This window comes from Streptomyces sp. NPDC041940 (assembly GCF_055589465.1).
In genome coordinates this window covers 69623-125244 of sequence record NZ_JBVJBP010000011.1, presented here as the reverse complement: position 1 = coordinate 125244, position 55622 = coordinate 69623, and the positions used below count along the sequence as shown (strand labels likewise).

The window sequence follows — 55622 nt, the reverse complement described above, 5'->3', positions numbered from 1 at the left end:
ACGGCAAGCTCGCCGAGCACTGGGACGCCCTCACCCCGCTGGTCGAGGACACCGCCTCCGGCCGCTCCCAGACCGACGGCCCCACCGAGCCCGCCGACCTGGACAGGACCGAGGCGAACCGCGCCCTGGTGAAGGAGTTCGCCGAGAAGGTCCTCAAGGGCGCCGACTACTCGGTGCTGACCGACTACATCTCGACCGAGACCTATCACCAGCACAACCCGGAAGCGGCCGACGGACTCGACGGCTTCGGCGCCGCCGCCGCGAAGTGGGCCGAGCAGGGCAAGAACCTCGTCTACAAGACCGTCCACAAGGTCATCGCCGAGGGCGACTTCGTCCTGCTCCAGTCCGAGGGCGAGTTCGGCGTACCCGCCGCCTACTACGACCTCTTCCGCGTCCAGGGCGGAAAGATCGTCGAGCACTGGGACGTCGTCGTCCCCGTGCCCGCCGAACTCCCGCACTCCAACGGCCTGTTCCGGGCGTGATCCGATGGCCTGGCGAACACCTCACCCCCCGCTCGACCTTACGGAGGCACCATGAGCGACCCCGAGAAGAACAAGGCCACGGCCCGAGCGTTCTACGACCTGATGTTCAACCAGTGCCGCCCGGCCGAAGCCATCGACCGGTTCGTCGGCGACACCTACATCCAGCACAACCCGCACGTCGCCGACGGCAAGCAGGCGTTCATCGACTACTTCGACCGCATGGCCGCCGAGTATCCCGGCAAGCGCGTCGAGTTCCAGCGGGCTTTCGCCGAAGGCGACCACGTCATCCTGCACTGCCACCAGATCTGGCCCGACGAGGAGTACGCGGGCATCGACATCTTCCGTTTCGACGCGGGCGGCAGGATCGTCGAACACTGGGACGTCCTCCAGGTCATCCCGCCCACCTCCAAGAACGACAACACCATGTTCTAGCGCCACCGCGAGCAGGACGGACGTGTTCGACCTGTCGGACATTGTTCGAAACCTATTGACGCTGCCCTGGGCGTCGGCTGAGACTCTCGCAACACACACGTCACCCACGTGTAACGGCAGGCCCACGGCAAGGACTTGCCGTCGCCCCGTCGGTTCCTCGTTTCCGCGTTCTGCCTTGCCCGTCATCAGCCATGCCTCAGCAGGGAACCTCGACATGACGCACGTCGCACGATGCGCACGACCGCACAGCCGCGCGAGACGTTGGGCGGGCCATCTCGCCGGACTGACCGCCGCGTCGATGCTGCTCACCCTCGCCGGACCCGCCGCTCCCGCACAAGCGGAACCGGCGGCCCCGGCGGCCGAAGCCGCGGACATCACCGACGGCCTGGCCCTCTGGTACAAGCTCGACGCAAGCTCCGGCGGCACCGTGGCCGACGCCTCAGGCAACGGCCGCAACGGCACGGTCAGCGGCACCGCCGACTGGTCGGCATCCGGTCAGGGGCTCGCCTTCAACGGGTCCGACACCTACATCAAGGTGCCGGACGACGTCATGAAGGGCATGGACTCGATCACCGTCTCCCTGGACGTACTGATCGACTCCGCCCAGAGCACGCCCTACTTCCTCTACGGCTTCGGCAACACCAGCGCGGGCACCGGCAACGGCTACCTGTTCACCACCGGCAACTCCTTCCGCACCTCCGTCGCGACGGGCAACTGGTCGACCGAGCAGACCACCAAGCCGTCCGACGGCCACAACCTGACCCGCGGGGTGTGGAAGCACCTCACCTACGCCCAGACCGGCTCCACGGGCGTGCTCTACGAGGACGGCGTCGAGGTCGGCCGCAACACCTCGGTCACCACCACGCCCGGCGCCATCGGCTCCGGCACCACCAAGGCCAACCACATCGGCAAGTCCGTCTACGACGGCGACAAGCTCTTCAAGGGCCGGATACGCGACTTCCGTGTGTACGACCGGGCACTGGACGGCTCGGAGGTCGAGCAGCTCTCCCTCCCCGTCGCCACGCAGGGCGTCGCCGACGACAAGGACGCCCTCGGCCTCGGCGACACCAGCGGCGTCACCTCCGACCTGGACCTGCCGAAGACCGGCCCGGCCGGCGGCTCCGCCGTCAGCTGGAGCAGCGACAACCCGTCCGTCGTCTCGGACACGGGCAAGGTGACCCGCCCCGAGGCCGGCTCACCGGACGGCCGCGCCACGCTCACGGCGACCCTGAAGAAGGGCACCGTGACCGGCACCAAGACCTTCGACGTCACGGTCAGGCCCGCGCTCGGCGACGACGCCGCCACCCGCGAGGCCGCCGGGGCGCTCACGGTCCACAACCTCGACGACGTCCGCGGCAACCTCACCCTGCCCGAGAGCGGCAAGTACGGCACGGCCGTCACCTGGTCCTCCGCGAAGCCGGACGTCCTCTCCGCCGACGGCGAGGTCAACCGCCCCGCGCACGGCGACGGCACCACCACCGTCGAGCTGACCGCGACCGTCACCAAGGGCGAGGCGAAGGCCACCCGCGTCATGACGGCCAAGGTGCCCGAACTGCCCGCCGAGGCGGCCCTCAAGGGCTACATGTTCAGCTACTTCACCGGCGAGGGCACCTCGGACGGCGAACAGCTCTACGCCGCCCTCAGCAAGGGCGACGACCCGCTGCACTGGCGCGAACTGAACGACGGCAAGCCGGTCCTCACCTCCACCCTCGGCGAGAAGGGCCTGCGCGACCCGTTCATCATCCGCTCCCCGGAGGGCGACAAGTTCTATCAGATCGCCACCGACCTCAGGATCTACGGCAACGGCGACTGGGACGCCTCCCAGCGCACCGGCAGCAAGTCCATCATGGTCTGGGAGTCCACGGACCTGGTGCACTGGACCGACCAGCGCCTGGTCAAGGTCTCACCCGACAGCGCGGGCAACACCTGGGCGCCGGAGGCGTTCTACGACGCCGAGCGCGGCGAGTACGTCGTGTTCTGGGCGTCGAAGCTGTACGACAACGCCGACCACTCCGGCGACACGTACAACCGCATGATGTACGCCACCACCCGCGACTTCCACACCTTCAGCGAGCCCAAGGTCTGGATCGACCGGGGCTACTCGGTCATCGACTCCACGATGATCCGGCACGACGGGACGTACTACCGCCTGTCCAAGGACGAGCGGAACAACAGCTCCTCCACCCCCAACAGCAAGTTCATCTTCCAGGAGAAGAGCGACTCCCTCCTGAACCCCTCCTGGACCCCGGTCGCCGAGGGCATCGGCAAGGGCGCGATGAACGCCGCCGAGGGGCCGCTGGTGTTCAAGTCCAACACCGAGAAGAAGTGGTACGCGTTCCTCGACGAGTTCGGGGGGCGCGGCTACATCCCCTTCGAGACCACCGACCTCGACTCCGGCACCTGGACCCCCTCCACCGGCTACGACCTGCCCGCCAAGCCCCGCCACGGCACCGTGCTCCCGGTCACCCAGGCCGAGTACGACCGGCTGCTGCGCGCCTACCAGCCCGACCAGGTCGTGAAGAGCGTCGAGGACGTGTCGGTGCGGACGCGGGTCGGCGACGCCCCGGTCCTGCCCGCCACGGTCGTGGCCGAGTACGCCGACGGCGTCAAGCGGCCCGTCTCCGTCGACTGGGCGGACGTACCGGCGTCGTCGTACGCACAGCCCGGCACCTTCACGGTGACCGGCAGCCTGCCGAACGGCGCCGCGATCCCGGTCCGGGCCCAGGTCACCGTGTCGGAGCAGGGATCCGACGTCCCGGCCGATCTGCTCCTGCACTACGACTTCGACGAGACGAGCGGCAGCATCGCCCGTGACTCCAGCGGGCACGGCTACCACGGCACCTACGTCCGCACCCCCGACTTCGGCACCGGCGTCGACGGCGGCTCGTTCAGGATGTCCGGGGACTCGTCGAGCTCGCCGTACGTCAAGATCCCGAACGGTGTGCTGAAGAACGCCGGCAGCGTGACGGTGTCGACGTACGCGAAGTGGAAGGGCGGCAGCAGCTTCCAGTGGCTTTTCGGGCTGGGCCCGGACAGCGACAAGTACCTGTTCGCCACCCCGTCCAACGGCGGCTCCAGCCTCTACTCGGCCATCACGAAGGCGAGTTGGTCGGCGGAGTCGAAGCTGACGGCCGGCTCGCAGCTCACCCCCGGCCAGTGGCGGCACGTCACGGTCACGCTCGACGGCGCCACCGGCACGATGGTCCTCTACGCCGACGGCGTCGAGGCGGCCCGCACGACGACCACCATCAAGCCGTCCGAGCTGTACAGCGCGGCCAAGGACTACAGCGGCTACATCGGCCGCTCCCTGTACGCGGCCGACCCCTACTTCGGCGGCGAGGTCGACGACTTCCGCATCTACGACCGTGCCCTCACCGGCACCGAGGTCATGCGACTCAGCGGCAACACGGCGGGCATCGCCAAGGCGACGCACCCGGCGCTCAAGGTCGACGCGCTCGTCGACAACGCGAGCGGTTCGATCACCCTGCCGATGAAGGAGGGCACCGATCTCACCGCGCTGGCACCGGAGTTCACCCTCGCCGAGGGCGCGACGATCAGCCCCGCCTCCGGCAGCGCGCGTGACTTCACCAAGCCGGTGACGTACGAGGTCACCGGTTCGGACGGCAAGAGGCGCACCTGGAAGGTCTCGGCACTGCTCATGAAGACCCCGGTCCTGCCGGGCCTGAACGCCGACCCGGACATCGAGCGCTTCGGCGACACCTTCTACATCTACCCGACGACCGACGGCTTCGAAGGCTGGAGCGGCACCCGGTTCAAGGCCTACTCCTCCAAGGACCTGGTCCACTGGAAGGACCACGGCGTCATCCTCGACCTGGGGCCGGACGTCAGCTGGGCGGACAGCAGGGCCTGGGCGCCGGCGATGACCGAGAAGGACGGGAAGTACTACTTCTACTTCTGCGCCGACGCGAACATCGGCGTGGCCGTCTCCGACTCGCCCACCGGACCGTTCAAGGACGCCCTGGGCAAACCGCTGCTGAAGGCCGGTGACTTCCGCGGCCAGATGATCGACCCGGCGGTCTTCACCGACGACGACGGCAAGCAGTACCTCTACTGGGGCAACGGCCGCGCCTACGTCGTCCCGCTCGGCGACGACATGACCTCCATCGACACCTCGAAGGTCACGGACATCACCCCGAGCGGCTACAACGAGGGCACCTTCGTCATCAAGCGCAAGGGCACCTACTACTTCATGTGGTCGGAGAACGACACCCGCGACGAGAACTACCGTGTCGCCTACGCGACCGGCCCCTCGCCCACCGGCCCCTGGACCAAGCAGGGCGTGATCCTGGAGAAGGACCTCTCCCTGGGCATCAAGGGCCCGGGCCACCACTCCGTCGTGCACGTCCCGAACACCGACGACTGGTACATCGCCTACCACCGCTTCGCCATCCCCGGCGGTGACGGCACCCACCGCGAAACCACCATCGACAAGCTGGAGTTCGACTCCGACGGCCAGATCAAGAAGGTAGTTCCGACCCTCGGCGGCATCGACCCGGTCACCGTCGTCCACGCCGGGCCGGACGCCGACGGCACCGAGGGCGAGGCGATCCCGCTCGCCGGTACCGTCTCCGGGGCCGGCACCCCCAAGTGGACCGTCCAGGACGGCGCCCCGTGCACGGTCAAGGACCCCGCGTCGGCCCGCACGACCCTCACCTGCACCGACGACGGCACCTTCCAGGTCACCCTGACCGGCGGGCGCGGCAGAGACACCGTGACCGTCAAGGTCTCCAACGCCGCCCCGACGATCACCTCCGCCAAGGGCCCCGGCTCGCCCCTCCCGGTGGGCAAGGCCGCCGTCGTCACAGCCTCCTTCGACGACCCGGGCACGGCCGACCGCCCCACCTGCACGGTCGACTGGAAGGACGGCAGCCGGCCGACGACCGGCACGGTCACCGACTCCGGCTGCCGCGCCGCACACGTCTACGACGACGCGGGCATCCACCGCCCGGTCCTCACGGTCACCGACGACGACCAGGGCACGGCCACCACCACGCTCGCGGAGCTGATCGTCTACGACCGTGCCGCCGGGCCGGCAGCCGGCCTCGGCACCATCACCTCGCCGGCCGGTGCCTACACCGCCGAGCCGAAGCTGACCGGCAAGGCGGCGTTCACCCTGGGCGCCCAGTACCGGAAGGGAGCCACTGCCCCCACCGGCAAGACCACGTTCGTCTTCGGCTCCGCCCGACTCACCTTCCGCTCGACCGGCTCCGACTGGCTCGTGGTGAACGGCTCCCAAGCCGTCTACCAGGGCACCGGCACGGTGGGCGGCAAGAGGGGCTACGCCTTCAGAGTCACCGCCACCGACGGCCCGGACACCTTCCGCATCAGGATCTGGAAGAAGTCCACCGGCGATGTCCTCTACGACAACAAGACCGGCGCCAGGACGAAGGGCATCGTCACCATCGGAAATCAGCGCCGTTAGGTCCGTCGTCAAAGAAGACCGGCCGGTGGGGGACTGGAGTGGTATCAGGAACCTGCTCTGCCGAACCCTTCGTTCGAACCGCCGATGGGCAACCCCGCCAGCAGCGCACGCCGGCTGGCCCTGACGTGCTCGCGCATCACGTGCTCGGCGCTGTCGCCGTCCTTCTCCAGGATCAGCTCCAGGACGACGTGGTGCTCACGGTCCGACTGCAGGGCACGGCCCGGCTGGCCCAGCGACGTGTGAACCAGCCGGGAGTACGCCAGCTGGTTCATCAGCATCCGGTAGTGGGCCTCCAGCTTGCTGTTGTCGGCACCGGCGATGAGCAGGTCGTGGAACTCCTGGACCAACTCCGCGTACCTCTCCCGGTCGTCCCGCTCCACCGCCGCGTCGGCCTCGCGCAGGTTCCGCTCCAGCAGGTCGATCTCCGTGACGCGGCCGCGCCGGGCGAGGAGGCGGGCGGCCGCGCCCTCGAGGAGCTCCTTCATCTCGAAGAGTTCCGTGATCTCGCGGCGGGAGGGGGTGGTGACGAACGTCCCCACGCGGGGCCGGATTTCGACCAGGCCTTCGGTCTGCAACTGCTTCAGGGCTTCGCGTACCGGCGTACGACTGACGCCGAACTCCTCCGCGAGGGCGAGCTCCGAGAGCGGAGCCCCGGGCTCGATGTCTCCCTTGATGATGCGCCGGCGCATATCAGCGATCACCCTGGCCTGCATCGACCCTCCCCCGGCCTTCGGCCGGGGGGACCCCCACTGCGGTTCGCTCTTCGCGCGATTCACCGAACCCTCCTCCGTCTCCCGGGCCGCCCGCGGGTCATCCCAGCGGCGCGAGCGCGCCGCCGTCGAAGAACTTACCCGCGCTGTAGACCATCGGCGGACGCTCGGCGACGGCGGCGTGCACCACGCGGCAGATGAACACGGTGTGCGTACTGGCCTGCAGCCGCTCGCGGATCTCGACCTCCATCCGCGCACTGCTCCGAGCGATCAGCGGACTGCCGAACGGCCCGCTCTCCCACTCCACGTCCGCGAACTTGTCACCGGCCTTGCTCGCGAACGTACCGACGACGTCGAGTTGGTCCGTGGACAGGATGTTGATCGCGAGGTGGTTCGCCCGGAACAGACAGTCGTGGGTGGACGAGGTGCGCTGGACGCACACCATCACACAGGCGGGGTCGAGCGAGATGCTCGAGAACGCGTTGACGGCCAGCCCTCGGGGGGTCTCTCCGTCCATCGCGGTCACGACCGTGACACCGGTGACGAACTGCCGGTTGACCTGCTTCATCAGGTCGAGGTCGGGCTGCGAGGCGAGCGGGGCCATGAAAGTACTCCTAGTCATGTCGATCGTCAGTCCTGTCCCACCCGGATGACGCCCAGGGCCGAGAGCAGCGCCCGGGGGTCCCACGTCACGTGTTCCTCGACGATCCGGTCGCCCTCGAAGCGGGCGAACGTGGCGCCGTTGACCTCGACGTGCCGCCGAGTGGGAGGGACACCGAGGAACGAGTTCACATGGGTTCCGCTGCTGTGCCAGCGGATCGCGGCCCTGTCGCCTTCGACCACGAGGTCGTCGATGGTCGTGACCAGGTCGGGGAAGGCCGCCCGGGTCGAGATGATCGCGGCCTTGAAGGCGCCCAGGTCCAACGGCTGGGGGTCTCCGCCGTGGCGGAGGTACGCCGGGCTCAGCAGTGCGTCGAGGCTGTCGACGTCACCCTGGCCCCAGGCCGCGGACCATGCCTGCTCGATGAGCCCGCGACGGGCGTCAGAGTGCGACATCAGTCTTCTCCTTTCGGTCCCCGCTCAGCTCCTTCCAGAAGGACACCGCCAGACCGGCGATGATCACGAGGAACGGCAGGGACGTCACGATGACGGTGTTCTGAAGAGCGTTCAGTCCGCCGGCGAGCATGAGGACGACGGCGGTGGTTCCGGTGAGGACGCCCCAGAGGATGAGCACCGAACGGCGCGGAGTGAGCGATCCGTCCGAGGTCATCATGGACAGCACGTAGGTGTTGGCGTCCGCGCCGGAGACGAAGAACATCACGACCAGAAGGATGGCGATGGCCGAGGTGACCCCGGCCAGCGGGAAGTGGTCGAGGGTCGCGAAGAACGCGCTGTTGATGTCGGCCGCGGTCTGCTTGGCGATGTCGCCGTCCTCGAACATGTCGATGTGGATCGCCGTGCCGCCGAAGACCGTGAACCAGGTGAAGAACACCACGCTGGGGACGACCAGGACGCCCGTGATGAAGCCGCGGACGGTGCGGCCACGTGAGATGCGGGCCAGGAAGACGCCCACGAAGGCGCCCCAGGAGACCCACCAGGCCATCATGAAGTAGGTCCACCACTGCATCCACTCGAGCCCGCCGAACGCGGTGCCCTGCAGGCTCATCCGGAAGAAGTCGGTGGCCCACTGGCCCATGGACTCGATGTACAGGTTCGCGAGGAACACGGTCGGGCCGACGACCAGCATGAAGACGAACAGCGCGACCGCCAGCAGCGTGCTGCCCTGGCTCAGGAACTTGATGCCCTTGCTGACACCGGTCACGGCGGAGAGCGTGAAGACCGAGGTGACGGCGGCGATGATGAGCACCTGGCTCACCGAGTTGACCGGGACGCCGAACAACGTGCCGAGCCCGTTGTTGACCTGGAGGGCTCCCAGGCCGAGGGACGTCGTGGTGCCGAAGAGCGTCGCGAACACGGCGAGTACGTCGATCGCCTTGCCGATCGGCCCGTTCACGCGGTCGCCGAGCAGGGGCACGAACAACTGGCTCACCAGCGTGCGCCGGCCCTTGCGGAACGTCGAGTACGCGATGGCCAGACCGAAGACGGCGAAGATCGCCCAGGCGTGCAGGCCCCAGTCGAAGTAGGAGTACTGGAGCGCGCGCACCGCTGCCGCCGGTGTGTTCGGCTCGGCGAGACCGTGCGGTGGTGTCGCCAGGTGGGAGATCGGTTCGGCGACCCCGTACGAGACCAGGCCGATCCCCATGACCGCGCTGAGGATCATGGCGAACCACGTCACCGTCGAGAACTCCGGACGGTCGCTGTCCTTGCCCAGCCGGATGTCGCCGGCGGGGCTGAAGGCCAGGAACACCAGGAAGATCAGGATGGCGAGCGTGACCACCAGGTAGGCCCAGCCGAACGTGGCCGTCACCCAGTTCAGAGAGGCGTCGGTGACTCTGTTCAGGTTGTCGGTGAAGAGCACCGCCCAGGCGACGACGACGGCGGAGATACCGATCGAGGTCCAGAAAACGGAACCTAGTTTGCCGCCGCCGTCGACGACGGCGCCCGGGTCCTCCGTGGTGCTCGCTTCGGCGGCCGTTCCAAGGCGACTGGACATGGGGCACTCCTTGGGTTCGGGGCCGATGGCCACCCGCTCTGGCATGCAAGAAGCAGTAAGGCACGCCGCAGATGGAGCGTCAAGGGTCCGGTAGCCCGGAATCCTGGACTGGCTGCGTAAGCCAGCAGTATGCGCAGGTTATTGAGCTATTCAGAGCCTCGGTGGAAGGTTTTCGGAATGCCGCAACACCTTCTGTCCGCCCCCTTGACTGATACGAAAAGCGATACCTATCGTCCTGTGGCATGCAAGAGCGTATGGATCACCTCGACGAGCGCATCGGTCTCAGGAAGCTCGTGGTCTACCGCGATGCCGCCTTCACCGAGGCGGGCGAGGCACCCGCGCGGCCCGCGCGGCGAGCCAGCGTCGCCGCGGTCATACGGAATCCGTGGCTGGGCTCCGGCCCCTCGGCCGATCTGTCCGAGGAGCAGGGACGGATCGGCCCGGTGCTCGCCAGGCTGCTGACCGACCGGCTCCTCACATCCCTGGGCGGCGCGGACGAGATCGAGTCGTTCGGCAAAGCCGCCATCGTCGGTACGGCGGGCGAGATCGAGCACGCCGGGGCCCTCATCCACACCCCGTACTTCGGCAATCTGGTGAGGGAGTTCCTCCACGGCGAGTCGGTCATCTGCTTCGCCGACACACGGGCCGAGGCGGGCGAGACGCTGGTCGTCCCGCTCTGGCACAAGACACGAGCCTCGACGCGCAGCCACTACCAGACCATCAGCGCCCGCGTCTCCGACGCCCCGCGCGGGGACGAGATCGTCGTCATCGCGGCCGCGTCGACGGGACCGCGACCGCACCCCCGTATCGGGGACCGCCTGTCCGACCCCGTCGTCACCACCAAATCCCTGGAGGTTGTTCCCTCATGAGCGTCCGCAAGATCGTGACCGTCGTCGAGGAGATCCGCGCCGAGGGCGGCCGCGCGCTCGACCGGCCCGCCCGGATCGCCGTCGTCGCGGCGGTGATCGAGAACCCGTGGGCCGGTCAGGGCTTCGTGGAGGACCTCCACCCCGGCATCGACGCGAACGCCTCCGACCTCGGCGCGCTGCTGGCCCCGGCCGTGCTCGACGCGCTCGAAGCGCCCGCCGAGGCGTACGGCAAGGCGGCCATCGTCGGCCTGGACGGCGAGGTCGAGCACGGCTCGGCGCTGATCCACACGCTCAAGTTCGGCGACCACTTCCGCAAGGCCGCGAACGCCACCACCCTGCTGCCGGCGGTCGAGAAGCGCGGACCCGCCGGTGTGGTCTTCGACATCCCGCTGAAGCACATCACCGACGCCACGATCCGCTCGCACCACCAGACCATCGAGGTCAGGATCGGTGACGCCCCCCACCCGAACGAGATCGTCATCGCGCTCGCCGCGGCCGCCCAGGGGCGTCCCCAGCAGCGCCTGGCGCCGCTCTCGACCGAGCAGTAGGCATACATGAGCAAGCCCACCGTGGTGCTGCTGCACGGCGTCGGGCTCGACCACACCATGTGGGAGCCCACCGCCGCGCTCCTGGCCGACCACTTCACCGTGCTCACCCCCGACCTGCCGGGCCACGGCACCCGCCCGCCGGTGAGCGACGGGGTGACCCTCACCGACCTCGCCGACGGCGTGGTCGACGAGATCCCGGCCGGCTCGCACCTGGTCGGATTCTCCCTCGGCGCACTGGTCGCCCAGCAGGTGGCGCTGCACCACCCGGAGCTGGTGGCCACGCTGACCTCGGTCAGTGCGGTGTGCGAGCGTACGGCCGAGGAACGGGCCTCCGTGCTCGACCGGCTGCGCACCGCGGAGGCCGACTTCACAGCGAGCGCGGCCGCGTCCCTGAAGCGCTGGTACGACGGCACCGACGTCGACCCCGAGCTGGTGGCCCGCACCGAGGCCACTCTGCTCGCCAACGACGTCGGATCCTTCCTCAACTGCTATCGCGTGTTCGCCACGGCGGACGCCGACCTCGCACCGCACCTGGCCGGCATCGCCGTCCGCGCGCTGGCGGTGACGGGCGAGAACGATCCCGGGTCCACCCCCGAGATGACCCACCGGCTCGCCGCGGCGCTTGCCGACTGCCGCGCGGTGGTCATACCCCAGGCGCGTCACATGCTGCCCGTCGAGCGCCCCGACGCGTTCGCCGACTCCCTCACCACCTTCATCGGAGCGTGCGCACATGTCTGACCTCAGTACGTCGCAGCACTTCATCGGCGGGACATGGGCCGAGCCGACGTCGGGCGAGTACTTCGAGAGCACCAACCCGGCCACCCGTGAGGTCCTCTACCGGGCCGCGCGCGGCAACGCCGCCGACATCGGCAGAGCCGTGGCCGCCGCGAGGAAGGCGTTCGAGGATCCGCGCTGGCGCGACCTGAGCCAGACGCGGCGCGGACATCTGCTGCGGCGCCTGGGCGACCTGATCGCCGCGAACGCCGAAGAACTGGCCCGCATGGAGACGCAGGACAACGGCAAACTGCTGCGCGAGATGCGCGGGCAGCTGGCCACCCTGCCGGAGTATTACTACTACTACGCCGGACTGGCCGACAAGATCCACGGCGACTTCATCCCCACCTCCGACCGGCAGGTCCTCAACTACACGGCCCGCGAGCCCCTCGGCGTGGTCGGAGCGATCACGCCCTGGAACTCCCCGCTGACGCTGACCAGCAGCAAACTGGCGCCCGCGCTCTGCGCCGGCAACACGGTCGTGATCAAGCCCTCGGAGCACACCTCGGCGACGGTGCTCAAACTCGCCGAGCTGGCACTCGAAGCGGGCTTCCCGCCGGGTGCGGTGAACGTCGTCACGGGGTTCGGCGCCGAGGCCGGGCAGGCCCTGGTCGACCACCGCGACCTCGCGAAGATCTCCTTCACCGGCAGCACCGCCACCGGGTCGCGCATCGCCGCCGCGACGGCGGGCCGCTTCATCGGCTCCACGCTCGAACTCGGCGGCAAGTCGCCCAACATCGTCTTCGAGGACGCGAACCTCCCGAACGCCGCGATGGGAGTCGTCGCCGGCATCTTCGCCGCCGCAGGACAGACCTGCATCGCGGGCAGCCGGGTGTTCGCGCACCGGTCCGTCTACGACGAGCTACTCGAACGGGTCTCGGAACGCGCCCGGACCATCGTCATCGGCGACCCCCTGGACGAGAAGACCGAACTCGGACCGCTCGCCTTCGAGGACCAGCGCGACAAGGTCGCCGGGTACGTCGACCTCGGACGGGACGAAGGCGCCCGGGTGCTGACCGGTGGCCGGGCCACCGACGGCGGCCTCGGCGGCTGGTTCTACGAGCCGACCGTCCTCGTCGACGTCGACAACGGCATGCGCGTCGTACGGGAGGAGATCTTCGGCCCCGTCCTCGCGGTCATGCCGTTCGACACCGAGGACGAGGTCGTACGCCTCGCCAACGACACCGACTACGGACTCGCGGCCGGCGTGTGGACGACGAACCTCGCACGGGCGCACCGGATGGCGGCGCGCCTGGACGCCGGCACCGTGTGGGTCAACACCTACCGGGCCATGTCCCCGATGTCACCGCGCCAGGGCTTCAAGACCAGCGGTGTCGGCGTCGAGCACGGCACGGAAACGATCAAGGAGTACACGCGGCTCAAGAGTGTCTGGATCAACACCAGCGAGGAGCCCGTGGCCGACCCCTTCACGATGCGGAGCTGACATGCCACAGGTCGCCGTCACCCTCGCCGAGGGCCGCACCCCGGCACAGATCCGGGACTTGATCCACGAGGTCCACGCCGCGGTCCTGCGCACCGTGAACACCCGGCCCGAGTACATCCGCGTCGTCGTCCACGAGGTCCCCCGGACACACTGGGCCACCGGTGACGTCACCCTCACCGAGCTGGACGCCGCCGGCGCCTCGGACCCCACAGCACACGAGGAGCAGTCATGAGGTTTTCGTTGTTCGTGCACATGGAGCGCTGGGACGAGGAGGTCAGCCACCGGCAGCTCTTCGAGAACCTCTCCGAGCTGGCCCTGATGGCCGAGGCCGGCGGGTTCGGCACCGTGTGGATCGGCGAGCACCACACGATGGAGTACACGATTTCCCCCAGCCCGATGCCGCTGCTCGCCCATCTGGCCGCGAAGACCTCGACCATCCGCCTGGGTGCCGGGACCATCATCGCCCCGTTCTGGCATCCGCTCAGGGCCGCCGGTGAATGCGCGCTGCTCGACGTCATCAGCAACGGCCGGATGGAGGTCGGACTCGCGCGGGGTGCCTACCAGTTCGAGTTCGACCGGCTCGCGGGCGGACTGCCGGCCGCCGACGGCGGAAAGCACCTGCGTGAGCTCGTGCCGGCCGTCCGGGCACTCTGGCAGGGCGACTACGCCCACGACGGCGAGATCTGGCAGTTCCCGACGTCGACCAGTGTGCCCAAGCCGGTGCAGCAGCCCAGCCCACCCATGTGGATCGCCGCGCGCGACCCCGCCTCCCACGACTTCGCGGTGGCGCAGGGGTGCAACGTCATGGTCACGCCGTTGATGAAGGGCGACGAGGAAGTCGTCGCCCTCAAGGGGAAGTTCGACACCGCGGTGGCCAACCACCCCGAGGTGCCGCGCCCCGACCTGATGGTGCTGCGGCACACCCATGTCCACTCTCCTGCCGAGCCCGACGGCTGGCGTCCGGCCGCGGAGGCGATCAACCGCTTCTACCGCACCTTCGACTCCTGGTTCGGCAACAAGACCACGCCGCGGAACGGGTTCCTGCCGCCCAGCCCGGAGTCGAAGTTCGAGGAACGGACGGAGTTCCGGCCGGAGTCGCTGCACAAGACGGCGATGATCGGCACCCCGGCCGAGGTCATCGAGCGGCTGCGCGCCTATGAGGAGCTCGGCGTCGACGAGTACAGCTTCTGGATCGACACCAGCCTGCCGCACGAGGAGAAGCGCAAGTCTCTGGAACTGTTCATCAAGGAAGTCATGCCGGCCTTCCAGTGAGTCGGAGTGGGATGGCTGCTCCGCTCGGGGACGTGGTCGGGGACGGTCGAAGAACGCGTCAGCTGACCCGAAGACCGACCGCCAGCGTCAGTTCAAGGGCCCGGTGAGGCGAGGCGAGATCCGGAAACAGCTCCCGCAGCTGCGACATCCGGTACCGGACGGTCTGGGGATGGACGAACAACGCCGCCGCCACCTCCTCCCGTCTGCCCTGGTGCAGCAGCCACGCCCGCAATGTCTCCTCCAGCCGCCGAGCGGTCGCGTCAGGCAGGGTCCGCAACGGTGCGAGGGCTCGCTCGCGCAGGTCTGCGAACGCGTCCCCGTCGGCGCTCAGTACCAGCTCGGGCAGGTGTTCCTCGGTGTCGCGAATTTCGGAGGAGAGGGAGCGCGCGCGTACGGCTCGTGCGTACGAGGCGGACGCACGCGTCCATGGCCGGGCCGGGCCGACCACGGCGGTGCGGTCGGCCAGCTGCCTCAGCAGATGTGATCGGTCGGCATCGGGGACGAGCAGCACGCCCAAGGCGTCCGGCAGATCGTCGAGGACGAGGGTGCTCGGGTCGAGCGTGCGGTAGGCAGGCCGGGCCTGGGCGGCGGGCAGCAGGACCGCGGTCAGCGAAACCGGAGGCTGCCACCCTGCCCGCTGCACAGAGGCCAGCAGCACATCCTGGCTCGCGCCGGTGACGAGGTCGCGGACCAGTTGTTCCAGGTGGCGCTCATGAACCCGGCCCCGGGCGGCCAGCTCGTCGGCGTGGCCCGCGGCACTCGCGGCGGAGAGCTCGTCGATGTAGGCGAAGGTCAGCTCGGCGAACTTGGCGACCTCGGCGGCGGGCAGACCCGCGGGTACGGCACCCGCGGCCAGGCATCGCCAGGCCACGCGGGCACCGACCCGGTAGGCGCTGAGCAGGGCGTCCATCGAACGGCCGTCACGCACCTCGCCGCGGCCCAGCTCGTAAGCCGCGTCACCGGCGTCGCCGCCCGTGGCGTTCCCGCTCGCCACGTCCAGGTAGTGGCCCAGGGCGGTGCGGACGGCTCGGCGGATGGTGGCGCCCATGTGGCCCGTGAGGGCGTTGGCGTAGGGAGGGACCTCGTCGATGATCGCCTGGACGACCTCGTCGGCGGTGGTCTTCAGCGCGGCCCGAAGTGCTGTGACCGTCGTCTCATCCAGGGCCAGCTCGGTGGCCCTCCGGATTACATGGCTCATATTTTGTTCCCTGCGAACAATTCGGCCGACCAGATTCACGTCTTACGGACAGGACTTTACGCCCTTGGGCACATCAAGCTGGAGTCATGACGAGTACAGCCCTCCGCAGCAGGGCGTGGAAACTACTGGAGATGGTCACGACGCCGCTGCTGCCGTCGGACTACCTCGACCTGGTCAGCCCGCTGCGCGCGGGCGCAGACCTGCGTGGGCGCATCGAGGCCGTGCACCCCGAGACCCGTGACGCCGCGACCATCGTGATCAGGCCGGGACGGGGCTGGCGCGGCCATGCAGCCGGTCAGTACGTGCGGGTCGGGGTCGACGTCGACGGGGTGCGCCTGTGGCGTGCCTACTCGCTCACCTCGCCGACCCACCGCCAGGACGGCCGCGTCACGATCACCGTGAAGGCGATCCCGGACGGCAAGGTCAGCAACCACCTGGTCCGCAGGGCGAAGCCGGGCACGCTGATCCAGCTCGACCAGGCGACCGGTGACTTCGTGCTGCCGCAGGCCAAGCCCGCCAAGGTGCTCTACCTGACGGCCGGCAGTGGCATCACGCCCGTGATGGGCATGCTGCGCGACACCGAGTTCGACGACGCCGTCATGGTCCACTCCGCGCCGCGGCCGCACGACGTGATCTTCCGCGACGATCTGCACGACCTGGTCGCGGACAAGAAGCTGCGTCTCACCGAGCTGCACACCGACACCGACGGCATGCTCGACATCGCCCGTCTCGACGAACTCGTGCCCGACTGGGCCGAGCGCGAGACCTGGGCCTGCGGGCCCGCGGGCCTGCTCGACGCCGCCGAACAGCACTGGACCGAGCACGGCGTCCGAGAGCGCCTGCACACCGAACGCTTCCGCCCCACCGCCGTCGCCACCGGCGACGGTGGCGAGGTCACCTTCAGCACCACCGGCAAGACCGTCGACGCGGACGGCGCCACGCCGTTGCTGGACGTCGGCGAGGAGGCCGGCGTGCTCATGCCGTCCGGGTGCCGCATGGGCATCTGCTTCGGCTGCGTCACGCCGCTCAAGGCGGGCGCCGTCCGCGACCTGCGCACCGGCGAGATCACCGAGGCCGAGCCGGGCGTCCTCATCCAGACCTGCGTGTCCGCCGCGGCGGGCCCCTGCGACATCGAACGGTAGGAGCACCTTGACCGCCATCGACCCCACCGCCCACCTGACCGCGGAGCAGATCGAGGAGCTCGGCCGCGAGCTGGACGCGATCCGTGACGAGGTGATCGCCAGCCGGGGCGAGAAGGACGCCGCCTACATCCGCAAGGTCATCTCGGCGCAGCGCAAGCTCGAGCTGGTCAGCAGGGGCGTGCTGCTGTTCTCGTTCTTCCCGCCCGCGTGGCTGATCGGCACCGCCGGGCTGTCCGTGGCGAAGATCATGGACAACATGGAGATCGGCCACAACATCCTGCACGGCCAGTGGGACTGGATGCGGGACCCGAAGATCCACTCCACCACCTGGGACTGGGATCACGTCTCGCCGGCCGACCAGTGGAAGCACTCGCACAACGAGCTGCACCACACGTACACCAACGTGATCGGCAAGGACAATGACCTCGGCTACGGCATCATGCGCGTCGACGAGGACCAGAAGTGGCACCCGTTCCACCTCGGCCAGCCGCTGTGGAACTTCATCAACGCCTGCTTCTTCGAGTACGGCATCGCGGCGTACGACCTGGAGCTCGGCAAGAACCTGCACAAGCGCCGCCGCAAGAACCCGGAGTTCCGCGCCCGGGCCAGGGCCGTGGGCCGCAAGATCCGCAAGCAGGTCCTCAAGGACTACGTGATCCACCCGCTGCTGTCCGGCCCCTCCTTCCTCACCACACTCGCCGCCACGTTCACCGCGAACCTGGTCCGCAACCTCTGGACCCACTCGGTGATCATGTGCGGGCACTTCCCCGAGGGCGTACAGGTCTTCGAACGCCGCTCGATCAAGGGCGAGACGCGCGGCCAGTGGTACCTGCGCCAGATGATGGGCTCGGCGAACATCAGCGGCAGCAAGGCCATGCACTTCATGACCGGCAACCTCTCACACCAGATCGAGCACCACCTCTTCCCGGACCTGCCGAGCAACCGCTACGCCGAGGTCGCGGTGAAGGTGCGCGCGCTGTTCGAGAAGTACGAGCTGGAATACGTCACCGGCCCGCTGCCCAAGCAGGTGTTCTCCGCGTGGCGCAAGGTCTTCCGGCTCTCACTGCCGAACAAGAAGCCCAAGGTCAAAACCCCGGACCGCGAGCAGGAGCTCGTCGCGGCCTGATTCCCGGCATGGGTTCAGATCATTCGGCAGTACGGGGAGCACAGCCGGCTCGTTGAAATCCGTTCGCCGAGCGGATCAGGGACGCTCGCGGCTGCGCGGCCTGGCACACGACACTCTGTGACCTCACCGACCAACTCCTCCAGGCTCACACGGACGCCTGGCTGCCCCGATCACTCCCCGCACAACCGCCGACGTCCCGCGCGTTGCCGCCACCCTCGCCATGTCCGTGACGGCACTCGCGCCCCGCATTCCCCGGCCTTGCCCCCCCCGTCACCGCACGGTGCCGGTGGGCGTCGCGGGGGAGGCGGCGGTGGCCGCGTGGCTGCACGAGCAGTTCGGCGTCGAACCACAGCCTTTGTGGGAGTCGAGCCTGCGCGTGCACGGACTCGCCCGTGCGCAGCCGGAGGACGAGCGGCTCGGCTACGACGCTTCCCCGAGCCCACCAACTTCGGCAAGTTCTTCACCCGCCATGCCGGTGTGACTCCGGGCGCGTTCCGACTCGCCCACCAGGACCAGTAGCCAAGTCGGCAGAGCTGCCGCTCAGCCGGTGCGGCATGATCAGTGGTCGGGTGGAAGCAGGAACGGGAAGGGGCGTCAGGACCGTGGACGAGCATGCGGAGATCTCGACGTCGAGCGGTGCCGCGAACAACGCGCTGATTCTGGCCTTCGGGCGCTTGCAGGGGGCCGCGAACCGGCTGGAGTACATCCTGGGTCGGGCGCTGGAGGTGGAGTGCGGTATCAGCCATCTGATGTTCGAGGTGCTGCTCATTCTGGGCAGGGCGGGGGAGCCGGGGCTGTCGATGCGGGCCGTAGCCCAGGAGCAGGTCCTCACGACGGGTGGCGCCACGCGGCTGGTGGACCGTATGGAGGCCGCCGGCCTGGTCGAACGCGTCGAGGATCCCGGTGACCGGCGCGGGAGGCTGGTGCGCCTGACGCCGCTCGGGGAGGAGACCACGGTCTCCGCGTCCCGGATCCATGTGGAGAACATCAGGCGCTACTTCCTGGCGCCCCTGCCGGTCGAGGACCGGGACCGGTTCGCCGAGGACCTTCGCATCCTGAGCCACACCGCACGGGACACACTGCCCCGGCTTCCCTGAGGGCCGTGCGCCCCCGCGTCATGACACACGTCAACGTGGCTGCGGGACTGCTACCGGCGATCTCCCCCCTCGGCTACCGCGCCCCCAAGGCGAGATGCGTCGAACTCAGGAATACCTGACTAGTCAGGTATTGTTGGTGTCGGTGAATCGCTCGCATCAGGCGAGCACCCCACCCCTATGCCGAGGTCTTCGATGCAGCTCGTCTACGCCTTCGACGCCTACTGCGGCTGGTCGCACGGGTTCTCCCCGACCCTGCGTGAGGTCGTCTCCCGCCACCCGGACCTGCCCGTGGAAGTGATCTCCGGCGGCCTGTTCACCGGCTCGCGCCGCGTCCCGATCCGCGAGTTCGGCTACGTCCAGGGCGCCAACGCCCAGATCACCGAGCTCACCGGCGCCCGGTTCGGCGAGGGGTACGACCGGCTGATCGCCGACGGCTCGTTCGTGATGGACTCCGAGGCCGCCGCGCGCGGCGTCGCCGCCCTGCGCGGGGCTGCCCCCGACCGCGCGGCGGAACTGGCCGGCACCCTCCAGCGGGCCTTCTACCTCGACGGCCTCAGCCTGTCCGACGCCGCCACCTACCGGAAGGTCGCCGAAGAGGCCGGCCTTGACGCCGACGCTGTCGCTTCCGCCTTCGAGTCCCCCGAGGCCCACGACGCGGCGGCGGACGACTTCCGCCGCTGTGCCGGACTGGGCGTCACCGGCTTCCCCACCCTGCTCGCCGTCGACGGCGACCGCGTCACCGTCCTGGCCCACGGCCACGCCACCGCCGACGAGGTCGACCGGCGCCTCGCCACCCCCTCCTGACTGTGCACTCCCCACCCACGCAAGGAGCACCCACCATGAGCAGCACCCTCTCCTTCACGGTCTTCGACCTGAACTTCCCGGCCGGCAGCAAGAACAAGACCGCCACCCTCGTCACCGGCGAGAGCGAGGCGCTGCTGGTCGACGCCGCCTTCACCCGCGCCGACGGCCACCGCCTGGCCGCCGACATCCTCGACTCGGGCAAGAAGCTGACCACCGTCTTCGTCAGCCACGGCGACCCCGACTTCTACTTCGGCGCCGAAGTCCTCGCCGACGCCTTCCCCGAGGCGAAGTTCGTCGCGACCCCCATCGTCATCGAGCACATCAAGCACTCCTACGAGGGCAAGCTCAAGGCCTGGGAGGCCCTCGGCCCCAACCTGCCCACCCGCCTGGTCGACCTCGAGCCCCTGACCGGCGACCTCACCCTCGAAGGACACCGCTTCGAACTCAAGGGCGGCCCGGCCGCACTGCCCGACCGCCACTACCTGTGGCAGGCCGAGCACCGCGCCCTCCTCGGCGGCGTCCTGCTCTTCCAGCAGGAGCACGTCTGGGTCGCCGACACCCCCACCCCCGACGACCGCGCCGCCTGGATCAAGCTGCTGGACGAGATGGCCGCCCTCCAGCCGGAGCTGGTCGTCCCCGGCCACCGCCTGCCCAACGCCCCGGCCAACGCCTCCGCCATCTCCGCCACCCGCGACTACCTCCTCGCCTTCGAGGAGGAGCTCGGCAAGGCCACCGACGGCGCAGCCCTGACCGAGGCTCTGGTCGCCCGCTACCCGGACAACGGCATGCTCATCGCCGCCCAGATCGGCGCCAAGGTCGCCAAGGGCGAAATGAAGTGGGGCTGACCATGACCGACTTCACCGTGTCCACCGCCCCCGCCGACGTCGTACGCCGCCAGTACCTGGCCTCTGCGGCCGGTGACCTGGAAGCCCTGCGCGCCACCCTCGCCCCCGACGTGGAGTGGACCGAGATGGCCGGCTTCCCCCTCGCCGGCACCTACCGCACCCCCGACGGCGTCACCAGCAACGTCATGGAGCAACTGGGCAAGGAGTGGGACAACTGGATGGCCCACGACGACACCTACGTCGTCGACGGCGAGAACGTCGTCGTCCTCGCCCGCTACACGGCGGCCAACAAGGCCACCGGCAAGCACATCGACGTCCGGGTCGCCCACCACTTCGTCGTACGCGGCGGCCTGATCGTCCGCTTCGAACAGTTCACGGACACCGCACTCGTCCGCGACGCCATGACCGCCTGACCCTCCCGCTACCTGAGGACAGCACAGATGAACCCCACCGTCGTGCTCGTACACGGAGCGATGCACACCCCGTGGATCTTCGACCCCCTGCGTGAAAGGCTCGACGCCCGCGGCATCCCCTCCCGTGCCGTGCAACTGCCCAGCAGCAATCCCGACAGCGCGGCCGCCCAAGGACTGACCGAGGACGCCGAGGCGGTGCGCGCCGCCGTCGAAGCCGTCGACGGACCTGTCGTACTCGCCGCCCACTCCTACGGCGGAGTACCCGCCACCTGGGCCGCCGCCGAAGCCGACCAGGTCGCCGAACTCGTCTACATCGCCGCCTTCGCCCTGGAACCAGGCGTCTCGATGATGGAGTGGATGGGCGGCGACTTCCCGCCCACCTGGATCCACTCGCCCGACGGCCTGGCCGTCAAGGCGGGAGACGCGGAGGAGTCCATCTTCAGCGGAGTCGACCCCGCCCTGACCGCCGAGGCCGTCAAACGCCTCAACTGGCAGGGCCTGCGCGCCTTCACCGAGAAGCTGGGCGCCGCACCGACCGAGCTGCCTGTGACGTATGTCGTGGCCACCGAGGACCCAGCACTGCCGCCGACCGTGCAGAAACAGTGGGCCACGCGTGCCGCCCACAGCCTTCGCGTTCCCTCCGGGCACTCCCCGCACCTGTCCCACACCGACGAGGTAGCCGAGATTCTCGCCCAGGCCGTCGCGCGGGTCTCGTCCAACAGGTCCTAGGCGTGGTGTCCTGGCCAAGGCCGGACTCACCCCGCCGGACACCTGGACGAAGCTGCTGGACTTCTGCCGGGCGGCGAAGGCGAAGGGAACCCCCGCCTTCGCGCTGGGCAACCAGGACAACTGGGTGACCCAGCTCGTCCTCTACTCCCTGGTCGCCACGACCGTCTACGGCCCGGACCGGGACTTCAGCCAGAAGATGCAGGACGGCCGGGCCACCTTCGCCAAGTCGCCCTGGACCACCGCTCTCGACAAATACCTGACGATGGAGAAGACCGGCTGCTTCCAGAAGAACCCCCTGAGCACCACCTACGAAGCCAGCCAGCAACTCGCCGCCACCGGCAAGACCCTCGGCATCATCCAGGGCAACTGGGTCATCGCCCTCCTCAAGCAGAAGAACCCCCAGGGCACCTTCACGCTCAAGGCGCTTCCGGCCACCGACAAGCCCGCCGAGACCCTCGTACCCGCCGCCGCGGGAGCCGGGTACGGCGTCAACGCCAAGGCCGGGAACGAGGAACTGGCGCTGAAGTTCGTGAACTTCGTGATGTCGCCGCAGGGCATGAACCTGTTCAACAAGAAGCAGGGGAGCCTGCCCGCCCTCCCGGACACGGGCTACAGGGCCGACCCCTCGCTCACCGAACTCTCGACGTTCATCGAAGCGAACCGCACCGTGCCGTTCATGGACCAGCTCTGGCCCAACCCCAAGGTGCAGCAGACCATGCTCAGCGGCCTCCAGGAGATCTTCAGCGGCCAGACCACCCCACAGAACCTCCTCAAGGACATGGACACCGACTACAAGGCCGGCTCGTGAGCGCCGGCCCGGCAACCGAAAGGACGACGGAGTGACCGACGAAGGACCGGTAGCGGACGGCGTGGAGCCGGAGAACCGGAGCAGCGGCAACAGCGGCGGACAGCCGGGTCCGCGCCGTCGGACCGTGCTCGCGGCGACGGCCGGCGCGGTGCCGGTGGTGGCCGGCGTGATGGGCAGCGGTACGACCGCGCATGCGGCACCGAAGCACCCCGGGGAGGACGGAGCAGTGTACGGACTGACCGTGGAACACCGCACCGATCCGCTGGGCGTGGACGCCGCGCACCCCCGCTTCGGCTGGCGCATGCGGTCCGCCGGACGCGGGCGGAGCCAGGGCGCCTACGAGATCCGCGTCGCCGGCTCGCCGGGCAGGCTGACCGGTGACCGCGCGGACGTCTGGAGCAGCGGCCGGGTCCGTTCCTCCGACTCCGTCGCCGTGCGCTACCGAGGCAAGCCGCTCAAGGCGTCGACCCGCTACTACTGGACCGTCACAGCCTGGGACACCGAGGGCCGCTTGGTCGGCAGCGGGCCCGTGGCCTGGTTCGAGACGGGTCTGATGAGCACCGACGGTGTCACGGGCTGGGACGGAGCGCGGTGGATCGGGATGGAGGGGAAGGTGTCCCGCTCCTCCGGAGCACCGATGCTGCGCACTCAGGCACCGCTGAGGGGCCGGGTCCGCGAGGCACGGCTGTACGTCTCCGCTCTCGGGGTCTACGACGCCTACGTCAGCGGCCACCGGGTGACCGTCCCGCAGGACGGCGGCACCACGCTCGAACTGCTGCCCCCGGGCTGGACGAACTACGACGCGCGCGTCAACTACCTCACCTACGACGTCACGCACCTCGTCGCCCGAGAGCCGGCCGTCACTCTGGCGGCCGTGCTCGGCAACGGCTGGTACAACGGCCGCATCTCCGACGGCAGCACCTACTATTCCGAGGACGGCCATGCCCTCGCCCTCAAGGCCAAGCTGCTGATGCGCTACGCCGACGGGACGAGGCAGTCACTCGTCACCCGGCCGGACGGCTCGTGGAAGGCCACCGACACCGGTCCCTGGCGGGCCGACGACATCTACGACGGGCAGACCTACGACGCCCGGAAGGAACTGCCTGGCTGGACGTCGTCCGGTTTCGACGATTCCGGCTGGTCGGACACCACCGGCGTCCCCTTCGAGACGCGGTACCCGGACGCGCGACTCCTCGCCTACCCGGCCGAGACCGCCCGCCTGATGAGCCGCTGGGACCGTCGGCCGCAGTCGGTCACCGTGTTCACGGGAACGACCGGTGAGGGCAGGGGCCGTATCGTCGTGGACCCCGACCGGACGGTGACCGACCCGCACCGTGCGGCCGCCGGCCCCGTCACCATCGGTGCCGGTGACACCGCGCTCTTCGACCTGGGCCAGAACATGGTCGGCGTACCGCGCTACACCCTGCTCGGCCCGGCCGGCGCCCAGGTCACCTTCCGGTTCGGCGAGATGCTCAACGACGGCAGTGCGGGCGCGGACGGCCCCGCAGGCTCCCTGTACCGGGCCAACCTCCGCAGCGCGAAGGCCACCAGCACGTACATCCTCAAGGGCGACCGGAGCGGGGAGACCCACCAGGACTCCCTCACGTTCTACGGCTTTCGCTATGTGTCCGTCACCGCGACCGAGACGGTCACGATCACGGGCCTGACCGGCAAGGTCGCCACCTCCGCGATCCGCGAGACCGGCACCGTCACCACGGACGACCCCGACACCAACCAGCTGATCAGCAACATCCGCTGGGGTCAGCGCGGCAACTATCTGTGGGTGCCCACCGACTGCCCGCAGCGCGACGAACGCCTCGGCTGGACCGGTGACACCCAGGTCTTCTCCGCCACCGGCCTGTACAACGCCGACGCCGGCCCCTTCCTGAGCCACTTCCAGGACACGACCGTCGACTCCCAGAGCATCTACGGCATGGACCAGGCCCAGTTCACCGGTGTCGCACCCGGCGGACGCTACAACTTTCCCGGCGGCGGCAGTGGTTGGGCGGACTCGGGCGTCATCCTGCCCTGGACCCTGTGGCAGATGACCGGCGACCCGGCCGTCGTCGAGCGCAACTGGCCCGCGATGACCCGATACCTCGACTGGATCCGGCGGCAGACCGGCGACACCTACGCCGGCCAGGGCTCCCTCACCGGCGACTGGCTCGCCCCGCAGAAGACCAGCGCCCAGCTGATGAGCGACGTCTACTACGGCTATGTCGCCCGCCTCATGGCGAAGATGGCCCGAGCGATCGGCCGGCCGGCAGAGGCCGCGGGATACGAGCGGCTCTTCGGCGACATCAAGAAGGCGTTCGTCGAGAAGTACCTCAGCACCGACGGCGGCACCGTCACCGTGAGGTCCAGTCTCGGTGAGGCCTCGCCGATCGAACCGGGCGCCGACCCGGACGAGAAGACGGAGGACAACACCCAGTCGGCCCTGCTGTGGGTGCTGAAACTCGGCTTCTACGACACCGAGGCCCAACGCCGCGCCCTTGTGGACCACTTGGCCGACAACATCGGCAACGACGCGGCCTACAAGGCCGCACATCCGAAAAGCAGTCGGGTCAAGTACGCCGAGAACACGCTGTCCGTGGGGTTCCTCGGCGTCAATGTCCTGGCCCCGGTCCTCACCGAGCAGGGCCGCGCGGACCTGGCGTACGAACTGCTCCATCAGGACGCGTTGCCGTCGTGGCTCTTCTCGGTGCGGGGCGGCGCCACCACGGTCTGGGAGCGCTGGAACTCGTACTCCCGGGATGCCGGGTTCGGCCCGGTCAGCATGAACTCCTTCAACCATTACGCGTACGGCGCCGTCATGGAGTGGATGTACGCCTACATGGCGGGAATCGCCCCCGACCCCGACGGCCCGGGCTTCCGACGCTTCGTTCTGCAACCGCACCTCGACCCCACGGGCCGGATCACGCAGGTGGCGGCGACGTATGCCTCGCCGTACGGGGAGATCCGAAGTGAGTGGAAGCTTGCGGACGACGGCAGGACCCTCACGTACCACGTGTCCGTCCCCGCGAACAGCCGTGCGACCCTGCGCGTCCCGGCCCGCTCCGCCGACTCCGTCCGAGAAGGCCGCACCCCGCTGGCCCGGGTCGACGGCGTACGGCTCCTCGGTCACTCGGACGGCACGGCCTCGTTCCGGCTGCCGCCCGGCCACTACTCCCTGACCATCGCGGTGCGTTGACATGGCGCCCCGGCACCGCTCGCTGCGGGCGGTGCCGGGCCAGGGTGGTGCGCTCAAGCGGGGACATCACTCTCAGGCAGGCCGGCAAGGGCCTTCTCGACCGCGGCCAGGACCTCCAGGGGCGCCTTGTCCAGGGAGGTCAGGAGGAGGCCGGCATCCGGTCGGCGACGGGCTGCAGGGTGACGACGGTGTGCTCTGCCGCCCGGGTGTGGGGGTGCACGGCGAAGGCGTGGACGAGCACGGCGAGGACGGCACAGACGACGGTGACGACTCCGAGGGGGAGGGCCGTGGCCGAGCCGCCGAGGCCGACGAGCGGGGCGGCGATGCCGCCGAACGCGAAGCGTGCCGTGCCGAGCAGCGACGACGCCGTGCCGGCGATCTCGGGGTAGTGCGCGAGCGCGAGGGACGTGGAGGGCGGGGTGGTGGTGGCGACGCCGCTGACCATGGTCAGCAGGGACAGCACGATGGCGGCAAGCGGCAGGTGCAGTGCCGCGGTGGCGAGGAGGCCGGCCGCGCCCGTCAGGGTCATGGCCAGGCCCAGGACGAGGGTGCCCTTCTCCGACCACCGCTCGGAAAGCCGCCCGGCGACGAAGCCGAACACCATGAATCCGGCGGAGTTCAAGCCGAACGCGAACGAATAGCCCTGTGGGGACAGCCCGTAGATGCCCTGCAGTACGTAGGTGGCGCCGCTGAGGTAGGCGAACAGAGCGGCGTTGACGAACCCGGTGATCAGGACGGCGCCCAGGAAGAGCCGGTCGGCCAGCAGACGGCGGAAATCACGTCCGCTCTGGGCCAGGCCGCCTCCGGTGCGCTCGTCCGCGGGCAGGGTCTCACGGAAGACGGTGAGGCAGGCGACCAGGATCACGGCGCCGAGCAGGGCGAGGAACAAGAAGATGCCGCGCCAGTCGGTAAAGGCGGCGAGCCGGCCGCCCAGGACCGGCCCGACGATGGCGGCCAGGCCGCCGATCACGGTGAGACGGCCGTAGTAACGGACCAGCTTGCCGCCGGAGTACAGGTCGCGTCCGGCGGCCTGGGCGATCACGATACCGACGGCCCCGGCCAGGCCCTGCACGAAGCGGGCGGCGACCAGCGACTCGACGCTGGGGCTGAACGCGCACAGCACCGAGGTGGCGATGTAGGCGACGGCGCCGGCCAGCATCGGGCGGCGGCGGCCGAAACGGTCCGAGAGCGGTCCCGCGATCAGCTGGCCGAACGCGAGGCCGAGGAGGCAGGCGGTGACCGTGAGCTGCGCGGCCGACGTCGACGCGTGCAACTCGTCGGTCAGGGACGGCAGCACCGGCAGATACAGGTCCATCGAGATCGGCCCGAACACGGTCAGCAGGGCCAGCACGACGGCCAGGGCACGGCCGACCGTCCGCTCACGCGGCGCGTTCGGGGGCACGGGGGTGTTCACACGGCTCCAATCGAGCAAGGAGGAAGGGCCGGAGGGCGTACGCCTCATCGACCTGGTCGGCGCAGAGGTCGAACGGGAGGGCGAGTCAGCCGGTGGCGGGGGCGGCGGCGTACTCCTCGTCGGTGACGGGGGTCAGCCAGTGCACGACGTCGTGATCGGCATCGGCCTCGTTGATGGCCAGGTGGACCATGAGCCGGTTCGGTGCGGCGCCGTGCCAGTGCTCCTCGTCGGCCTCGAACAGCACGCGGTCGCCGGGCCGGATGACCTCGACGGGTCCGCCGCGGCGCTGGCACAGGCCGACGCCCTCGGTGACGAAGACCGTCTGGCTGAGCGGGTGGCGGTGCCAGTGCGTACGCGCACCGGGCATGAAGTGGACCAGGTTGGCGCTGACCCGGGAGGGCTCGGGGGCTGCGGCCACGGCGTCGATGTAGACGTCGCCGGTGAACCAGTCGGCGGGGCCCCTGACGGTGTTGATCGAGCTTCGGGTGATCTGCACGGTGTTGCTTCCTTCTGTGTGAGTGCCGTGGGTGGGTCAGGGCTTGAGGAGAGCCTTGATGGCGCGGCGCTCGTCCATCGCCCGGTAGCCCTCGGCGACCTGGTCCAGGGGCAGAGTGAGGTCGAAGACCCGGCCGGGATCGATCGCGCCGGTCAGAACGCGGTCGATGAGGTCGGGCAGATAGCGGCGCACGGGCGCGGGTCCGCCACGCAGCCCGACGTGGGAGAAGAACAGCTCCTGACCGTCGACCGCTACCTCGTGCGGAACGCCGACGAAGCCGACGTTGCCGCCCGGTCGCGCCGAGTGCAGCGCCTGCCGCATCGCCTGGGCGGTGCCGACACACTCCAGCACGCTGTCCGCGCCGATCCCACCGGTCAGCTCCTTGACCCGGGCGACACCCTCCTCGCCACGCTCGGTGACGATGTCGGTGGCGCCGTAGGCGAGGGCCAGCTGCTGCCTGCTTTCGTGACGGCTCATGGCGATGATCCGCTCGGCGCCCATCTCCTTGGCCGCGATCACGGAACACAGGCCGACCGCGCCGTCACCGACGACGACGGCCGTCGAGCCGGGCTTCACCTCGGCGGCATCCGCGGCCCACCAGCCCGTGCCCATGACGTCGGACACGGCCAGCAGACCCGGCCAGTACGTCTCGTCCGGGATGCCGTCGGTGGCGACCAGGGTGCCCTGGGCGTTGGGGATGCGGACGTAGTCGGCCTGACAGGTGGACATGAACTCACGGTCCAGACAGCTGGACTGGAAGCCGTTGCCGCAGTTCGCGCAGGTGTTGTCCGAGGTGGCGAACGAGCCGACGACGAACTGTCCCGGCCTGACCGCGGTGACCTCGGATCCGACCTCCTCGACGAAGCCGACGTACTCGTGGCCCATCGGGTGAGCCTGCTCGGTCGGCTCCGCGCCGCGGTAGGGCCACAGGTCCGAGCCGCACACACAGGTGACGGCCGTGCGGATGATCGCGTCGGTGGGCTTGAGGATCTTCGGGTCGTCGAGGGTTTCCAAGCGGATGTCGCCGGGGGCGTGGATCACTGCTCCGCGCATCAGAGGTCTTCCTTACATGCCGTGCTCACAGGGGGGCGGGGCCCGGGCTGTCATCAGGCCGCCGCAGGCGGTGCCCGGCATCCAGGAAAGCGCTCTTCCCGGCGGGGAGCGAGGTACCAATGAGGGGTGTACTGGCAGTGCATCCCTTTCACGCGTGACGGGTCGTACCGTCGAAGGCATGGACAACCGTGAGGAGGTCCGCGAGTTCCTCACCTCGCGGCGTGCCAAGATCAGTCCCGAGCAGGCCGGTCTACCCGCCGGCTCCCGACGCCGCGTGCCGGGTCTGCGCAGGAGCGAGGTCGCGGCGCTCGCCGACATGAGCGTCGAGTACTATGCCAAACTCGAACGCGGCAACCTCGCCGGTGTCTCGCCCGCTGTCCTCGAAGCCGTCGCCCGCGTGCTGCAGCTCGACGACGCCGAGCGCGCCCATCTGCTGAACCTGGCCCATGCCGCCGACGGCACCGCCATCCTCACCCGCCCCCGCCGCCGCGCCCCGGGGCCGCAGGTCCACCGCAGCCTGCAGTGGACGCTGGACGCGATCACCGCCGGGCCCGCGGTCGTGTGCAACGGCCGCCTGGACATCCTCGCCAGCAACCCGCTCGCCCGGGCCTTCTACACCGACCTGTTCGCGAACCCGGCCAACCAGCACAACCTGGCCCGCTTCCAGTTCCTCGACCCGGCCTCGCGCCGCTTCTACCCCGACTGGGACCTGTTCGCGGACATGGCCGTAGCCCTGCTCCACGCACAGGCCGGCCGCAACCCGTACGACAAGGACCTGCACGACCTCGTCGGCGAACTGTCCACCCGCGTGGAGGAGTTCCGCACCCGCTGGGGCGCACACAACGTCCGCCGCCACGGCACCGGCACCAAGCGGTTCCACCACCCCGCCGTCGGCGCCCTCACCCTCGCCTACGAATCCCTCGATCTGACCGTCGAACCCGGTCTCAGCATGACCATCTACACCGCCGAACCCGGCACCCCCTCCGAAGAGGGCCTGCGCCTGCTCGCCTCGCTCGCCGCCACCGAAGACAGCACACCCGCCACACAGCACCCCACCACCGGCTGAGGCACGTCTACGTGCAGGTCAGCAAGGGAGTCCGAGGCGCTCGCCCGCGACGCGCCGTTCAGCTCGTGGTGACGCGGGCGTTGACCCGCCGCATCCAGTCGCGGTCGGTGTGCCACATGGGGTGATGCGGGGCCGCGTTCGAGGTCAGGACGACGCCCCGGAAGCCCGCGGCGAGGCAGCGGTCGACGACGAACTCCGCGATGTCCTTGCCGACGGCGTCCTCCTCGAAGCGTGTCAGCAGCGGGGTGTATCCCACGACGCCTTCACCGAGCACGGCGGGGATGCCGCGCAGGCGGGCGAACTCGGCGACGGAGTCGACCCACCCGGCCAGCGTCTCCCGCATGGCCTGCCGATGCGCCGGATAGTTCTCGTAGAGCCACAGATCCCAGCGGTCGGGGTCGACCCAGTCGAGTGTGTAGAACAGTTCGCGGGGGATCCCGGTGGCGGCCAGTCGCCACGGCTCGTCCGGGTGATAGTCGGCGAAGGCGGGTGCGTCGGGGCGCAGCATGGCGGCCAGTTCGGGGGTCGGCCAGGTCGCCGTCTCGGGAGCCGCCTCGGTGCCGTGCCCGAGTCCGACCGCCTCGTACAGCGCGCCGAGCACGCCGTAGACGTAGAAGTGGAAGTGCGCGATCTGCGCCCCCTCCGGCAGGTCGTCGATCTCGCTGGGCCAGGGCTCGCCCAGTGAGTAGGTGACGGGGATGCCGGGGTGCCGGGCCCGCAGCAGCTTCACGGCACGGTCGAGAGGGCCGCGCAGGTAGGCGTAGTGGGTGACGCCGTCGCGCGGTACGAGGGAGCAGTTGTCGACCTCGTTGTGCACCTCGACGTAGGCGACCTGGTCGGAGAGTCCGCGCTCGGTGAGGAAGTCGAGGAGTCCGGCGAGCGCCTCGGCCACCGCCTCGGCGCGGTCCGGGCCGGGGACCTCGGCCAGGGCGCGGTGCCAGGCGTCCGTGTCGGCGAAGCTGGGGGACTGCTGGTACTCCCAGGAGGACACGATCACCTGGCAGTCGTGGCGGGCGGCCGCCTCGAACAGCTCGACGAGCCGGCGGCGGCCGTCCAGCGGATAGCCGCCGCGCACGTCGTACCAGCGGGTGCGCTGTCCGAACTCCTCGCCCAGGCCGCGGACCTCGATCGACTCCGGATCGGGGACGCGTCCGGAGAACAGCAGGAAGGGCATGGCGCAGACACGCACGGTGTTGAAGCCCCGGTCCACCGCCTCGGCGAAGGCCTGGTCCAGGTCGGCGAACGGCTCGCCGGGGCCCGCCTGGGTGTACCAGCTGAAATCCCACAGGGTGATGGCCATTGCTTGCTGCTGTGTCGTCATGAGGGCACGGTAGCTCAATTCATTAATTATGAATAATGCTTGACAGGGGTGGTGGGACTGCTCAGGCTCATGTGCCATGAGCGAATCCATCCACCCGTCCCGGCGCACCGTCGTCACGGCTCTCGGCGTGTCTGCTGCCGCAGTCGCGCTCCCTGCCTGGCCGGAGACGGCACGAGCGGCGGACGGCTCGGCCGCGGCGGCCACCAACGGCCCGGTGCTCGACACCCACCCGGCCACCGAGCCCTCCGGCACTCATGTGCGCGAGGTCGGCGGCACCAGCGTCGTCTTCCAGTACGGCACGGTGCTTCCGGCCTTCGACGGCTGGCGCACCCATGAGCCCACGCGCGACTACCTGTCCCTGGACAGACAGTGGCGTTTCCGGTTCGACCCCACCGGCCAGGGACTCGGCGAAGGCTGGCACTCCCCGCGTTACGACGACCGGACCTGGGGCCGCATCGGCGTCCCGTCGGCCTGGGACCTCCTGGACACCCCCGACTTCGGCTCGGAGACCGCCCCCTTCGGCCAGGGCACGGCGTTCAACGACGGCTACGCCTGGTACCGCACCACCATCGACGTGCCTGCGTCCTGGCGTGCCCGGCACGTACGCATCGCCTTCCTGGCCGCCGGCTACAGCGCCGAGGTGTGGCTTGACGGCAAGCACCTGGGCAAACACGAAGGCGCCAACTCGCCGTTCGCGCTTCCGGTCGCGGGGGCGCTTCGGCCGGGGACCCGCCAGACGATCGCCGTGCGGGTCTTCCGCAGGGCGAGCTACACCGACTACACGGCCGCGACGCCGCAACCGGTCACCGACGACCACGAGCTGCCGTACAAGCCCGTCGACTACTGGCCCTACGCGGGACTGACCCGGTCCGTCTGGATCGAGGCGGTCCCGAAGGTCACCGTCGCCAAACTGCTCGTGTCCGCCGCACGCGGTCGCCTGGAGGCACACGCGGTCGTCGAGAACCACGGCGCCACCGGCTTCGACGGCCGGCTCACCCTGGATCCCGGCCGGGGGAGCGGCGGCCGGCCCGTCGTGGTCGCGGCACGGATCGCGGCCCGGTCGGCCGGCGTCGTGCGCGTCTCGGTCCCGATACCCCACGCCCCGCGCTGGAGCCCGGCTTCGCCGCACACGCTCACCGCCCGCGCCACCCTGAACGCGGGCAGAGCCTCGGGGCCACGAGTGGACACCCTGTCCACCGTGTACGGCGTACGCGAACTCAGCATCGCGGACGCCCAGTTGCGCCTGAACGGCAAGCCGCTGTTCCTCAAGGGCCTCAACTGGCACGAGGAGACGGCCGCCCACGGCAGGGCGATGACGCCCGCCGAGTACGACCGGGAACTGGGACACATCACGGCGGTGGGCGCCAACTTCATCCGCAACTGCGTCTACAACCGGCACCCGTACGTCTACGACTGGGCGGACGAGCACGGCGTGCTGGTGATGGACGACATCGACACCATGTGGCTCAACACCGCCCAGGAGAAGCTCCAGACCGAGCGCTACGGCCTCGCCCGCGCCCTGGCTCTGACCATGGCGTGGAACCAGCACAACCACCCTTCGGTGATCCTGTGGGGTCTGCAGAACGAGTCGGAGATCGACGCCGACGGCGCCCCCGTCTACCGGGCCTGGCTCGCCGACCTCAAGGCGGCCATAAAGGCGGTCGACCTCACCGCCCGTCCCGTGACCTGGGCCTCCAACACGAGCAACGACCCCGCGTTCGACCTCGCCGACGTGATCGGGTTCAACGAGTACTTCGGCTACTTCTACGGCAAGGACGCCGACCTCGGTCCCACGCTGGACGCGGTGCACGCGAAGTATCCCGACAAGCCCATCCTGATCACCGAGAACGGCACCTGGTCCGTGGCGGGCACCCACGGCCCCGCCACTACACAGGGCACGGAGGAGTGGCAGGCGGCGAGCTTCACCGCCCACTGGGCGCAGGTGACGGCGCGCAGCGACTTCGTCGCCGGTTTCACCTACTGGGTCCTCAAGGACTACAAGCAGCGGGCCGGATACAACCAGGACTACAACGGCATCTCCGTGATGGGGCTGATCACCTTCGCCGAGGAACGGCCCAAGCTCGTCCACGACGTGTTCCGCAAGGCGGTGAACCCCAGGGGCAGATGACCTGACGTGGTACGGCGGAAGGGGGAAGGACAGACTGTCCTTCCCCCTTCCGCCGTCGAGGATTCAGGCCTTGACGCTGCCCTCGGTCAGACCGCTGCGCCAGAAGCGCTGCAGGGCGACCATGGCGATCATCAGAGGGACGACGGACACGAACGCACCTCCCACGGTCAGTTGGTAGAGCTGCGGCTGGCGGTCGGCGAAGGACTGCCATGACGTCAGACCGAGGGTGATGGGGTAGAGCTTGGAGTCGGACAGCATGACCAGCGGCAGGAAGTAGTTGTTCCAGATACCGACGAACTGGAAAAGGAAGATCGTCACCAGGGCGGGGGTCATGATGCGCAGAGCGACGACCGTGAAGATACGGATCTCTCCCGCGCCGTCGATGCGGGCCGCCTCCAGCAGCTCGTCCGGGATGGACGCCGCCGCGTAGATCCGGCACAGGTACACGCCGAAGGGACTGACGAAGCTCGGCAGCAGGACGGCCCAGTAGGTGTTGGCCAGGCCTGCCTCGCTGAACAGCAGGTACATGGGCAGCGCCAGCGCCGTGCCGGGGATCAGGACGCCGCCCAGCACGATGTTGAAGATCGTGTCGCGGCCGGCGAAGGAGAACTTCGCCAGCGCGTAGCCGGACATCGCGGCCAGCAGCGTCGCCACGCCCGCGCCGACCCCCGCGTACAGCAGGCTGTTGGCGGCCCAGCGCAGGTAGATCGCGTCGTCGTAGGTGAGCACCTGGTGCAGGTTGCTCAGGAACCGCGGTTGGGAGAACCACAGCCCGAAGGTGCCGAACAGGTCGCCGGTGGACTTGGTGGACGCCACGACCAGCCAGTACACCGGGAGCAGGAAGTACCCGGCGGCTGCCACGAGCAGGCCGGTGACGAGGATGCGGCTGCGCGTGGTGACCCCGGTGATGCCGCCGCGCGGCGACGTACGGTTGCCGGAGGCCGGCTTCTCACCCCTTGGCGGGACTGTGCGGGCCGCTGTCTGGAGACTCACGCGTCCCCACCTCTCTTGTTGACCAGCCGCAGGAACCCGAAGGAGAGCACGAACGCGGCGAGGGCGAGCAGGACTGCCTCGGCGGCGGCGAGGTGGTAGTTGTCGTTGGTGAACGCCTCGTTGTAGGCGCTGAGGTTGGGCGTGTAGGCGCTGTCGATGCTCGACGAGACGGGCTTGAGCACCAGGGGCTCCGCGAACAGCTGCAGCGTGCCGATGATGGTGAAGACCGTGGTGAGGACCAGCGCGGGGCGCAGCAGCGGCAGCTTGACATGCCGGACGGTCGTCCACGCACTGGCGCCGTCGATGCGGGCGGCCTCGTACAACTCCGTGGGGACGGTACGCAGCTGGGCGACGAGGACCAGGACGTTGTAGCCGGCGAACTCCCAGGTGACGATGTTCGCGATGGACCACAGAACCGTGTCTCCGCCCAGGAGGTCCACCGAGATTCCCAGGTGGCGCATGCCGTCCACGAGCGGGCTGACTCCCGGAACGTACAAGAACCCCCACAGGATCGACGCGATGACCCCCGGAACGCCGTAGGGCAGGAAGTAGGCGGCGCGGAAGAACCGCACGCCTCTGGCCGAGGCGGTGTCCAGCAGCAGCGCGAGCCCGGCGGCCAGCGCGACCATCACCGGCACCTGGACGGCCGCGAACAGCAGCACGCGACCGATGCTGCGCAGAAAGGCGTGGTCGGACAACGCCTCGGAGTAGTTGCTCAGCGCTACGAAGACGGTACGGCTGCTGCCGAGCCCCAGCGGCCCGGTGCGCTCGACATCCATGACGCTCTGGTAGACGGCGTAGCCGATGGGGAGGGCGAAGGTCAGCAGGAAAAGCAGGAGGAAGGGCGCGACGAAGGCGATGGGCGCCAGACTTCCGCGGCGGCGGGGCGCTCGGGTGCGGGTGGGCATCAGGGTGCTTTCTGGAGTCCGGAGGGGAGAACGGCGGCGGCCGCGTCGCGCCCTCCGGAGGCGGTCACTGGCCGGTGGAAACCTTCAGACCCTTCCTCTTCAGGTCCTCGACGGTCTGCTTCTGCGCCTGCTCGACCGCGGAGACGAACGAGCCCTTGCCCGCCACGGCGGCCTGGAAGCCGTCGTTGAGGTGCTGGTAGGTGGCGTCGATCGTCGGTATCCACTTCCACGAGGTGTCGATGTTCTTGTCCGCCTCTGCGAAGACCTCGTTGTACTTCTGGCCTCCGAAGAACTTCGACGGCTTGTCCAGCGAGGAGCCCTGGTACGCGTCGGCCCCCGCCGGCCAGCCGTATCCGCCCTGCAGCAGCAGGTCGACGCTCGCGGGGTCGGTGTTGAGCCATTCGGCGAACTTCAGGGCCTCGGGGATGTGCTTGGCGCCCTTGAGGACAGCCGTGGAGGAGCCGCCCCAGTTCGCGGACACGTTCGCTCCCTTGGTCCACTGCGGCATGGGCGCCACCGCCCATTTTCCGGCGGTCTTGGGAGCGTTTCCGCTGATGATGGCGTCGCCCCACTGAGCACTGACCCACGAGGTGATGGCGCCGGACTGCAGGTCCTTGTACCAGCCGTTGGCGAAGTCGGGTTCGGTCTTGATCAGTTTCTTGGTGCGCAGGTCGTCCCAGTAGGCGGCGACCTTGAGGGTCTGCGGGGAGGCGATGTTCACCGACCAGGTGTCGCCGTCGACGCCGAACCACTTGGCGCCGGCCTGCCATGCCAGTGCGGTGAACCAGGCCGAGTTGCCCGGGGGGAAGGTGCCGATGGAGGCCTTCGGGTCGGCGTCGCGGATCTTCTGCGCGGCCTGGGCGTACTCGTCCCAGGTGGTGGGCGGCTTGATGCCCCACTTCTTGAACAGGTCGGAGCGGTAGAACAGGCCCATCGGGCCGGATGCCTGGGGGATCGCGTAGACGGCCGAGCCGAAGACTCCCTGCTGCCACTGCCAGTCCACGAACTTCGACCGGTCCTTGTCCGCGCCGTAGTCGGACAGGTTCACCAGGCCGTTCTCCAGCAGAAACGAGGGGATCTCCTGGTACTCCACCTGCGCCAGGTCGGGAGCGTTGCCGCTCTTGAGGGCGGCGCGCATCTTCGCGTAGCCGCCGCTGCTGCCCGCCGGGATCTTCTCCAGCTTGACGTGGATGTCCGGGTGAGTGGCGTTCCACTTGTCGACGGCCTTGTCGACACCGGGAACCCACGACCAGAAGCGCAGGTCGACCTTCTCGCCGGGCTTGGCGGATGCCTGTGCCTTGTCCTGCGAATCGGCCGAACCCCCGCAGGCGGAGATGAGCAGGGAGACGGCGACAAGGGTCGTTGCTAGTGCGCCCCGGCTTCTGCGGCGGGGTGTGGTGCGGCTCATGGGAGGAGGTCCTTCCTGGCTTCGTCCTGAAGGTGCCTGTTGCGTGCCGGTCAGTCTCGGAGCGGCATCGCCGCGCCGTCAAGATATATTCATAATTAATTGAAACAGCTATGGTGGGTGCGTAGGCAGCAGCGAGGGGAGACGCACGTGATGACGGAATGCCGCAGGATGACGGGGCGCGTGGCGGTGATCACCGGGGCGGCGCACGGTATCGGCGCGGCCACGGCCCACCGGCTCGCGGCCGAAGGGGCGGTGGTCGTGGTCACGGACGTGGACGACGTGGCCGGCAAGGCCGTCGCGGCGGACATCGCGGACAGCGGCGGACGCGCGGAGTACGTTCACTGCGACGTGACCTCGGCCGCCGACTGGGAGCACCTGGCCCGCCACGTGGACGAGCGCCACGGCCGGCTGGACGTGCTGCACAGCAACGCCTTCGCCCAGCTCAACAAGCCCGCCCACGAACTGAGCGAGGCCGAGTGGGACGGTCAGATGGCGGTGCTGCTCAAGCCCGCCTGGCGTGCGATGAAGACGTTCGCGGCCCCGCTGCGCGAGGCGAAGGGCTCCGTCGTCCTGACCTCGTCGGTGCACGCGGTCATCGGCCTGCCGGGCCATGCCGCCTACGCCGCCGCGAAGGGCGCGCTGTGCTCGCTGGGCAGGCAGTTGGCCGTCGAGTACGGTCCCGGCATCCGGGTCAACACCGTGCTGCCCGGTCCCATCCTGACCGCCGCCTGGGACGGGATCCCGGAGTCCGACCGGGAGCGCAGTGTGGCGGCCACGGCGGCCGGGCGGTTCGGGCAGCCGGAGGAGGTGGCAGCGGCCGTCGCCTTCCTGGCATCGGCGGACGCCTCCTATGTGACCGGCGCCAGCCTGGTGGTCGATGGAGGATGGAGCGTCATGAAGGAGTCCTCGTGAGCGTCGCGCACCGTGCGGTGGGCCAGGCGCAAGGACCGATACGGAAACGGAGAACGTGGTGACCCATCCCCCCAAGGGGCTGCACGGTCAGGCGGTGGAGGAGCTGGGCCGGCGCATCATCCGGGGCGACTACCCCCCGGGCTCCGTCGTCGACCCGGTCAAGTTCGAGACCGAACTCGGCGTCAGCAAGACGGTCGTGCGCGAGGCCCTGCGCGTACTGGCGGCCAAGGGCCTGCTGGAGTCGAAGCAGAAACGCGGTACGACCATCCGGCCCCGCGCCGACTGGAACCTCCTCGACAGTGACCTGCTGCGCTGGCAGGGCAGCAGCGCTCCCTCCGACGGGTTCCTGGACGACCTCGCCGAGGTCCGCGCGATCGTCGAACCCGCCGGAGCCAGGCTCGCCGCGGCCCGCCGCACCCCCGCCGACCTGGACGCCCTGCGGCAGGCGCTCGACGCGATGGCGGCGGCCGGAACGGACGCGGAGGCGATGGTCGAGGCCGACCTGGCCTTCCACCGCGCCCTGCTGGACGCCGCGCACAACGAACTGCTCAGCCGGATGGAGGTCGTCATCGAGGCCGGTCTGCGCGTGCGTGACCGCATCGTGCACGGCGCCCTGCACTTCTCCGACTCCCTGCCCGTGCACCAGGAACTGCTCGACGCGGTCGAGGCGGGCGATCCGGACGCCGCGGTGACGGCCGTCGAGTCCCTGCTCGCCCAGGCGTCCCACGACCTGGCCGCCGTACAGGCCCGGGAAGACCACGACGACACCGCAACCGACCCGCTCCGCGAGGAAACCCCTTGAAGATAACCGGACTTGAGACGTTCCTGGTGGCTCCGCGCTGGCTGTTCCTGCGCATCGCCACCGACGAGGGTGTCACCGGCTGGGGCGAGCCCGTGATCGAGGGCCGCGCCGAGACCGTACGCGCCGCCGTGCACGAACTGGCCGACTACCTCGTCGGCCGGGACCCGCTGCGCATCGAGGACCACTGGCAGGTGCTCACCAAGGGCGGCTTCTACCGGGGCGGCCCCATCCTCTCCAGCGCCGTCGCCGGCATCGACCAGGCCCTGTGGGACATCGCCGGCAAGACCTACGGCGTCCCCGTGCACCGCCTCCTCGGCGGCCCCGTCCGCGACCGTGTCCGGATGTACGCCTGGATCGGCGGCGACCGTCCCAGCGAGGTCGCGGAGCTGGCCGAGGAACAGATGAAGGCGGGCTTCACCGCGGTGAAGATGAACGGCTCGGCCGAACTCGCCCCGATCGACACCCCGGCCCGCACCGCCGAGGTCGTCGACCGTGTCGCGGCCGTCCGCGAGGTGCTGGGCGACGAGCGGGACATCGCCGTCGACTTCCACGGCCGGGCCTCCACCGCCATGTCACGCCGACTGCTGCCCCTGCTGGAGCCGCTGCACCCGCTGTTCGTCGAGGAACCCGTCCGGCCGGAGCACTCGGATCACCTGCGCGCTCTGGCGGGGTCCACCAGCATTCCGCTCGCCACCGGCGAACGCCTGTACTCACGCTGGGACTTCCGTGAGGTCATGACCAGCGGTATCGCCGTCGCCCAGCCCGACCTCTCGCACGCCGGCGGCATCTCCGAGGTCCGCCGGATCGCCGCCATGGCCGAGACGTACGACGTCACCCTGGCCCCGCACTGCCCGCTCGGCCCGATCGCCCTGGCCGCGAGCCTGCAGATCGCCTTCTCCGTACCGAACTTCCTCATCCAGGAACAGAGCATGGGCATCCACTACAACCAGGAGTGCGACCTGCTGGAGTACGTGATGGACCCCGAACCCTTCCGTTTCCAGGACGGATACGCGGTCGCGAGCACCCGCCCCGGACTCGGCGTCGACATCGACGAGAAGGCGGTACGCAGGGCCGCCGAGACCGGACACCGCTGGCGCAACCCCGTGTGGCGCGGCCCCGACGGCGCGTTCACCGAATGGTGACCGCCGCATAGCCGCCGCCCTCGAACCGAACCCGCAAGGAGAGCCCGCTTTCATGCACCTGGTGGAATCCCTCCGACGCCAACGCCTGCTGGCGATCGTACGGGGCAAGGACCCCGTCGCCGCCCTGCGCACCGTGCACACCCTCGTGGAAGAGGGCATCCCGGCTGTCGAGATATCGCTGACCACCGCGGACGCCCTCGCCGTGATCAGGCAGGCCCGCGCCGCGCTCGGCCCCGACGCACTCCTCGGCGCCGGCACGGTGCGCTCCGCGGCGGACGCGGACCGCGCGGTCGACGCCGGAGCGTCGTACCTCGTCACCCCGGCACTGGTCGACGGGCTGGCGCCGTACGGCGTGCCCGTGCTGATGGGCGCCCTGACCCCGACCGAGATCGAAGCCGCCCTCGCCCGCGGCGCCGACGCGATCAAGCTCTTCCCCGGCTCGCTCGGCGGCCCCGGCTATCTACGGGCCCTGCGCGACCCGTTCCCCGAGGTGCCCTTCGTGCCCGTCGGGGGAGTGGACGCACAGGCCGCCCGTGACTACCTGGCCCGGGGCGCCCTCGCCGTCGGTGTCGGCTCACCGCTCGTCGGGGACGCGGCCGACGGCGGCGACCTGGACCGACTCCGCGCCCGAGCCGCCGAGTTCCGCAGGGTGGCCGCAGGGGAGACGTCGTGACGACAGCGGCTCCACCCGAGGTCGTCACCTTCGGCGAGACCATGGCGGCGCTGCGCGCCCACGGCGCCCTGCGGATGGGCGGCAATCTCGGCCTGTCCGTGGCGGGAGCCGAGTCCAACGTCGCCATCGGCCTCGCCCGGCTCGGGCACCGGGTGCGCTGGGCGGGCCGGGTCGGCGCGGACGAACTCGGCGCGCTGGTACTGCGCACCCTGCGTGCCGAAGGGATCGACGTCAGCCACGCGGCCACCGACGACGCCGGACGGCCCACCGGGCTGCTGCTGACGGAACCCCGCCTGGGCACGCTGACCCGCGTCAGCTACTACCGTGCCGGTTCCGCCGGTTCGGCCCTCACACCGGCCGGCGTCCTGCCCGCGCTGGCCCCCGGAACCCGCGTCCTGCACCTGACCGGCATCACACCGGCGCTCAGCGCGTCGGCCGCCGAGACCGTCCTGGCCGCCGCCACGGCCGCCCGCGACGCGGGCATCACCGTATGCCTCGACATCAACCACCGCTCCAGGCTGTGGGCAGCCGATCGCGCCCGCGCCGCCCTCCGGCCGCTGCTCGCCCACACCGACCTGCTCGTCGCCTCCGAGGACGAGTTGCCGCTGGTGCTGCAACAGCCAGCGGCAGGTGAGTCGGAGGCCGTGAAGAGCCTGTTGGACGCGGGCGTCCGAGAGGTGATCGTCAAACGCGGCGCACACGGCGCGACGGTCGCCTCCGCCGACGGAACCGCCGACCGCGCCGCGCGGCAGATCGACGCCGTCGACCTGGTCGGCGCCGGCGACGCATTCGTGGCCGGATACCTCTCCGGACTCCTCGACGGCGCGGACGTTCCGGCCCGTCTGCACCGGGCTGTCACCACCGCGGCCTTCGCGGTCGCCACCCGGGGCGACTGGGAAGGGCTCCCCACGCGCGACGAACTGGGACTCTTCGACGAACCCGACGGCACGACCGTCCGCTGACAGACAGGAGGTGACTCATGGCCATCCCGACAGCGCCCGTCACGGTCGTCGTGGACGGAGAGTACGAACTCGCCGAGGGCGGGCGCTGGGTCGACGGCCGGTACGTGTACGTCGACATCCTCAGCGGCCGGCTCTTCGAACTGCGCGACGACGCGGAACCGGACCCCCGCCAACTGGCCGTACTCGACGTGCCGTTGGGTGCCATCGCGCCGGTGCACGACAGGCCGCGGGCGTGGATTGCCGCCGTGGGCACGGGCATCGCGCTGGTCACCGCCGACGGCGCCCTGGAATGGCTGGACCGGCCCGAGGACCGGGCCCCCGTCCCCAGCAGGATGAACGACGGCGTCGCCGACCCCGCCGGCCGCTTCTGGGCAGGCAGCATGGCCTACGACGGCACCCCCGGCGCGGGCTCGCTCTACCGAACGGACCCCGACGGCACGGTCGTCCGTGCCCTCGACGGCCTGACCATCCCCAACGGCCCGGCGTTCACCGCCGACGGCACGACCATGTACCTGGCCGACACGGCCGCCGGCACCATCCTCCGCTGCCGCGTCGACCCCGTCTCGGGCGGACTGTCCACCCCGACGACCTTCGCCCGGCTGCGCGAGGCCGAAGGCAGCCCCGACGGCATGACCGTCGACGAGGAGAACTGCCTGTGGGTCGCGATGTGGGGCGCCGGCGCGATCCGCCGGTACCACCCCGACGGCCGCCTGCTCCACACCATGACCGTGCCCGCCCCGCACCCCACGTCGGTTTGCCTGCTCCCCGGGGACAACCGCCTCCTGGTCACCACGGCCCGGTACGGCGTGAAGAACCCGACCGCGGCCTCCGGCGCGGTGCTCAGCATCCCCGTGCCGGTCGGGGGAACAGCGGCTTGCTCCTGGCGGGACCGCCGCTGAAACGAACCCGTGATCGAGCGGCCGGACGCACCCGGGGCGCCCGAATCGGGCGCGATCGGAGCGCGGGGGAGGGGGCAGCCGCAGTCGTTGCGGTTGATTTTCAGGGAGCGGGTCTGGTCGTTGAGGTTGTTGCCGTGTCGATGTCACAATCCACACCGAACCCACGGGCCTTCGCCCCGTTCAAGGACCGCTCAAGGCGTGTCGCATGTCACCAACGTCCCGGGACAGCACAACTAGGGCGGCGAGCGCCGCGGCACGTCTTTGATCACGCACTACAGGTACTGGTCGCCGGGCCCGGTCTGGCCATGGTGCGCCTCGGGTTCACCCCACCGGGGGGCCGCTGCCCCGGTGGGCGGTACTGGCACTCGCTCCGACACTGCTGACCCAGACCCGCAAGGGCCTGATCTCCGGCTCGGTCTCGGTCTGCTCCGAGTGGCGCTCCGTGTCTTCCAGGTCCGACCAGGCGACGAGGCCCGGCGTGCTGTCGGCCAGGAACGGCTCAACGACCGGGCCGAGGTCGTCGGAAACTACATACGTGCTGCTGAATGGCAACGCGTCCGGGGGCACAGAACCGGTCGAGCACCGGAGTTGCCCGGCCTGTACGTCGTGCCACACATAGAAGGTCGCCACTCCGGAAAAGCTCAGCTTGCGAATGCGTTCCCGGATGGCAGCGGCAGTCCGCTCGAAGGCAGCGACCACTTCGGCGGCGGACAACGACCTCCTGTCCTCGTCGGACGCACCTAGCGACCAGGTGTTGGTCTCCTGCTCCACCCGCCGGTCACCCGGCTCCAGCACCAATGGCTCGTCGGCCACCTCAGCGATCCACGTCGACAGCACCAGAGCAGTATTCCTGTATCGCGCGTCCACCTCTGACGGATCGTTTCAGAACCAGGGGCTGGCTCGGTGTGACGGGCGTGGGGAGCAGACTGGCGGAACCGATACGACTGGTCAGCGCCCAGCAGGCTCCCACCACACCAGATTGGCGGCCGCCTGGGCCACCGGCTCGATGATCTCCCAAGCCTCGGCGATCAGCCCCTCGTCGATCCGCCAGATATCGACGACCGCGATCTCCGGCCCGGCATCGGGGAGCTGTCGCCGCGAGTGCATCACGACATGATCACCGTCGGCCAGCAGGTGGTGGACCTCGACCCGCATATCGGCGAGCGGGGTGAGTGCTGCTTGTACGGCGGCGAGCCATTCCGCTTTGGTCGATGAAGTCGAGTCCGGCCTGTGATGGACGAAGTCATCGCTCAGCAACGGTTCGAGCGCGTCGACGCTGCCCGTCTCGATCAGTTCCGCCAGTGCCCCTTGAACAATGCTCTTGTTGTCTGTGGTCATGGACGCAGTGTTTCTGCGGTGGCAACGGTTGTCGATGAAGTCGGATTTCATGGCGCGCGGCTCCATGATGAGTACTCTCGATGACCATGCATACGGTTGGGGAGCTCTTGCGGCAGTGGCGGCATCGCCGACGACTCAGCCAACTCGATCTTGCGATCGCGGCCGACGTCTCGGCTCGTCACGTCAGCCTGGTCGAGACGGGCAAGTCCAACCCGAGCGCCGACATGGTCCTCCGGCTCGCGGACCAGCTCGATGTGCCGTTGCGTGATCGCAACCAGCTGTTGCTCGCTGCCGGCTTCGCACCCCGGTACGCCGAGCGGCCACTCGATGACGGTGCGCTGTCGGCGGCCCGGGACGCGGTCGAGAGGGTGCTCCGTGCGCATGAGCCGTACCCGGCGGTGGCCTTCGATCGCCGGTGGAACATCGTGATGACCAATCGCGCGGTCGAGCCGTTCTTCGCGGACGTCGATCCCGACCTGCTACAGCCGCCGATCAACCTGGTGCGGCTGGGTCTGGACCCGCGTGGGTTCGCCCCTCTGGTCGTCAACCTGGCCGACGTGCGTGTGGTATTCCGCTCCCGAATCAGGCGTCAGCTCACCGTTGCTCCCGACGCTGAGCTCACCGCGCTCTACGAGGAACTGCTGGAGCCCAACTCCGAGGACGCGTCGAGTCGATCGGTCGAATCCGATGTCCTGATCCCGATGATCCTTCGCTTCAACGGACGAGAGCTGCGGCTGTTCTCGACCATCACCACGTTCGGAACTCCGATGGACATCACGCTGGACGAGGTCGCGATCGAGTCGTACTACCCGGCGGACGCAGAGAGCGCCGCCTACTTCGGGGAGTCCAACGGTGACGTTCGAGCAGCCGCCTACCCCTGATCGGTGAGTTGGGGCGGTGTGTCAGACCGTGGCGAGCCGGTCCACCAGCAGTTCCACCCTGCGCTCGGTGTCCTCCGGCGGGAGCCGTCCCGCCCGGGTCAGGGTGGCCAGTCCGTGCAGGGCCGCCCAGAACACCTCGGTGAACAGTCCCGGGTGGACGCCGCCCCCGGTGACCTCCTCAAGGCTCTCCAGCAGCGCGGCGAAGGCGTCCTTCAGAGGCTGTGGGGTGTCCTCGTTCGCGAAGGCCAGGCCGCCGTCGAGCTGGAACAGGGCGTCGTAGACCGCCGGGTTGCGTGCGGCGAAGTCGAGGTAGGTGCGGGCCAGGGCGGTGACCCGGGTGCGGGGGCCGTCTGCGGCGGAGGTCGCGTCCCGCAGCGCCGCGGCCATCTCGGTGGCACCTTCGAGGGCGACGGCACCGATGATCTCGCGTTTGCCGCGGAAGTGGCTGTAGAGGACGGGCTGGCTGTATTCGATGCGCTCGGCGAGCCGACGGGTGGTGACCGCGTCCCAGCCCTGCTGCTCGGCGAGTTCGCGGGCTGTCGCCACGATGAGGCGTTCGCGCTCCGCCCGTTCACGCTGCTTGCGTCCCTGTACCGACATGACTAAATCCTAGCACCGCTAGACAATCGAGCGGCAGTAGTACTAGCGTTGACTCATTATCTAGCAACGCTAGATCCTGGAGGGGTCATCATGCTCAACGCGCTCGAGGTGTTCACCACCGTGTTCGTCGGCGTGATGGTGGGGGTGGAGTTCTCCGTCGCCTTCGTCATCAACCCGATCCTCAACGCCCTCCCTGAGGACAGTGGCCAACTCGGCCGCGCCCACGGGGGCCGGATGCTCGGCGCCGTGATGCCGGTCTGGTACATCACCTCGCTCGTCCTGGTCGCTGTCTGGGCCATCGCCGGATGGCACCACCACGGCACCGGCCTCGTCGTCACCGCCGGCGCGCTGCTGATCCTCAGCGTGATCATGTCGCTTCTGCTGCTCGTCCCGATCAACAACCGGGGCAAGACGTGGACCCCCGAGAACCGGCCCGAGGACTGGAAGGAGCAGATGAACCGCTGGGACCGCTTCCACTACGTCCGCGTCGCCGTCATCATCGCCGCCTTCGCCCTGCTGGTCGCCGCCCTCGCCTGAGCCCGCGGGCCGGCATTGCGCTGGTGGCGCACGATCCAGCGCCGCCGGACCGCGGACCGACAGGCTCTGCTCGCGCTGGCCCATCTGCGCTGCGGGCACATGCCGATGCCGCTAGTGCTCTGCGGCTTAGTCATTGCAAAGCTGGCACGGTGCAGGTCGCATCGCAGACCTGGTTCTCCAATACTGCGCCGAACGATAGAGAGGTGCGTGGGTGCTCGTTCAGGAGCAGATGTAAGGAGGGGTCAAAGGGATGGACCCTGACCTTGGCTCAGGGCTGCCGTGGTGTGCCCGGCTCGTGAAGGTGCAGGTCAGGGTGGGCGGCCAGCTGCCCTGCGAACCCCCGCGATGCATCCTGCCCGCTTCCGATCAGCCTCGTTCACCCCCCGCCCGCTTCCCTGCACATTCCTTTGGAAAATGCCAAAGCGTTCACCTGCGCCGAGCACACACCGTAGTGTCGTGCTCACGTTCGCGGGAACGGCCGTGCAGGGGAGGGGGATTCGGCGTGCCCGGAATTGACGAGAGTCTGCTGGAGGCCATGCGGTTGCCCGGCGCGCGAGGGGCATCGGTGGTCGACTGGATCAGTGGTCTCGCCCTGGGCGCGGTGGGTGACGCACCGGGCGGTGACCTGGAGGCGACGGCGGCTGAGACCGCCGAACTCGCCCGGCTCGCCACCGAGAGTGGCCTCCTCGCGCCGGCCGGCGGCGATGAGGGAGAGGTGTCCGGCAAAGAACCACCCGTACAGGATTTGATCATCACGAACGCCGACTCGTACCACCTGCTCAGGTTCGTCAGCACGACGTTCGACAGCACCGTGTTCCTGCACTTATGGCTCGACCGCAGCGACGGAAACCTGGCTCTGGCCCGCATCCGGCTGGCCGAGATAGCGGACCGACTGGTGCTCGGATGACCATGACGATCCGTACCTCACGCACGGACGAACCGGCCTCGGCCCTGCTCGGCACCCTTGCCGAGCAGGGCGCGAGCGGCGCCCTGTCCACCGAGTCGGGCATCGTCTACCTGGCTTCCGGGCACGTCGTCCACGTCGAATCCGCCGTCACACCCGCCCTCGGCGACCTGCTCACCCACAGCGGTGCGCTCGCCCCGGACGGCTGGTGGGCCGCGATCGACCAGGCGGGCCGCCGCTGCCGGGTCGGCCGGCAACTGGTCGACAGCGGCCAGCTCGCCGCCGGCGCGCTGGAACTGTGCCACCTGGGCGCCCTGTTCGACGCGGCGTACTTCGTCCTCGCCCACGACGGACCGGCACTACGCTTCCGCCCCGGAGTCGCACACTGGCTCGGCGCGGTTCGCTCAGTTCCGGTGGGCGCGGTCCTGCGCGAGTCGAGACGCCGCCGCGAACTGCTGCACCGCATATGGCCCGAACCCTGCGTCGACCTCGCCCCGCTCGCCCGGGTGCCCGACGCCGCCCCCTCGGACCTGCCGGCCCGCCGCAGCCGCACCCTCGCCCAGGTCGACGGCGTCCGCACCGCCGCCCAGATCGCCACGGCCCTCGCCTGCCGCACCTTCCACACGCTCGTAGAACTCCGCCGCCTGGCCGCCGCCGGGATGGTCGTCCCCGTAGCCACGGCCCCGGCCGCGGCCGCCCCCGCTCCCGCCCCAGTCCCCGCCCCCGCGTCCGCCGAGCCTGGCCCCGCCCCTCGTCCGCTGGCACCGGACGAGCCCGACACCGCATTGCTGCGACGGCTCCTGCACGCCTTGGAGGCACTGTGATCCGCGCGCGAAGACAGCGTGCCGAAAGGAGAATGCTCATGGCCGTCGAGACCGACGTCCTGGACGAACTGCGTCGGCTCCGCACCCGCATACCCCGGCTGACGGGCTCCCTCGCGGCCACCGTCGACGGACTCGTCCTCGCCCACGACGTGCCCGAGACCGAACCGGAAGGACTCGCCGCACTCACCGCCGCCGCCCTCGGCGTCGCGTACCGCATGACCGACGCCTCCGGCCGGGGCGACTTCCGCGAACTGCTGGTGCGCGGCTCCCGGGGCTACGTCGCGACCTACGCGGCCGGATCCACCGCCGTTCTCACCCTCCTCGCCGAGGACCGTGTCAACGTCGGCCGCCTCCATCTGGAGGGCCGTCGCAGCGGCGCCCGGATCGCGGACCTGGTGGCCACACGCGTAGGACCGGGCACCGGCCGCCACGCCGAACGGCCAGCGCCCGCCGAACATCGCGCCGCAGCGCCCCCGGCCACGGCCCGCCCCATCGGCACCCTCCCGGTCCGCACACCGCAGCGGCCCACCCGTCAGCCACGCCCGCAGACCGGCATCTGAGCCGCCGAACCACCCGAACCTCACGACCGACCGACCCAAACATGACGGAACGAAAGGAACCGAGCGCATGGCCAACACCGAGACAGCGCTGAAGGAATGTCTGAGCTCCATCGAGGGGGCTACAGCCGCAGCCCTCGTCGACTACACCAGCGGCATGGCCCTCGGCACCCTCGGCGGGACCAAGGACTTCAACCTGGAGATCGCCGCCGCAGGCAACACCGACGTCGTACGGGCCAAGCTGCGGACCATGGAGCATCTGGGACTGAAGGAGGATATCGAGGACATCCTGATCACCCTGAACTCCCAGTACCACCTCATCCGCCTGATCAAGGGGCGCGGAGGCAGCGGGCTGTTCCTCTACCTCGTGCTCGACGGGAGCAGGGCCAACCTGGCGATGGCCCGCCATCAGCTCCGCCGTATCGAGGCCGACCTGGAGGTCTGAGCCCGCACCACCCCGAACCGGCACCACGGGAGCCCTCCGGACACAACACGGTCCGGAGGGCCCCGGCCCGCGGTACCGACCTGACGGGCCTGAGCACCTACCTCGACCGCTGGCTGCCGACCCCGAGCACCTAGGCCGGAAGGCCGGCGAGCCACTCGACGAGGAGTTTGCTGGTCTCCACGGGGCGTTCCTGCTGGACGAAGTGGCCACAGCCTTCGAGGATGTGCGAGGCCGTCAGGCCCGGCAAAGTGGTCGGGTACGCCTCGATCGCGTCGGCCAACCAGGTAGTGGCCGCGTCCAGGCCGCCGCCGATGAACAGGGACGGCTGGGTGACGGGAGCGCCGGCGAAGCCGGCCAGGTCCTCCCAGTCGCGGTCCATGTTCCGGTAGCGGTTCAGGGCCCCGGTCATCCCCGTACGCTCGAACTCCCCGGCGTAGACGTCGAGATCGGCCTCGTCCAGCCAGTGCGGCAGCGGGCCGGCGGGAAAACGGTCGCGCAACCTTCCGCCGCGGCCGACGAAGTGCGGGTCGGGGGCGTCGGCTTCGGGCATCGTGTCGGCGGACAGGGCGGCGTAGAAGCCCGCGAGCCAGCCGCGCACGTCCGGCTCGATCTCGGCCTCGGCCCGGCCGGGCTCCTGGAAGTAGGAGACGTAGAACTCCTCGTCGCCGCCCATCCGGGCGAAGACCTCGCCGGGCCTCGGGCCGCCGGGCGGGGTGTAGGGCACGCTCAGGAGCCCCACCGCGCGGAACACCTCGGGCCGGACCAGCGCGGAGGTCGCGGCGATGCTCGCACCCCAGTCGTGTCCGACGATCACCGCGGACCGCTCGCCCAGCGCCCGCACCACGGCGACGTTGTCCTCCACCAGCTCCCGCATCCGGTACGACTCCACCGCCGCGGGCCGGGACGAGCGCCCGTAGCCGCGGACGTCGACGGCCACCGCGCGGTAGCCGGCGGCGGCCAGCGCCGGCAACTGGTGGCGCCACGCGTACCAGGACTCGGGGAAGCCGTGCAGCAGCAGAACCAGCGGCCCGTCTCCCTGCTCCACGAGGTGCGTACGACCGGCCGGTGAAGGCACCAGACGGTGGGTCGGGCCGGTGGTGGACGTCTGCGGCATGGATCCTCCCGGGGGACTCGGCTCCCTTGATCATGCTGCGCCCGGCGGGAAGAACGTGAGGCCTGTTGCCGGAACGGCAACAGGCCTCACGTTCACGCATCTCAACCGTGGTACGTGATGTACCCGTTGCCGTCCTTGTCGGAGCCGCTCTTGGTGTACGAGTGCACGTCGGCACGGCTGCCGGACGGCTTGTACACGTAGATCGTGTCCTTGTCGTTGTTCCACATGAAGTTGCAGTTGTCGCGGTAGACGACGTTCTTCGCGTCGGAGTCCGACCCGTTGCCGCCGCGCAGCTTCACGTGGTCACCGGGCTGCAGCGTGTGGCTGGCGGTGAAGGTGAAGTTGTTTCCTGCCGCGTCCTTGACGACGTACCCCTTGAGGTTCACGGTCGTCGACCGCGAGTAGTTCTCGATCGTCAGGTACTCCGCGGCGGTGTTCCCGCCCGAGCAGCGGTTGGAGTCGCGGCCGGGAGCGTCGTACTGGATACCCCGGATCTTCAGCGCGGAACTGTACTCGGCGGCCTGGGCCGGAACCGCCGTCAGGGCGATCAGGGCTCCGGCAGCGGTCGCCGTGGTGGCGACAAGGCGTATGTGCATGGACGTTCGTCCCCCCTTGCAAGGCCTTCTTGTGAAGGCAACGTGATGATTCGGTGAAGCACCCGGATCGTACACGCTTCAAGCACGCATAAGGGCGGGTCCGGTGACATTGCCACCGGACCCGCCCCACAGGCCTACAGGACGGGCGTCAGGCGCCGCTCGCCCGCAGCATGTCCTCACGCTCGACGAGCTTCACGCGCTCGCGGCCCTCCGGCTCGCCCAGCGCCTTCTCCGCGGCGTCCAGCTTGTACCAGCCGTCCCAGGTGGTGAAGCGGACGTTCCGCTCGGCGAGGAACGCGTCCACGGCCTCGGGATCGGGGGTGGCGGGCGTCTGGAGCCGGCCGTTCGCGTAGTCGTCCAGCAGGTTGGACACCGTCTCGTTGGCGTCGCCCTTGGTGTGCCCGATGAGGCCCACGGGGCCGCGCCGGATCCAGCCGGTGACGTACGTGGACTGCAGGTGCTCGCCGGACTCCTGCATGACCCGGCCGCCCTCGTCGGGCACGGTGCCGGAGTCGATGTCCCAGGGCAGCTTGGGGAGTTTGTCGGACAGGTAGCCCACCGCGCGGTAGACCGCGCCGACGTCCCAGGTGTTGAAGGTGCCGGTGCCCTTGACGTTGCCCGTGCCGTCGAGCTCCGTGCGCTCGGTGCGCAGGCCGACGACCTTGCCGTCCTCGCCGAGGACCTCGACCGGCGACTCGAAGAAGTGCAGGAAGAGTTTGTGGGGCCGGTCGCCGGCGTCGCGGATCGCCCAGTTCTCCAAGGTCTTGGCGACCATGTCGGCCTGCTTGTTGCCGCGCCGGGTGGCGATCGAGCCCTCGTCGTAATCGATGTCCTCGGGGTCGACGATGACCTCGATGTTGGGGGAGTGGTCCAGCTCCCGCAGCTCCATCGGGCTGAACTTCGCCTGCGCCGGGCCCCGGCGGCCGAACACGTGGATCTCCTTGGCCCGGTTGGTCTTCAGGCCCTCGTAGACGTTCGCGGGGATCTCCGTCGGCAGCAGCTCGTCCGCCGTCTTGGCCAGGACGCGCGCGATGTCGAGGGCGACGTTGCCGACGCCGAGCACGGCGACCTTCTCCGCCTCCAGCGGCCAGGTGCGCGGGACGTCGGGGTGGCCGTCGTACCAGGACACGAAGTCCGCGGCGCCGTACGACCCGTCGAGCTCGATGCCGGGAAGGGGCAGCGCCCGGTCGGCCGTCGCGCCGGTGGCGAAGATCACACCGTCGTAGAACGCGCGCAGGTCGTCCAGGCTGATGTCGGAGGGGTAGTCCACGTTGCCGAAGAGCCGGATCTGCGGCTTGTCGAGGACCTGGTGCAGGGCCGTGATGATGCCTTTGATCCGCGGGTGGTCGGGCGCCACGCCGTAGCGGATCAGACCGAACGGAGCCGGCATGCGCTCGAAGATGTCGATGGACACACCGGGGTCGGCGGCCACCCCGGACTTGAGCAGGGCGTCAGCGGCGTAGATCCCGGCGGGGCCGGATCCGACGATGGCTACCCGCAGGGGGCGGGGCATGGTCAGGTTCCCTTCGAGCGGCGACAAGCGATCTCGTCGGGAAGCCTAAACTAAGGCAAGCCTAAGTCGGTACGCGGGTCCGGTCTATGAGCTCATAAGCCAACTTTATGAGCACCTCCAAGTGCCGCTTATGGCAGCGGCTGCTCCGCCCAGATGACCTTCCCGGCGGGAAGATAGCGCGTCCCCCAGCGTTCCGCGAGCTGTGCGACGAGGAACAGGCCCCGGCCGCCCTCGTCCGTCATCGTCGCGTACCGCAGATGCGGTGAGGTGCTGCTGCTGTCGAACACCTCGCAGATCAGGTTGCGGTCGCGCAGCACCCGTACATGGATGGGGCCGCCGCCGTACCGTAGCGCGTTGGTGACCAGCTCGCTCAGGATGAGCTCGGTGGTGAACGAGAGCTCGTCCAGCCCCCACTCGGTCAGCTGCCGGGTGACCGCCGCCCGCACCTCGCCCACCGCCGCCGGGTCGGACGGCACCGGCCACTCGGCGACCTGGTCGGCGGCGAGCGCCCGGGTGCGCGCGACGATCAGGGCGATGTCGTCGCTGGACCGGGCCGTGAGCTGCGAGTCCAGCACGACCCGGCAGGTGTCCTCCGGGGACTCACCGGCCCGGCTCAGTGCCTCGCGCAGCATGTCCAGGCCGACGTCTATGTCCCGCTCCCGGTCCTCGACCAGCCCGTCGGTGTAGAGCACGAGCCGGCTGCCCTCCGCCAGCTCCAGCTCCGCCGTCTCGAACGGCAGACCGCCGAGCCCGAGCGGGGGGCCGGCGGGCACCTCCGGGAACTCGACGCTGCCGTCGGGGTGGATCAGCGCCGGCGGGGGATGCCCGGCCCGCGCGACGGTGCAGCGCCGGGAGACCGGGTCGTAGACGGCGTACAGGCAGGTCGCTCCGGTGACCGGGGCGCTGCCGTCCTCCTCGGTCTCGTCCTGGTCGATACGGCCGACCAACTCGTCCAGCAGGGCGATGAGTTCGTCCGGTGGGAGGTCGAGGGAGGAGAAGTTGTGCACGGCGGTCCGCAGCCGCCCCATCGTGGCCGCGGCGTACAGTCCGTGGCCGACGACGTCTCCGACCACGAGCGCGACCCGGGCCCCCGAGAGCGGCAGTACGTCGAACCAGTCGCCGCCCACCCCGGCCTGCGCCGGCAGATAGCGGTACGCGATCTCCAGCGCCCCCTGCTCGGGCAGGTTCCGGGGGAGCAGGCTCCGCTGGAGCGTCACGGCCATGCTGTGCTCGCGGGTGTAGCGGCGCGCGTTGTCGATCGAGACGGCGGCCCGCGCGACCAGCTCCTCGGCCAGGACCAGCTCGTCCGCGTCGAAGGGCTCCGGCTTCTCGAAGCGCCAGAAGCTGACCACGCCCAGCACCAGGGTGCCGGCCCTCAACGGGACGGTGATCAGGGAGTGGATGCCGTACTCCACGATCTGCGCGGAGCGCTCGAGGTCCTGTGCCTGCCAGCCGGGGGCCTCACCCAGCCGGGGTTCCAGGACGGCCCGCCCGGTGTCGAGGCTGTGGCCCTGCGGGGAGGAGTCGACGAACCTGATCCGCTCGCCGATGGGGTAGAGCGGAGCGTCCTTGCGGATCCCGCTCAGCGCCGTACGGCTCAGCGCGGCCGCCGCGTTCGGCTGTCCGCCGCCCAGCACCGAGTCGAACAGGTCCACGGTGACGAAGTCGGCGAACCGGGGCACGGCCAGCTCGGTCAGCTCCTCGGCGGTACGGGTCACGTCGAGGCTCGTCCCGATGCCCACGCCGGCGTCGTACAGCATGTTGAGCCGTTCCCGCGCGGTCTCGGCCCGGCCCGACAGGGCGCGCAGCTCCGTGGAGTCGCGCAGTGTGGCGACGCTGCCGGGCGGACCGCCGGCGCTCTCCGTGGTCCGCTGGTTGACGGCCAGGAGCCGGTCCCCGACGAGGTGCACCTCGTCCGTGGCGACGCGCCCGGAGGCCAGCAGATCGGCGGTGCCTGGGTCGAGACCCAGGCCGAGGATGTGCCGGCCCTCGGCGTCGGAGGGCAGTCCGAGCAGGCGGTGCGCCTCGTCGTTGGCGAGCAGCAGGGTGCCGGAGCCGTCGAGGATGAGCACGCCCTCGCGGACGGCGTGCAGCACGGCGTCGTGGTGTTCGTACATCCGGGTCATCTCGTGCGGCCCGAGCCCGTGGGTCTGGCGCAGCAGCCGCCGGCTCACCAGCGCGGCGCCCGCCGTCGCCAGGGCGAGGGCCACCGCGGCGGCGGCCAGCACGAGCGGCAGCTGACGGTCGGCGGTGCCGCCGACGTTCTCGGTCGTGATCCCCGCCGATACCAGGCCCACGACCCGGCCGTCCGGGTCCTTCACCGGCACCACGGCCTGTACGAGGTGGCCGATCGTGCCCTGGATCTCCTCGGTCACCGACTCCCCGGCCAGCGCGGGCGCGATGGTCCCGACGAACTGCTTCCCGATGCGGTCCGGCTTGGGGTGGGTGTAGCGGATGCCGTCGGTGTTCATGACGACGACGAAATCGACCTTCGCCTGCTCGCGGGCGGCCTCGGCACGTGGCTGGAGCACAGCGGTGGGATCGGGGCCCTCCAGCGCATCGGCCGTGCCCGGCGCGTTGGCGAAGGTCTCCGCGACGGCGAGCGAGCGGTTACGGGCCTCCTGGGTCGTGTCGTGCCGTACCTGCAGGACCAGCGCCACGACCGCGGCCACCACCAGCAGCAGCACGATCACCACGACGAGCAGGAACACCTGTCCGGCGACGCTGCGCCCGCCCACGACCGACCGCAGCCCCGCCATCGGATGCCACCGCGACGGATCCGCCTCCCGCCGCTGCCGTGCGGACGGCGCAGTGCCGGGCCGCAGGGGCGATCGAGTCCCGGATCGACCCAAGAGTCGGACCATGTGCCATGTCTACACTGCCCGGCCCCGCGAGGCGAGGGGCATCACCCGTGGTGGCAGCGGGCCCTCACGGTTTCGTCACGTCTCCCGACGCCGTGAGCACCCGGGAGCCGCCCGCGGCCGGGCGCGCACCCTCACCTTGGCCCGATCGGAAACCTTCCGCAAAATCTCCGCAGCCTCGGGTCTCAGGTTCTCAGGGAACGCGCCAGCTCGTTCGTGGCCCGGGCGATCTCCGTGTCCTCGTCGTCCATCAGCCGGCCCAGCTCGCCGCGCCGCGCACGCACCGCCTGGCGCGCCGCGCGCTCCCACACCACGGGGTTCTCCCGATGGTTCAGCAGCTTCGGATAGACGGCGGCGGTGCTCTCCCACTGCCGGGCTTCGGCGATGTTCTTGAGCAGCTGGATGATCTGGGCGCGGCAGGTCACCTGCGGCAGCTTCGCCAGCTCCCACAGGAACGGAACCGTGGCGGCGGTGGCCTGCTCCACGACGAATCCGAACTGGCAGATCCGTTTCCGCAGGTCGTCGAGTGCGGACCGGGCCGTGTCGGGGTCGCCCCAGGCGATGCCGTTGAGCAGGAGGGGGATGGCCGCGGCCGAACCGGTGGAGTCCTGGATGTCGCCCCACGGCACGCGGTCCAGTGCCGTGAGCGGGGTGGCCCGGGCCACCCCGGTCGGGCGGTCGGGGCGCTGTGGGCGCTCGCTGCTCTGGTGTTCCGTCGAAGCGCTGCGCATGGCGTGGGGCCTTTCCGCGGCAGTCGTGTCAGAGGAATGGACAGGTCGAGAAGGAGGGCAGCACATCGGACGGCTGCTGCCTCGTCTCCGGCATCGGGGTGGTCCCGTACGGCGTCGGCGTGTGCGGGCCGGGTGGGCGACCGTGGCTCGTGCCGGGTGCGCTCGCGTGTGCCGCAGCCCCACTCGGCGGCCGGAGCACGTGCTGCGCAGGTGATGACACGGCATCTCCCCGATGCGACGTCAGGACGGGGCGCCAGCAGTGGGGTTGACGCCGCCGCTATTATCCACGCTGACGGCGCCCGCGTGCAATTGCACGAGAAATTGCGTGAAAATCAAGCCGTCATGGGTACGCAAGCCGGGACGAGTGCGGCCGGAGTACGAGAACAGCAAGGAGACCGCGGTGCCACCAGTGCAGAACGGAGTGCAGGCGAGCATGTTGGACGCCTGCTGGATCAAGAGCCGGCACAGCAACGCCGAGGGCAACTGCGTCGAGGTCGCCCCCCTCGTCGACGGTGGGATCGCGATGCGCAACTCCCGTGATCCCGACGGGCCCGCGCTCGTCTACACGGCGGCGGAGGTGGCGGCGTTCCTGGCCGGTGCCAAG

Annotated in this window: 53 protein-coding genes (2 of these 53 running past the window's edge); 33 read left to right on the top strand and 20 right to left on the bottom strand. The window is 69.7% G+C overall.

Annotated elements, in window-relative coordinates; translation table 11 throughout:
- From ACZ6I3_RS20240 to ACZ6I3_RS20230, 3 genes are all read left to right on the top strand, one after another.
- A protein-coding gene (locus tag ACZ6I3_RS20240; RefSeq protein ID WP_469416190.1) for a nuclear transport factor 2 family protein crosses the window boundary here: on the top strand, positions 1-482 show its 3' portion. 286 nt of this gene lie to the left of the window's left edge; only the last 482 of its 768 coding nucleotides appear in the window; its start codon lies off the left edge, out of view; the stop codon is at positions 480-482.
- Positions 483-533: 51 nt separating this feature from the next.
- Entirely contained in the window at positions 534-914 is a 381-nt protein-coding gene (locus ACZ6I3_RS20235; protein ID WP_469416188.1) for a nuclear transport factor 2 family protein, read from the top strand.
- Between the two features lie 214 nt (positions 915-1128).
- Positions 1129-6357: a family 43 glycosylhydrolase gene (locus ACZ6I3_RS20230; RefSeq protein WP_469416187.1), complete on the top strand. Its 5229-nt coding sequence runs from the start codon at positions 1129-1131 to the stop codon at positions 6355-6357.
- A 44-nt stretch (positions 6358-6401) separates the two neighbouring features.
- Here the strand turns inward: ACZ6I3_RS20230 and ACZ6I3_RS20225 are convergent, their stop codons facing one another.
- From ACZ6I3_RS20225 to ACZ6I3_RS20210, 4 genes are all read right to left on the bottom strand, one after another.
- Positions 6402-7070 carry a GntR family transcriptional regulator gene (locus tag ACZ6I3_RS20225; RefSeq protein ID WP_469416185.1) on the bottom strand — a complete coding sequence of 223 codons (669 nt, stop codon included), beginning with the start codon at positions 7068-7070 and terminating at the stop codon, positions 6402-6404.
- A 97-nt stretch (positions 7071-7167) separates the two neighbouring features.
- Positions 7168-7671 carry a flavin reductase family protein gene (locus ACZ6I3_RS20220; protein ID WP_469416184.1) on the bottom strand — a complete coding sequence of 168 codons (504 nt, stop codon included), beginning with the start codon at positions 7669-7671 and terminating at the stop codon, positions 7168-7170.
- Between the two features lie 26 nt (positions 7672-7697).
- Positions 7698-8123: an ester cyclase gene (locus ACZ6I3_RS20215; RefSeq protein WP_469416183.1), complete on the bottom strand. Its 426-nt coding sequence runs from the start codon at positions 8121-8123 to the stop codon at positions 7698-7700.
- Positions 8110-9681: a BCCT family transporter gene (locus ACZ6I3_RS20210; RefSeq protein ID WP_469416182.1), complete on the bottom strand. Its 1572-nt coding sequence runs from the start codon at positions 9679-9681 to the stop codon at positions 8110-8112. The genes ACZ6I3_RS20215 and ACZ6I3_RS20210 overlap by 14 nt, the downstream gene beginning before the upstream one ends.
- Before the next feature lie 242 nt (positions 9682-9923).
- On the opposite strand from ACZ6I3_RS20210, the gene ACZ6I3_RS20205 reads away from it, so the two are divergent.
- Genes ACZ6I3_RS20205 through ACZ6I3_RS20180 form a run of 6 tightly spaced genes read left to right on the top strand, consistent with a single transcriptional unit; the run spans position 9924 to position 14588 of the window.
- Positions 9924-10550, top strand: coding sequence for an amino acid synthesis family protein (locus tag ACZ6I3_RS20205; RefSeq protein ID WP_469416181.1), 627 nt, complete (start codon positions 9924-9926; stop codon positions 10548-10550).
- Positions 10547-11098 carry an amino acid synthesis family protein gene (locus ACZ6I3_RS20200; RefSeq protein WP_469416180.1) on the top strand — a complete coding sequence of 184 codons (552 nt, stop codon included), beginning with the start codon at positions 10547-10549 and terminating at the stop codon, positions 11096-11098. Before ACZ6I3_RS20205 ends, ACZ6I3_RS20200 begins: the two co-directional genes overlap by 4 nt.
- Positions 11099-11104: 6 nt before the next feature.
- Positions 11105-11836, top strand: coding sequence for an alpha/beta fold hydrolase (locus ACZ6I3_RS20195; protein ID WP_469416179.1), 732 nt, complete (start codon positions 11105-11107; stop codon positions 11834-11836).
- Positions 11829-13316 (top strand): aldehyde dehydrogenase, encoded by a 1488-nt coding sequence (locus ACZ6I3_RS20190; RefSeq protein WP_469416177.1) that lies wholly within the window; start codon positions 11829-11831, stop codon positions 13314-13316. Before ACZ6I3_RS20195 ends, ACZ6I3_RS20190 begins: the two co-directional genes overlap by 8 nt.
- Before the next feature lies 1 nt (position 13317).
- A complete protein-coding gene (locus tag ACZ6I3_RS20185) occupies positions 13318-13548 on the top strand; it encodes a tautomerase family protein (RefSeq protein WP_469416176.1) in 231 nt (76 codons plus the stop codon).
- The gene (locus ACZ6I3_RS20180; protein WP_469416175.1) at positions 13545-14588 is read left to right on the top strand and encodes an LLM class flavin-dependent oxidoreductase; all 1044 of its coding nucleotides are present in this window, start codon (positions 13545-13547) and stop codon (positions 14586-14588) included. The genes ACZ6I3_RS20185 and ACZ6I3_RS20180 overlap by 4 nt, the downstream gene beginning before the upstream one ends.
- Positions 14589-14646: 58 nt before the next feature.
- Here the strand turns inward: ACZ6I3_RS20180 and ACZ6I3_RS20175 are convergent, their stop codons facing one another.
- A complete protein-coding gene (locus ACZ6I3_RS20175; protein ID WP_469416173.1) occupies positions 14647-15786 on the bottom strand; it encodes a PucR family transcriptional regulator in 1140 nt (379 codons plus the stop codon).
- A gap of 86 nt (positions 15787-15872) precedes the next feature.
- Between ACZ6I3_RS20175 and ACZ6I3_RS20170 the strand changes: the two genes are divergently transcribed.
- The 9 genes from ACZ6I3_RS20170 (at position 15873) to ACZ6I3_RS20130 (ending at position 25940) form a co-directional block, all read left to right on the top strand.
- Positions 15873-16928 (top strand): ferredoxin reductase, encoded by a 1056-nt coding sequence (locus ACZ6I3_RS20170; protein WP_469416171.1) that lies wholly within the window; start codon positions 15873-15875, stop codon positions 16926-16928.
- 7 nt (positions 16929-16935) lie between these two features.
- Positions 16936-18054 (top strand): fatty acid desaturase family protein, encoded by a 1119-nt coding sequence (locus ACZ6I3_RS20165; RefSeq protein WP_469416170.1) that lies wholly within the window; start codon positions 16936-16938, stop codon positions 18052-18054.
- A gap of 602 nt (positions 18055-18656) precedes the next feature.
- Positions 18657-19151: a MarR family winged helix-turn-helix transcriptional regulator gene (locus ACZ6I3_RS20160; protein WP_469416169.1), complete on the top strand. Its 495-nt coding sequence runs from the start codon at positions 18657-18659 to the stop codon at positions 19149-19151.
- Between the two features lie 192 nt (positions 19152-19343).
- Positions 19344-19955 (top strand): DsbA family protein, encoded by a 612-nt coding sequence (locus ACZ6I3_RS20155; RefSeq protein WP_469416366.1) that lies wholly within the window; start codon positions 19344-19346, stop codon positions 19953-19955.
- A gap of 35 nt (positions 19956-19990) precedes the next feature.
- Positions 19991-20800 carry an MBL fold metallo-hydrolase gene (locus ACZ6I3_RS20150; RefSeq protein WP_469416167.1) on the top strand — a complete coding sequence of 270 codons (810 nt, stop codon included), beginning with the start codon at positions 19991-19993 and terminating at the stop codon, positions 20798-20800.
- Positions 20801-20802: 2 nt separating this feature from the next.
- A complete protein-coding gene (locus ACZ6I3_RS20145) occupies positions 20803-21213 on the top strand; it encodes a nuclear transport factor 2 family protein (RefSeq protein ID WP_469416165.1) in 411 nt (136 codons plus the stop codon).
- 27 nt (positions 21214-21240) lie between these two features.
- Positions 21241-21942 (top strand): alpha/beta fold hydrolase, encoded by a 702-nt coding sequence (locus ACZ6I3_RS20140; protein ID WP_469416164.1) that lies wholly within the window; start codon positions 21241-21243, stop codon positions 21940-21942.
- Between the two features lie 10 nt (positions 21943-21952).
- Positions 21953-22750, top strand: coding sequence for an extracellular solute-binding protein (locus ACZ6I3_RS20135; protein ID WP_469416365.1), 798 nt, complete (start codon positions 21953-21955; stop codon positions 22748-22750).
- Between the two features lie 169 nt (positions 22751-22919).
- Complete coding sequence (locus ACZ6I3_RS20130; protein WP_469416364.1) at positions 22920-25940, top strand: family 78 glycoside hydrolase catalytic domain; 3021 nt, start codon at positions 22920-22922, stop codon at positions 25938-25940.
- 139 nt (positions 25941-26079) lie between these two features.
- Here ACZ6I3_RS20130 and ACZ6I3_RS20125 read toward each other — a convergent pair whose 3' ends face one another.
- The 3 genes from ACZ6I3_RS20125 to ACZ6I3_RS20115 form a co-directional block, all read right to left on the bottom strand.
- Complete coding sequence (locus ACZ6I3_RS20125; RefSeq protein ID WP_469416163.1) at positions 26080-27354, bottom strand: multidrug effflux MFS transporter; 1275 nt, start codon at positions 27352-27354, stop codon at positions 26080-26082.
- An 85-nt stretch (positions 27355-27439) separates the two neighbouring features.
- The gene (locus ACZ6I3_RS20120) at positions 27440-27850 is read right to left on the bottom strand and encodes a (R)-mandelonitrile lyase (RefSeq protein WP_469416161.1); all 411 of its coding nucleotides are present in this window, start codon (positions 27848-27850) and stop codon (positions 27440-27442) included.
- Positions 27851-27886: 36 nt separating this feature from the next.
- Entirely contained in the window at positions 27887-28903 is a 1017-nt protein-coding gene (locus tag ACZ6I3_RS20115) for a zinc-dependent alcohol dehydrogenase family protein (RefSeq protein WP_469416159.1), read from the bottom strand.
- Between the two features lie 178 nt (positions 28904-29081).
- Here ACZ6I3_RS20115 and ACZ6I3_RS20110 point away from each other — a divergent pair, with 178 nt between their 5' ends.
- Positions 29082-29969, top strand: coding sequence for a helix-turn-helix transcriptional regulator (locus ACZ6I3_RS20110; protein WP_469416157.1), 888 nt, complete (start codon positions 29082-29084; stop codon positions 29967-29969).
- A gap of 58 nt (positions 29970-30027) precedes the next feature.
- On the opposite strand, the gene ACZ6I3_RS20105 is transcribed toward ACZ6I3_RS20110, so the two are convergent.
- Positions 30028-31290, bottom strand: a complete 1263-nt coding sequence (locus tag ACZ6I3_RS20105; RefSeq protein ID WP_469416156.1) for a cellulase-like family protein — start codon at positions 31288-31290, stop codon at positions 30028-30030.
- A gap of 76 nt (positions 31291-31366) precedes the next feature.
- Here ACZ6I3_RS20105 and ACZ6I3_RS20100 point away from each other — a divergent pair, with 76 nt between their 5' ends.
- On the top strand, positions 31367-33418 hold the full coding sequence (locus tag ACZ6I3_RS20100; protein WP_469416154.1) for a glycoside hydrolase family 2 protein: 2052 nt from the start codon (positions 31367-31369) through the stop codon (positions 33416-33418).
- Positions 33419-33481: 63 nt separating this feature from the next.
- On the opposite strand, the gene ACZ6I3_RS20095 is transcribed toward ACZ6I3_RS20100, so the two are convergent.
- From ACZ6I3_RS20095 to ACZ6I3_RS20085, 3 genes are all read right to left on the bottom strand, one after another.
- Positions 33482-34411, bottom strand: coding sequence for a carbohydrate ABC transporter permease (locus tag ACZ6I3_RS20095; RefSeq protein WP_469416152.1), 930 nt, complete (start codon positions 34409-34411; stop codon positions 33482-33484).
- Positions 34408-35319: a carbohydrate ABC transporter permease gene (locus tag ACZ6I3_RS20090; RefSeq protein WP_469416151.1), complete on the bottom strand. Its 912-nt coding sequence runs from the start codon at positions 35317-35319 to the stop codon at positions 34408-34410. The genes ACZ6I3_RS20095 and ACZ6I3_RS20090 overlap by 4 nt, the downstream gene beginning before the upstream one ends.
- 64 nt (positions 35320-35383) lie before the next feature.
- A complete protein-coding gene (locus ACZ6I3_RS20085) occupies positions 35384-36727 on the bottom strand; it encodes an ABC transporter substrate-binding protein (protein ID WP_469416149.1) in 1344 nt (447 codons plus the stop codon).
- A gap of 168 nt (positions 36728-36895) precedes the next feature.
- Here ACZ6I3_RS20085 and ACZ6I3_RS20080 point away from each other — a divergent pair, with 168 nt between their 5' ends.
- Genes ACZ6I3_RS20080 through ACZ6I3_RS20055 form a run of 6 tightly spaced genes read left to right on the top strand, consistent with a single transcriptional unit; the run spans position 36896 to position 42117 of the window.
- Complete coding sequence (locus ACZ6I3_RS20080) at positions 36896-37639, top strand: SDR family NAD(P)-dependent oxidoreductase (protein ID WP_469416147.1); 744 nt, start codon at positions 36896-36898, stop codon at positions 37637-37639.
- 55 nt (positions 37640-37694) lie between these two features.
- The gene (locus ACZ6I3_RS20075; protein WP_469416145.1) at positions 37695-38441 is read left to right on the top strand and encodes a FadR/GntR family transcriptional regulator; all 747 of its coding nucleotides are present in this window, start codon (positions 37695-37697) and stop codon (positions 38439-38441) included.
- Positions 38438-39583, top strand: coding sequence for a galactonate dehydratase (dgoD, locus tag ACZ6I3_RS20070; protein WP_469416143.1), 1146 nt, complete (start codon positions 38438-38440; stop codon positions 39581-39583). The genes ACZ6I3_RS20075 and dgoD overlap by 4 nt, the downstream gene beginning before the upstream one ends.
- Positions 39584-39635: 52 nt before the next feature.
- Entirely contained in the window at positions 39636-40256 is a 621-nt protein-coding gene (locus tag ACZ6I3_RS20065) for a bifunctional 4-hydroxy-2-oxoglutarate aldolase/2-dehydro-3-deoxy-phosphogluconate aldolase (protein WP_469416142.1), read from the top strand.
- Between the two features lie 41 nt (positions 40257-40297).
- The gene (locus ACZ6I3_RS20060) at positions 40298-41218 is read left to right on the top strand and encodes a sugar kinase (RefSeq protein WP_469416363.1); all 921 of its coding nucleotides are present in this window, start codon (positions 40298-40300) and stop codon (positions 41216-41218) included.
- Positions 41219-41235: 17 nt separating this feature from the next.
- Complete coding sequence (locus ACZ6I3_RS20055) at positions 41236-42117, top strand: SMP-30/gluconolactonase/LRE family protein (RefSeq protein WP_469416140.1); 882 nt, start codon at positions 41236-41238, stop codon at positions 42115-42117.
- 321 nt (positions 42118-42438) lie between these two features.
- Here the strand turns inward: ACZ6I3_RS20055 and ACZ6I3_RS20050 are convergent, their stop codons facing one another.
- The gene (locus ACZ6I3_RS20050; protein WP_469416138.1) at positions 42439-42954 is read right to left on the bottom strand and encodes a hypothetical protein; all 516 of its coding nucleotides are present in this window, start codon (positions 42952-42954) and stop codon (positions 42439-42441) included.
- 111 nt (positions 42955-43065) lie between these two features.
- The gene (locus ACZ6I3_RS20045) at positions 43066-43521 is read right to left on the bottom strand and encodes a nuclear transport factor 2 family protein (RefSeq protein WP_469416137.1); all 456 of its coding nucleotides are present in this window, start codon (positions 43519-43521) and stop codon (positions 43066-43068) included.
- 14 nt (positions 43522-43535) lie between these two features.
- On the opposite strand from ACZ6I3_RS20045, the gene ACZ6I3_RS20040 reads away from it, so the two are divergent.
- Complete coding sequence (locus ACZ6I3_RS20040; protein WP_469416135.1) at positions 43536-44336, top strand: helix-turn-helix domain-containing protein; 801 nt, start codon at positions 43536-43538, stop codon at positions 44334-44336.
- A 21-nt stretch (positions 44337-44357) separates the two neighbouring features.
- On the opposite strand, the gene ACZ6I3_RS20035 is transcribed toward ACZ6I3_RS20040, so the two are convergent.
- On the bottom strand, positions 44358-44936 hold the full coding sequence (locus ACZ6I3_RS20035) for a TetR/AcrR family transcriptional regulator (protein ID WP_469416134.1): 579 nt from the start codon (positions 44934-44936) through the stop codon (positions 44358-44360).
- A 90-nt stretch (positions 44937-45026) separates the two neighbouring features.
- Between ACZ6I3_RS20035 and ACZ6I3_RS20030 the strand changes: the two genes are divergently transcribed.
- From ACZ6I3_RS20030 to ACZ6I3_RS20010, 5 genes are all read left to right on the top strand, one after another.
- Positions 45027-45473: an anthrone oxygenase family protein gene (locus ACZ6I3_RS20030; protein WP_469416132.1), complete on the top strand. Its 447-nt coding sequence runs from the start codon at positions 45027-45029 to the stop codon at positions 45471-45473.
- 502 nt (positions 45474-45975) lie between these two features.
- Positions 45976-46380, top strand: coding sequence for a hypothetical protein (locus ACZ6I3_RS20025; protein WP_469416131.1), 405 nt, complete (start codon positions 45976-45978; stop codon positions 46378-46380).
- The gene (locus tag ACZ6I3_RS20020) at positions 46377-47201 is read left to right on the top strand and encodes a hypothetical protein (RefSeq protein ID WP_469416129.1); all 825 of its coding nucleotides are present in this window, start codon (positions 46377-46379) and stop codon (positions 47199-47201) included. The genes ACZ6I3_RS20025 and ACZ6I3_RS20020 overlap by 4 nt, the downstream gene beginning before the upstream one ends.
- A 38-nt stretch (positions 47202-47239) precedes the next feature.
- Positions 47240-47761: a roadblock/LC7 domain-containing protein gene (locus tag ACZ6I3_RS20015; protein ID WP_469416127.1), complete on the top strand. Its 522-nt coding sequence runs from the start codon at positions 47240-47242 to the stop codon at positions 47759-47761.
- 67 nt (positions 47762-47828) lie between these two features.
- Positions 47829-48203 (top strand): roadblock/LC7 domain-containing protein, encoded by a 375-nt coding sequence (locus ACZ6I3_RS20010; RefSeq protein WP_469416125.1) that lies wholly within the window; start codon positions 47829-47831, stop codon positions 48201-48203.
- A gap of 130 nt (positions 48204-48333) precedes the next feature.
- Here ACZ6I3_RS20010 and ACZ6I3_RS20005 read toward each other — a convergent pair whose 3' ends face one another.
- The 5 genes from ACZ6I3_RS20005 to ACZ6I3_RS19985 all read right to left on the bottom strand — a co-directional run bounded on the left by ACZ6I3_RS20005 (position 48334) and on the right by ACZ6I3_RS19985 (position 55018).
- Positions 48334-49317 carry an alpha/beta fold hydrolase gene (locus ACZ6I3_RS20005; RefSeq protein ID WP_469416123.1) on the bottom strand — a complete coding sequence of 328 codons (984 nt, stop codon included), beginning with the start codon at positions 49315-49317 and terminating at the stop codon, positions 48334-48336.
- Positions 49318-49418: 101 nt separating this feature from the next.
- The gene (locus ACZ6I3_RS20000) at positions 49419-49913 is read right to left on the bottom strand and encodes a lamin tail domain-containing protein (protein WP_469416122.1); all 495 of its coding nucleotides are present in this window, start codon (positions 49911-49913) and stop codon (positions 49419-49421) included.
- A 148-nt stretch (positions 49914-50061) separates the two neighbouring features.
- Positions 50062-51426 (bottom strand): FAD-dependent oxidoreductase, encoded by a 1365-nt coding sequence (locus ACZ6I3_RS19995; RefSeq protein WP_469416120.1) that lies wholly within the window; start codon positions 51424-51426, stop codon positions 50062-50064.
- 128 nt (positions 51427-51554) lie between these two features.
- Positions 51555-54185 (bottom strand): SpoIIE family protein phosphatase, encoded by a 2631-nt coding sequence (locus ACZ6I3_RS19990; protein ID WP_469416119.1) that lies wholly within the window; start codon positions 54183-54185, stop codon positions 51555-51557.
- A 287-nt stretch (positions 54186-54472) separates the two neighbouring features.
- Complete coding sequence (locus tag ACZ6I3_RS19985; protein WP_469416117.1) at positions 54473-55018, bottom strand: hypothetical protein; 546 nt, start codon at positions 55016-55018, stop codon at positions 54473-54475.
- Between the two features lie 400 nt (positions 55019-55418).
- On the opposite strand from ACZ6I3_RS19985, the gene ACZ6I3_RS19980 reads away from it, so the two are divergent.
- Positions 55419-55622: the 5' portion of a DUF397 domain-containing protein gene (locus ACZ6I3_RS19980; RefSeq protein ID WP_454641476.1), read on the top strand. It continues 27 nt past the right edge of the window; the window shows 204 of its 231 coding nt (coding positions 1-204); the start codon lies at positions 55419-55421; its stop codon lies beyond the right edge, outside the window.

What these genes read in the sequence shown, in the direction of transcription:
- ACZ6I3_RS20235 (WP_469416188.1), top strand. Translation starts at nt 534, where the DNA reads ATGAGCGACCCCGAGAAGAACAAGGCCACGGCCCGAGCGTTCTACGAC.
- ACZ6I3_RS20230 (WP_469416187.1), top strand. Translation starts at nt 1,129, where the DNA reads ATGACGCACGTCGCACGATGCGCACGACCGCACAGCCGCGCGAGACGT.
- ACZ6I3_RS20225 (WP_469416185.1), bottom strand. Translation starts at nt 7,070, where the DNA reads ATGCAGGCCAGGGTGATCGCTGATATGCGCCGGCGCATCATCAAGGGA.
- ACZ6I3_RS20220 (WP_469416184.1), bottom strand. Translation starts at nt 7,671, where the DNA reads ATGGCCCCGCTCGCCTCGCAGCCCGACCTCGACCTGATGAAGCAGGTC.
- ACZ6I3_RS20215 (WP_469416183.1), bottom strand. Translation starts at nt 8,123, where the DNA reads ATGTCGCACTCTGACGCCCGTCGCGGGCTCATCGAGCAGGCATGGTCC.
- ACZ6I3_RS20210 (WP_469416182.1), bottom strand. Translation starts at nt 9,681, where the DNA reads ATGTCCAGTCGCCTTGGAACGGCCGCCGAAGCGAGCACCACGGAGGAC.
- ACZ6I3_RS20205 (WP_469416181.1), top strand. Translation starts at nt 9,924, where the DNA reads ATGCAAGAGCGTATGGATCACCTCGACGAGCGCATCGGTCTCAGGAAG.
- ACZ6I3_RS20200 (WP_469416180.1), top strand. Translation starts at nt 10,547, where the DNA reads ATGAGCGTCCGCAAGATCGTGACCGTCGTCGAGGAGATCCGCGCCGAG.
- ACZ6I3_RS20195 (WP_469416179.1), top strand. Translation starts at nt 11,105, where the DNA reads ATGAGCAAGCCCACCGTGGTGCTGCTGCACGGCGTCGGGCTCGACCAC.
- ACZ6I3_RS20190 (WP_469416177.1), top strand. Translation starts at nt 11,829, where the DNA reads ATGTCTGACCTCAGTACGTCGCAGCACTTCATCGGCGGGACATGGGCC.
- ACZ6I3_RS20185 (WP_469416176.1), top strand. Translation starts at nt 13,318, where the DNA reads ATGCCACAGGTCGCCGTCACCCTCGCCGAGGGCCGCACCCCGGCACAG.
- ACZ6I3_RS20180 (WP_469416175.1), top strand. Translation starts at nt 13,545, where the DNA reads ATGAGGTTTTCGTTGTTCGTGCACATGGAGCGCTGGGACGAGGAGGTC.
- ACZ6I3_RS20175 (WP_469416173.1), bottom strand. Translation starts at nt 15,786, where the DNA reads ATGAGCCATGTAATCCGGAGGGCCACCGAGCTGGCCCTGGATGAGACG.
- ACZ6I3_RS20170 (WP_469416171.1), top strand. Translation starts at nt 15,873, where the DNA reads ATGACGAGTACAGCCCTCCGCAGCAGGGCGTGGAAACTACTGGAGATG.
- ACZ6I3_RS20155 (WP_469416366.1), top strand. Translation starts at nt 19,344, where the DNA reads ATGCAGCTCGTCTACGCCTTCGACGCCTACTGCGGCTGGTCGCACGGG.
- ACZ6I3_RS20150 (WP_469416167.1), top strand. Translation starts at nt 19,991, where the DNA reads ATGAGCAGCACCCTCTCCTTCACGGTCTTCGACCTGAACTTCCCGGCC.
- ACZ6I3_RS20145 (WP_469416165.1), top strand. Translation starts at nt 20,803, where the DNA reads ATGACCGACTTCACCGTGTCCACCGCCCCCGCCGACGTCGTACGCCGC.
- ACZ6I3_RS20140 (WP_469416164.1), top strand. Translation starts at nt 21,241, where the DNA reads ATGAACCCCACCGTCGTGCTCGTACACGGAGCGATGCACACCCCGTGG.
- ACZ6I3_RS20130 (WP_469416364.1), top strand. Translation starts at nt 22,920, where the DNA reads ATGGGCAGCGGTACGACCGCGCATGCGGCACCGAAGCACCCCGGGGAG.
- ACZ6I3_RS20115 (WP_469416159.1), bottom strand. Translation starts at nt 28,903, where the DNA reads ATGCGCGGAGCAGTGATCCACGCCCCCGGCGACATCCGCTTGGAAACC.
- ACZ6I3_RS20110 (WP_469416157.1), top strand. Translation starts at nt 29,082, where the DNA reads ATGGACAACCGTGAGGAGGTCCGCGAGTTCCTCACCTCGCGGCGTGCC.
- ACZ6I3_RS20105 (WP_469416156.1), bottom strand. Translation starts at nt 31,290, where the DNA reads ATGACGACACAGCAGCAAGCAATGGCCATCACCCTGTGGGATTTCAGC.
- ACZ6I3_RS20100 (WP_469416154.1), top strand. Translation starts at nt 31,367, where the DNA reads ATGAGCGAATCCATCCACCCGTCCCGGCGCACCGTCGTCACGGCTCTC.
- ACZ6I3_RS20090 (WP_469416151.1), bottom strand. Translation starts at nt 35,319, where the DNA reads ATGCCCACCCGCACCCGAGCGCCCCGCCGCCGCGGAAGTCTGGCGCCC.
- ACZ6I3_RS20085 (WP_469416149.1), bottom strand. Translation starts at nt 36,727, where the DNA reads ATGAGCCGCACCACACCCCGCCGCAGAAGCCGGGGCGCACTAGCAACG.
- ACZ6I3_RS20080 (WP_469416147.1), top strand. Translation starts at nt 36,896, where the DNA reads ATGACGGGGCGCGTGGCGGTGATCACCGGGGCGGCGCACGGTATCGGC.
- ACZ6I3_RS20065 (WP_469416142.1), top strand. Translation starts at nt 39,636, where the DNA reads ATGCACCTGGTGGAATCCCTCCGACGCCAACGCCTGCTGGCGATCGTA.
- ACZ6I3_RS20060 (WP_469416363.1), top strand. Translation starts at nt 40,298, where the DNA reads ATGGCGGCGCTGCGCGCCCACGGCGCCCTGCGGATGGGCGGCAATCTC.
- ACZ6I3_RS20055 (WP_469416140.1), top strand. Translation starts at nt 41,236, where the DNA reads ATGGCCATCCCGACAGCGCCCGTCACGGTCGTCGTGGACGGAGAGTAC.
- ACZ6I3_RS20045 (WP_469416137.1), bottom strand. Translation starts at nt 43,521, where the DNA reads ATGGAGCCGCGCGCCATGAAATCCGACTTCATCGACAACCGTTGCCAC.
- ACZ6I3_RS20040 (WP_469416135.1), top strand. Translation starts at nt 43,536, where the DNA reads ATGACCATGCATACGGTTGGGGAGCTCTTGCGGCAGTGGCGGCATCGC.
- ACZ6I3_RS20035 (WP_469416134.1), bottom strand. Translation starts at nt 44,936, where the DNA reads ATGTCGGTACAGGGACGCAAGCAGCGTGAACGGGCGGAGCGCGAACGC.
- ACZ6I3_RS20030 (WP_469416132.1), top strand. Translation starts at nt 45,027, where the DNA reads ATGCTCAACGCGCTCGAGGTGTTCACCACCGTGTTCGTCGGCGTGATG.
- ACZ6I3_RS20020 (WP_469416129.1), top strand. Translation starts at nt 46,377, where the DNA reads ATGACCATGACGATCCGTACCTCACGCACGGACGAACCGGCCTCGGCC.
- ACZ6I3_RS20015 (WP_469416127.1), top strand. Translation starts at nt 47,240, where the DNA reads ATGGCCGTCGAGACCGACGTCCTGGACGAACTGCGTCGGCTCCGCACC.
- ACZ6I3_RS20010 (WP_469416125.1), top strand. Translation starts at nt 47,829, where the DNA reads ATGGCCAACACCGAGACAGCGCTGAAGGAATGTCTGAGCTCCATCGAG.
- ACZ6I3_RS20005 (WP_469416123.1), bottom strand. Translation starts at nt 49,317, where the DNA reads ATGCCGCAGACGTCCACCACCGGCCCGACCCACCGTCTGGTGCCTTCA.
- ACZ6I3_RS20000 (WP_469416122.1), bottom strand. Translation starts at nt 49,913, where the DNA reads ATGCACATACGCCTTGTCGCCACCACGGCGACCGCTGCCGGAGCCCTG.
- ACZ6I3_RS19995 (WP_469416120.1), bottom strand. Translation starts at nt 51,426, where the DNA reads ATGCCCCGCCCCCTGCGGGTAGCCATCGTCGGATCCGGCCCCGCCGGG.
- ACZ6I3_RS19990 (WP_469416119.1), bottom strand. Translation starts at nt 54,185, where the DNA reads ATGGCGGGGCTGCGGTCGGTCGTGGGCGGGCGCAGCGTCGCCGGACAG.
- ACZ6I3_RS19985 (WP_469416117.1), bottom strand. Translation starts at nt 55,018, where the DNA reads ATGCGCAGCGCTTCGACGGAACACCAGAGCAGCGAGCGCCCACAGCGC.